General features: G+C 45.1%; 55 protein-coding genes (1 of these 55 running past the window's edge). 32 read left to right on the top strand and 23 right to left on the bottom strand.

Features of this window, described 5'->3' with window-relative positions; genetic code table 11:
• The 4 genes in view from DLD82_RS12505 to DLD82_RS12490 are tightly spaced (each overlapping or abutting the next) and all read left to right on the top strand, a layout consistent with a single transcriptional unit that may run on beyond the window.
• A protein-coding gene (locus DLD82_RS12505; protein ID WP_109941463.1) for an aconitase/3-isopropylmalate dehydratase large subunit family protein crosses the window boundary here: on the top strand, positions 1 to 1,046 show its 3' portion. The gene continues 169 nt to the left of window position 1, outside the view; 1,046 of the gene's 1,215 nt are visible here — the last part of the coding sequence; its start codon lies off the left edge, out of view; the stop codon is at positions 1,044 to 1,046.
• Positions 1,043 to 1,531 (top strand): LeuD/DmdB family oxidoreductase small subunit, encoded by a 489-nt coding sequence (locus DLD82_RS12500; protein ID WP_109941462.1) that lies wholly within the window; start codon positions 1,043 to 1,045, stop codon positions 1,529 to 1,531. The genes DLD82_RS12505 and DLD82_RS12500 overlap by 4 nt, the downstream gene beginning before the upstream one ends.
• Positions 1,528 to 2,325 carry a DUF7714 family protein gene (locus DLD82_RS12495; RefSeq protein WP_109941461.1) on the top strand — a complete coding sequence of 266 codons (798 nt, stop codon included), beginning with the start codon at positions 1,528 to 1,530 and terminating at the stop codon, positions 2,323 to 2,325. Before DLD82_RS12500 ends, DLD82_RS12495 begins: the two co-directional genes overlap by 4 nt.
• On the top strand, positions 2,322 to 3,311 hold the full coding sequence (locus DLD82_RS12490) for an isocitrate/isopropylmalate dehydrogenase family protein (protein ID WP_109941460.1): 990 nt from the start codon (positions 2,322 to 2,324) through the stop codon (positions 3,309 to 3,311). The genes DLD82_RS12495 and DLD82_RS12490 overlap by 4 nt, the downstream gene beginning before the upstream one ends.
• Before the next feature lie 6 nt (positions 3,312 to 3,317).
• Here DLD82_RS12490 and DLD82_RS12485 read toward each other — a convergent pair whose 3' ends face one another.
• The 4 genes from DLD82_RS12485 to DLD82_RS12465 form a co-directional block, all read right to left on the bottom strand.
• Complete coding sequence (locus DLD82_RS12485; protein WP_109941459.1) at positions 3,318 to 5,357, bottom strand: AAA family ATPase; 2,040 nt, start codon at positions 5,355 to 5,357, stop codon at positions 3,318 to 3,320.
• 219 nt (positions 5,358 to 5,576) lie between these two features.
• A complete protein-coding gene (locus DLD82_RS12475) occupies positions 5,577 to 6,500 on the bottom strand; it encodes a thymidylate synthase (protein WP_281268008.1) in 924 nt (307 codons plus the stop codon).
• Complete coding sequence (locus DLD82_RS12470; protein WP_109941456.1) at positions 6,461 to 6,961, bottom strand: hypothetical protein; 501 nt, start codon at positions 6,959 to 6,961, stop codon at positions 6,461 to 6,463. The genes DLD82_RS12475 and DLD82_RS12470 overlap by 40 nt, the downstream gene beginning before the upstream one ends.
• Positions 6,962 to 7,035: 74 nt before the next feature.
• Complete coding sequence (locus DLD82_RS12465; protein WP_181391423.1) at positions 7,036 to 7,665, bottom strand: tetratricopeptide repeat protein; 630 nt, start codon at positions 7,663 to 7,665, stop codon at positions 7,036 to 7,038.
• Between the two features lie 116 nt (positions 7,666 to 7,781).
• Between DLD82_RS12465 and DLD82_RS12460 the strand changes: the two genes are divergently transcribed.
• A complete protein-coding gene (locus tag DLD82_RS12460; RefSeq protein ID WP_109941454.1) occupies positions 7,782 to 10,742 on the top strand; it encodes a PAS domain S-box protein in 2,961 nt (986 codons plus the stop codon).
• A gap of 8 nt (positions 10,743 to 10,750) precedes the next feature.
• On the opposite strand, the gene trpA is transcribed toward DLD82_RS12460, so the two are convergent.
• Genes trpA through DLD82_RS12425 form a run of 7 tightly spaced genes read right to left on the bottom strand, consistent with a single transcriptional unit; the run spans position 10,751 to position 17,154 of the window.
• Entirely contained in the window at positions 10,751 to 11,533 is a 783-nt protein-coding gene (trpA, locus tag DLD82_RS12455) for a tryptophan synthase subunit alpha (RefSeq protein ID WP_109941453.1), read from the bottom strand.
• A complete protein-coding gene (trpB, locus tag DLD82_RS12450) occupies positions 11,530 to 12,705 on the bottom strand; it encodes a tryptophan synthase subunit beta (RefSeq protein WP_109941452.1) in 1,176 nt (391 codons plus the stop codon). The genes trpA and trpB overlap by 4 nt, the downstream gene beginning before the upstream one ends.
• Positions 12,695 to 13,258: a phosphoribosylanthranilate isomerase gene (locus DLD82_RS12445; RefSeq protein WP_342764573.1), complete on the bottom strand. Its 564-nt coding sequence runs from the start codon at positions 13,256 to 13,258 to the stop codon at positions 12,695 to 12,697. The genes trpB and DLD82_RS12445 overlap by 11 nt, the downstream gene beginning before the upstream one ends.
• An 11-nt stretch (positions 13,259 to 13,269) precedes the next feature.
• On the bottom strand, positions 13,270 to 14,019 hold the full coding sequence (locus DLD82_RS12440) for an indole-3-glycerol-phosphate synthase (protein ID WP_109941450.1): 750 nt from the start codon (positions 14,017 to 14,019) through the stop codon (positions 13,270 to 13,272).
• Positions 14,016 to 15,026, bottom strand: a complete 1,011-nt coding sequence (gene trpD, locus DLD82_RS12435; RefSeq protein ID WP_109941449.1) for an anthranilate phosphoribosyltransferase — start codon at positions 15,024 to 15,026, stop codon at positions 14,016 to 14,018. The genes DLD82_RS12440 and trpD overlap by 4 nt, the downstream gene beginning before the upstream one ends.
• Positions 15,026 to 15,604 carry an anthranilate synthase component II gene (locus tag DLD82_RS12430; RefSeq protein ID WP_109941448.1) on the bottom strand — a complete coding sequence of 193 codons (579 nt, stop codon included), beginning with the start codon at positions 15,602 to 15,604 and terminating at the stop codon, positions 15,026 to 15,028. The genes trpD and DLD82_RS12430 overlap by 1 nt, the downstream gene beginning before the upstream one ends.
• The gene (locus DLD82_RS12425) at positions 15,601 to 17,154 is read right to left on the bottom strand and encodes an anthranilate synthase component I family protein (RefSeq protein WP_109941447.1); all 1,554 of its coding nucleotides are present in this window, start codon (positions 17,152 to 17,154) and stop codon (positions 15,601 to 15,603) included. Before DLD82_RS12425 ends, DLD82_RS12430 begins: the two co-directional genes overlap by 4 nt.
• A gap of 357 nt (positions 17,155 to 17,511) precedes the next feature.
• On the opposite strand from DLD82_RS12425, the gene DLD82_RS12420 reads away from it, so the two are divergent.
• The 5 genes from DLD82_RS12420 to DLD82_RS19210 all read left to right on the top strand — a co-directional run bounded on the left by DLD82_RS12420 (position 17,512) and on the right by DLD82_RS19210 (position 24,692).
• Positions 17,512 to 18,651 (top strand): glycosyltransferase family 4 protein, encoded by a 1,140-nt coding sequence (locus tag DLD82_RS12420; RefSeq protein WP_109941446.1) that lies wholly within the window; start codon positions 17,512 to 17,514, stop codon positions 18,649 to 18,651.
• A 68-nt stretch (positions 18,652 to 18,719) separates the two neighbouring features.
• Complete coding sequence (locus tag DLD82_RS12415; protein ID WP_109941445.1) at positions 18,720 to 20,135, top strand: aldehyde dehydrogenase family protein; 1,416 nt, start codon at positions 18,720 to 18,722, stop codon at positions 20,133 to 20,135.
• Positions 20,132 to 20,986 carry a deoxyribonuclease IV gene (locus DLD82_RS12410; RefSeq protein ID WP_109941444.1) on the top strand — a complete coding sequence of 285 codons (855 nt, stop codon included), beginning with the start codon at positions 20,132 to 20,134 and terminating at the stop codon, positions 20,984 to 20,986. The genes DLD82_RS12415 and DLD82_RS12410 overlap by 4 nt, the downstream gene beginning before the upstream one ends.
• 240 nt (positions 20,987 to 21,226) lie before the next feature.
• On the top strand, positions 21,227 to 23,281 hold the full coding sequence (locus tag DLD82_RS12405; RefSeq protein WP_109941443.1) for a NosD domain-containing protein: 2,055 nt from the start codon (positions 21,227 to 21,229) through the stop codon (positions 23,279 to 23,281).
• Positions 23,282 to 23,357: 76 nt separating this feature from the next.
• Entirely contained in the window at positions 23,358 to 24,692 is a 1,335-nt protein-coding gene (locus tag DLD82_RS19210; protein ID WP_245920440.1) for a diadenylate cyclase, read from the top strand.
• 6 nt (positions 24,693 to 24,698) lie between these two features.
• Here the strand turns inward: DLD82_RS19210 and DLD82_RS12395 are convergent, their stop codons facing one another.
• Positions 24,699 to 25,256 carry a LemA family protein gene (locus tag DLD82_RS12395; RefSeq protein WP_109941442.1) on the bottom strand — a complete coding sequence of 186 codons (558 nt, stop codon included), beginning with the start codon at positions 25,254 to 25,256 and terminating at the stop codon, positions 24,699 to 24,701.
• 179 nt (positions 25,257 to 25,435) lie between these two features.
• Here DLD82_RS12395 and DLD82_RS12390 point away from each other — a divergent pair, with 179 nt between their 5' ends.
• From DLD82_RS12390 to DLD82_RS12340, 12 genes are all read left to right on the top strand, one after another.
• Positions 25,436 to 26,356, top strand: coding sequence for an AEC family transporter (locus DLD82_RS12390; protein ID WP_109941441.1), 921 nt, complete (start codon positions 25,436 to 25,438; stop codon positions 26,354 to 26,356).
• 53 nt (positions 26,357 to 26,409) lie between these two features.
• On the top strand, positions 26,410 to 27,519 hold the full coding sequence (locus DLD82_RS12385) for a DUF362 domain-containing protein (RefSeq protein WP_109941440.1): 1,110 nt from the start codon (positions 26,410 to 26,412) through the stop codon (positions 27,517 to 27,519).
• A 50-nt stretch (positions 27,520 to 27,569) separates the two neighbouring features.
• Positions 27,570 to 27,710 carry a hypothetical protein gene (locus DLD82_RS18675; protein WP_181391422.1) on the top strand — a complete coding sequence of 47 codons (141 nt, stop codon included), beginning with the start codon at positions 27,570 to 27,572 and terminating at the stop codon, positions 27,708 to 27,710.
• A gap of 123 nt (positions 27,711 to 27,833) precedes the next feature.
• Complete coding sequence (locus DLD82_RS12380; RefSeq protein WP_109941439.1) at positions 27,834 to 28,175, top strand: hypothetical protein; 342 nt, start codon at positions 27,834 to 27,836, stop codon at positions 28,173 to 28,175.
• On the top strand, positions 28,150 to 30,132 hold the full coding sequence (locus DLD82_RS12375) for a V-type ATP synthase subunit I (RefSeq protein WP_109941438.1): 1,983 nt from the start codon (positions 28,150 to 28,152) through the stop codon (positions 30,130 to 30,132). Before DLD82_RS12380 ends, DLD82_RS12375 begins: the two co-directional genes overlap by 26 nt.
• Entirely contained in the window at positions 30,129 to 30,854 is a 726-nt protein-coding gene (locus DLD82_RS12370) for a V-type ATP synthase subunit K (RefSeq protein WP_109941437.1), read from the top strand. The genes DLD82_RS12375 and DLD82_RS12370 overlap by 4 nt, the downstream gene beginning before the upstream one ends.
• A 26-nt stretch (positions 30,855 to 30,880) precedes the next feature.
• Positions 30,881 to 31,492 (top strand): V-type ATP synthase subunit E, encoded by a 612-nt coding sequence (locus DLD82_RS12365; RefSeq protein ID WP_109941436.1) that lies wholly within the window; start codon positions 30,881 to 30,883, stop codon positions 31,490 to 31,492.
• Positions 31,485 to 32,678 (top strand): V-type ATPase subunit, encoded by a 1,194-nt coding sequence (locus DLD82_RS12360; protein WP_181391421.1) that lies wholly within the window; start codon positions 31,485 to 31,487, stop codon positions 32,676 to 32,678. The genes DLD82_RS12365 and DLD82_RS12360 overlap by 8 nt, the downstream gene beginning before the upstream one ends.
• Positions 32,675 to 32,947 carry a V-type ATP synthase subunit F gene (locus DLD82_RS12355; RefSeq protein WP_109941434.1) on the top strand — a complete coding sequence of 91 codons (273 nt, stop codon included), beginning with the start codon at positions 32,675 to 32,677 and terminating at the stop codon, positions 32,945 to 32,947. Before DLD82_RS12360 ends, DLD82_RS12355 begins: the two co-directional genes overlap by 4 nt.
• A 50-nt stretch (positions 32,948 to 32,997) precedes the next feature.
• Complete coding sequence (locus DLD82_RS12350; RefSeq protein ID WP_109941496.1) at positions 32,998 to 34,770, top strand: V-type ATP synthase subunit A; 1,773 nt, start codon at positions 32,998 to 33,000, stop codon at positions 34,768 to 34,770.
• Positions 34,770 to 36,176, top strand: a complete 1,407-nt coding sequence (locus DLD82_RS12345; RefSeq protein WP_109941433.1) for a V-type ATP synthase subunit B — start codon at positions 34,770 to 34,772, stop codon at positions 36,174 to 36,176. Before DLD82_RS12350 ends, DLD82_RS12345 begins: the two co-directional genes overlap by 1 nt.
• Positions 36,161 to 36,847, top strand: coding sequence for a V-type ATP synthase subunit D (locus tag DLD82_RS12340; protein WP_181391420.1), 687 nt, complete (start codon positions 36,161 to 36,163; stop codon positions 36,845 to 36,847). The genes DLD82_RS12345 and DLD82_RS12340 overlap by 16 nt, the downstream gene beginning before the upstream one ends.
• Here DLD82_RS12340 and DLD82_RS12335 read toward each other — a convergent pair.
• Complete coding sequence (locus DLD82_RS12335; RefSeq protein ID WP_109941431.1) at positions 36,831 to 37,682, bottom strand: universal stress protein; 852 nt, start codon at positions 37,680 to 37,682, stop codon at positions 36,831 to 36,833. The two genes, DLD82_RS12340 and DLD82_RS12335, sit on opposite strands and share 17 nt — an antisense overlap.
• 191 nt (positions 37,683 to 37,873) lie before the next feature.
• On the opposite strand from DLD82_RS12335, the gene DLD82_RS18670 reads away from it, so the two are divergent.
• From DLD82_RS18670 to DLD82_RS12290, 10 genes are all read left to right on the top strand, one after another.
• Positions 37,874 to 38,041, top strand: coding sequence for a hypothetical protein (locus tag DLD82_RS18670; protein WP_181391419.1), 168 nt, complete (start codon positions 37,874 to 37,876; stop codon positions 38,039 to 38,041).
• Positions 38,042 to 38,055: 14 nt separating this feature from the next.
• Positions 38,056 to 38,364 carry a V-type ATPase subunit subunit G family protein gene (locus DLD82_RS12330; RefSeq protein ID WP_109941430.1) on the top strand — a complete coding sequence of 103 codons (309 nt, stop codon included), beginning with the start codon at positions 38,056 to 38,058 and terminating at the stop codon, positions 38,362 to 38,364.
• 9 nt (positions 38,365 to 38,373) lie between these two features.
• A complete protein-coding gene (locus DLD82_RS12325; RefSeq protein ID WP_109941429.1) occupies positions 38,374 to 40,287 on the top strand; it encodes a V-type ATP synthase subunit I in 1,914 nt (637 codons plus the stop codon).
• Between the two features lie 81 nt (positions 40,288 to 40,368).
• On the top strand, positions 40,369 to 40,587 hold the full coding sequence (locus DLD82_RS12320) for an ATPase (protein WP_109941428.1): 219 nt from the start codon (positions 40,369 to 40,371) through the stop codon (positions 40,585 to 40,587).
• Positions 40,588 to 40,622: 35 nt separating this feature from the next.
• Positions 40,623 to 41,216, top strand: coding sequence for a V-type ATP synthase subunit E (locus DLD82_RS12315; RefSeq protein WP_109941427.1), 594 nt, complete (start codon positions 40,623 to 40,625; stop codon positions 41,214 to 41,216).
• Positions 41,209 to 42,258, top strand: coding sequence for a V-type ATPase subunit (locus DLD82_RS12310; RefSeq protein ID WP_146199785.1), 1,050 nt, complete (start codon positions 41,209 to 41,211; stop codon positions 42,256 to 42,258). The genes DLD82_RS12315 and DLD82_RS12310 overlap by 8 nt, the downstream gene beginning before the upstream one ends.
• Positions 42,251 to 42,571 carry a V-type ATP synthase subunit F gene (locus DLD82_RS12305; RefSeq protein ID WP_109941425.1) on the top strand — a complete coding sequence of 107 codons (321 nt, stop codon included), beginning with the start codon at positions 42,251 to 42,253 and terminating at the stop codon, positions 42,569 to 42,571. The genes DLD82_RS12310 and DLD82_RS12305 overlap by 8 nt, the downstream gene beginning before the upstream one ends.
• Before the next feature lies 1 nt (position 42,572).
• Positions 42,573 to 44,327 (top strand): V-type ATP synthase subunit A, encoded by a 1,755-nt coding sequence (locus DLD82_RS12300; RefSeq protein ID WP_109941424.1) that lies wholly within the window; start codon positions 42,573 to 42,575, stop codon positions 44,325 to 44,327.
• Positions 44,309 to 45,709 (top strand): V-type ATP synthase subunit B, encoded by a 1,401-nt coding sequence (locus DLD82_RS12295; RefSeq protein WP_109941423.1) that lies wholly within the window; start codon positions 44,309 to 44,311, stop codon positions 45,707 to 45,709. The genes DLD82_RS12300 and DLD82_RS12295 overlap by 19 nt, the downstream gene beginning before the upstream one ends.
• A 4-nt stretch (positions 45,710 to 45,713) precedes the next feature.
• Positions 45,714 to 46,370: a V-type ATP synthase subunit D gene (locus tag DLD82_RS12290; RefSeq protein ID WP_109941422.1), complete on the top strand. Its 657-nt coding sequence runs from the start codon at positions 45,714 to 45,716 to the stop codon at positions 46,368 to 46,370.
• 58 nt (positions 46,371 to 46,428) lie between these two features.
• Here DLD82_RS12290 and DLD82_RS12285 read toward each other — a convergent pair whose 3' ends face one another.
• From DLD82_RS12285 to DLD82_RS12235, 10 genes are all read right to left on the bottom strand, one after another.
• A complete protein-coding gene (locus tag DLD82_RS12285) occupies positions 46,429 to 49,290 on the bottom strand; it encodes a PAS domain S-box protein (RefSeq protein ID WP_109941421.1) in 2,862 nt (953 codons plus the stop codon).
• Positions 49,291 to 49,533: 243 nt separating this feature from the next.
• Positions 49,534 to 49,896 carry a 4Fe-4S binding protein gene (locus tag DLD82_RS12280; protein ID WP_109941495.1) on the bottom strand — a complete coding sequence of 121 codons (363 nt, stop codon included), beginning with the start codon at positions 49,894 to 49,896 and terminating at the stop codon, positions 49,534 to 49,536.
• 5 nt (positions 49,897 to 49,901) lie between these two features.
• Complete coding sequence (locus DLD82_RS12275) at positions 49,902 to 50,981, bottom strand: hydrogenase large subunit (RefSeq protein WP_109941420.1); 1,080 nt, start codon at positions 50,979 to 50,981, stop codon at positions 49,902 to 49,904.
• Positions 50,974 to 51,363 carry an NADH-quinone oxidoreductase subunit C gene (locus DLD82_RS12270; protein WP_109941419.1) on the bottom strand — a complete coding sequence of 130 codons (390 nt, stop codon included), beginning with the start codon at positions 51,361 to 51,363 and terminating at the stop codon, positions 50,974 to 50,976. The genes DLD82_RS12275 and DLD82_RS12270 overlap by 8 nt, the downstream gene beginning before the upstream one ends.
• On the bottom strand, positions 51,360 to 51,806 hold the full coding sequence (locus DLD82_RS12265) for an NADH-quinone oxidoreductase subunit B family protein (RefSeq protein ID WP_109941418.1): 447 nt from the start codon (positions 51,804 to 51,806) through the stop codon (positions 51,360 to 51,362). The genes DLD82_RS12270 and DLD82_RS12265 overlap by 4 nt, the downstream gene beginning before the upstream one ends.
• Before the next feature lie 5 nt (positions 51,807 to 51,811).
• Positions 51,812 to 52,660 (bottom strand): NADH-quinone oxidoreductase subunit H, encoded by an 849-nt coding sequence (locus tag DLD82_RS12260; protein ID WP_109941417.1) that lies wholly within the window; start codon positions 52,658 to 52,660, stop codon positions 51,812 to 51,814.
• Complete coding sequence (locus DLD82_RS12255) at positions 52,657 to 54,591, bottom strand: NADH-quinone oxidoreductase subunit 5 family protein (RefSeq protein WP_245920439.1); 1,935 nt, start codon at positions 54,589 to 54,591, stop codon at positions 52,657 to 52,659. The genes DLD82_RS12260 and DLD82_RS12255 overlap by 4 nt, the downstream gene beginning before the upstream one ends.
• A gap of 787 nt (positions 54,592 to 55,378) precedes the next feature.
• Positions 55,379 to 55,717: a cupin domain-containing protein gene (locus DLD82_RS12245; RefSeq protein ID WP_109941415.1), complete on the bottom strand. Its 339-nt coding sequence runs from the start codon at positions 55,715 to 55,717 to the stop codon at positions 55,379 to 55,381.
• Between the two features lie 4 nt (positions 55,718 to 55,721).
• Entirely contained in the window at positions 55,722 to 56,408 is a 687-nt protein-coding gene (locus tag DLD82_RS12240) for a nitrite/sulfite reductase domain-containing protein (RefSeq protein ID WP_245920438.1), read from the bottom strand.
• A gap of 90 nt (positions 56,409 to 56,498) precedes the next feature.
• A complete protein-coding gene (locus DLD82_RS12235) occupies positions 56,499 to 57,500 on the bottom strand; it encodes a TIGR00341 family protein (protein WP_109941413.1) in 1,002 nt (333 codons plus the stop codon).
• Positions 57,501 to 57,671 lie beyond the last annotated feature (171 nt).

Raw genomic sequence — 57,671 nt, 5'->3', positions numbered from 1 at the left:
ATCATATCTCTCCGGCCAACAATTCACAGACCGCTGAGCTTCAGGCAGAACTCCGGGACTTTTCACATAAAAACGGGGTGAATTTCATGGACATTGGTTCAGGAATCTGTCACCAGGTCATGGCAGAAGGTCTTGTTCATCCGGGTGAAGTGGTTATCGGGGCTGATTCCCACTCCTGTACACTTGGAGCACTGGGCGCCTTTGCCACCGGGGTAGGTGCAAGTGACATGGCCGGAATATGGATTTCGGGAGAAACCTGGCTCAGGATCCCGGATTCAATTGGAATACATCTATCCGATGTTCTTCCCGCCGGGGTTGAATGGAAAGATCTGGCCCTTTCGTATGTCTCGCTCCTTGGTATGGATGGAGCAACCTATGCAGCACTTGAATTTGTTGGTGAAGCAGCACAAAGCGTCCCAATGGAAGGACGTCTAACATTGTGTAATATGGCTGTTGAAGCAGGAGCCAAGACCGGACTTTTTTATGCAGACCAGGAGACAGCCCGGTACTTAGCATTGTATCATGCACCTGTTGATACGCAAGTCCCTGAAAACCCCTCCTATGTCCGGGAATGCTTTATATCTTTGTTAGATCTGGAACCCGTCTGTGCAGTTCCTCATCGGGTGGACACCGTAGAGCCAGTAACAAAACTGGCAGGAACTCCGGTTGATCAGATATTTATCGGGACCTGTACAAACGGACGATTTGAAGATCTGAAACGGGCGGCAGAAATACTGAAAGGCCACCGGGTCTCTGTCAGAACGATTGTTGTACCCGCTTCGGAGGGTGATTACCTCAAAGCTATTAGAACCGGAGTTGCTGCAGATCTTATTCAGGCAGGGTGTGTTATGGGACCTCCCGGGTGTGGACCCTGTCTTGGGGCACATATGGGAGTACTTGGTGAAGGAGAAGTTGGTTTGTCAACCGCGAACCGGAACTTTAAAAACCGAATGGGGGTTGGAGCATCATATTATCTTTGTTCTCCGTCTACCGCTGCCGCAAGTGCTCTTTCCGGTGAGATTGCTGATCCACGGGAGGTCATATGACAGCCCTTTCAGGTTCAGGTCCGGCAGTTTGTATCGGTGCAGATATTGACACTGATCTAGTCATTGCCGGAAGGTACCTCCGAACAAAAGACCGGAGTGTATGGGCCCAGCATGTGTTTGAAGACCTGGATCCCGGACTGGCCCCCCGTCTGAAAGGTGCGGTTCTTATTGCCGGAAAGAACATGGGATGCGGGTCATCACGTGAACAGGCAGCTGTTGCTCTTCGTGAAGCCGGGGTTCTGGCAGTCATAGCTCCTTCATTTGCCCGTATCTTCTATCGTAACTCCATCAATGTCGGGCTACCTGTCATTGAATGTGAAATTCCCGGATGCCATGATGATATGAATATTACGTTTGACTGCGTTGACGGCTGGATTGCTGTTGATGGAAAAAAATACTTTTTCCGCCCCCTTTCCTCCCGTATGCAGGAAATTCTGAATACCGGCGGTCTTGTGGAGTACTGGAAACGGAGACTTGAGCGATGATCTTTCCTCCCCATTGCAAGTGTATCGGTTATGCAGGCAATAAACCAGTGGGGGATCGGGTATATTTCCTTTCGCAATACCTGATTCATGAAGTTCCGGATGGTTATGAGATACTTGCAGTTGAACCGGCTGAAGGAACCGGGCTTATGCGTGATATCAAACACGTATCTGTGATTGCAGGCCCGGATGAGGTATACTGCTATCCTGAACCGGTGGTGCTCCATAATCGTGGGGACCTAATTAAAAAAGCCCTTCATGTGGAGAAGAGGTGTACGATTTTTACCGGAATCGAGGAGCATATGATCTTCATATGTGACCCTGATCCGGCCTCACTTTTAACCGTTCATGTATATGATGTGACTCCGCCCCACCCCCACCTGGCCGGAACCTTACAAAAACTGGACGAAGTGGGGATATTCGGGGAACTTGAGGTGACCTTTAATTATCATATCCGGGATATCAGGGAGACACATGCTGATGTCTATCCCTGTAAGGCCGGTGGTTTTTCCCGGACTATCGACTCAGACCGGCTTATTGGTGATGAACAGATTGCCGGGTGCATGACTGCAAGGCAGGTTTTGAGGGATTGTTATGGTCATGATTTTCCTTTAATTGACATATGCCCTGCCAATGCGGTAATGGAAGAGCCATTTATCGCCCGGTGCTGCAGGGCTGAAAGGACAGGGATTCAGAGAATAAATGGAAAAATGGGCGTTGTTGTCCACTGGGGTTCGTCTCCGAAAGAGATAGCGGACGCCTTGTATGATTGTATTCATGAATGGAGAAGACAATGAAACGAGTTGTGGTGGCTCCTGGAGATGGAATCGGGCCAGAAGTGATTCCTCCGGCACTGGATGTTCTGAAGTTTTTTCATCCGGATTGGGAGTATACTCCGGTATACCTTGGGTATGAGTGCTGGAAACGAACCGGGGATGCCTTATCAGATAAGACACTTGAGACACTGAGAAAAGCTGATCTTATCCTTTTTGGAGCAATAACAACTCCTCCTGACCCGAAATATCATAGTGTGGTGCTCAGGATAAGAAAAGAACTTGACCTCTATGCCAACCTTCGCCCGGTTTTTGGTGAGGGTTTTGATATTCTTATAGTCAGGGAAAATACCGAAGGTCTTTATTCAGGAATAGAATGGAAAGAAAAGGACCGGGCATGCACACTCCGGGTAGTAAGCGAAGCAGGTTCCCGTCGGATTGCCAAATTTGCAAGTGCATGTGCAAACCGGAGAAGGAGGCATCTTACCATCGGGAATAAAGCAAATGTGATGAAATCTGATGCATATTTCCTGGAAATCTGCATGGAAGAGGCTGAAAAGACCGGCATTTCCATTGACAAGAAATATATTGATGCCCTGGTCCTTGATGTTCTGCAACACCCGTCACGCTATGATGTGATTGTGACCACGAATATCTTTGGAGACATTCTCTCCGATGCAGCCGCATTTCTTGAGGGAGGTCTTGGAATGCTGCCAAGTGCGAATATCGGCAGGCACCAGGCATTATTTGAGCCGGTTCACGGGAGTGCTCCGGATATTACCGGAAAGGGGATAGCAAATCCGATTGCAGCGATTCGGTGTGTGTCACTTCTGTTAAAATATGTCGGAGAAAGACCCCTTGCTATCGAGGTTGAACGGGCGATTCAGAAGACCATTGCCGCAGGTATAAAAACCCCGGATCTTGGAGGAACTGCGACAACCGATGAGGTGGGTAGAGAAATCCTGAAAAACCTGGCATTATCACAACAAAAAGAGCCGGTAGATCTATAAAAAAGGTCAGGAGTTACTGGTGAGACGGTTTATCTCATCAAAAAGACGAGAAAACCGCTCAAGAGTTTCATCATCAATATTTTGTGGTGATTCACATATCCGGTCTGAGAGCAGTTCTGCAACCCGCCACCTCTCAAAGTGTTCTCCCTGTTTTCGTTCTATCATTTCTGCAATTATACTTGCAAAACCTCGTTCATCGTTCCGTTCAGTAGGTGATTTCTCCGGAACCTGTCCGAGCAGTAGGTCTGGATATATCTCTTTTACACACCTGAAATACAAATCCGGTGAAAAAAGGTCTTCAATTCCTGCACCCTTTTTGTGTATGATATTGCTATAAAAAAGGAGTCCATGTCCCTCTTTGAAGTGCATTGCAGGGAACTTTTCGAGAACGCCGTCGGGTACGGTTTTCCCGGATAAAAGGACCCCTGCCGGTTTTTTATTGGATGTCATCATCAGGGCCAGGGGAATAAGGTTTGCCGTTCCTCCTGCCGGGGTAATCCGGACTGATGAATCAAGACCACTTTTGCCTCTGCTTCGAAGTGCATAATTCATAGCCTGAAGCAGCCAGAGGTCATGAGTATCCTCAACGATGAGCTGGTTGCCACACACAAGGGTTTTTTCTGCAATTTTTGTTGCAAGGGCTGCTTCAAGTGGAAAGAGGGAGTCTTTGTCAGCAGGCCATTCATCAAGAGAGACTTTTGTTGTCCCACCCGGACCTTCATAAACCGTTCGTACCCTGTCCAGATGGTCAAGGTCTATCATGAACGGAGAATGTGTCGAAAAGAATAATTGATTCCCTTTTGAAATCCGGTCAAAGAATTTGGTTGTCTGTTGCTGAGCTGTCGGATGCAACTGCAGACCTGGTTCATCAAGAAGCAGGATACTGTCGTGATATGCATCTCCGGATTCAACAAGGAAGACCAGGTAAAAGGAGAAGAAATATTGGAGTCCTGCACTTCTCTGTTCAAGTTCTATCTCTGAAGGATCAAGGTCATCAGAAACCCAGACTCTGAAATAATCCCCGTCAATATCATATCTGAACCTGATTCTCCTCTGTCCCCACCAGTCCTCGAACTTTTTAGTCATCAGGTTTGATGCGGTTGATAAAAGAATAGACCGTTCATCCACCTGCCTCCTGATGATAGGGTTATCATCAACGGCATTCTTGTGAGATCCCAGCCGGTCAAGCTGATCAAGATCCAGGTTCACATGTCTGAACAGGCAGTTGGTGGCACGAAGACCCGGAGAGTCAGGATGGGATTTGAGTGTTGCAATAAAGGTCGGGATATGAATCGCACTTTCAATAACATTGTACTGGTCAAAATAGACAAATTTTGGAAGGTGCTCAATGACATACCTGTTTGCTGCCATGAGACCTTCGTAGATTTCCATCTGCCGGACAAGTCTGTACATCGGTTCGGTAACCGGATCCAGAATCTCATGCTGCCAGGGTTCGTTGGCCCTGCTTTTAATTGCATTAATAAGATCTGAAATATGCCGTTTTTGAATCTGTCCGTCAACCGGGATGGCATTTTTCTGTTCTTCAAGGAAAGAGAGGAGTCCTTCTTTTATTCTTCCGAGGATATCTCCCTTTCCTTCCGGCGCGAAAAGGTTCCTGATATGTTCAATGGCACTTTCAATGGCATAGATAAGATCTGGCGAGGTAACCAGGTCGACTCCTACATCAGGCTGATAGGTGATACTGTATGATCCGGTGTAATGCCTGGTTACTTCCACATGGGTAATATCACGACACAACTCGGATATCGCTGCAATATCGCGCTGTTCATCAGGGTTTAATTCAAACCTGCCCGATGCTACCGGCCAGTCGGTTCGGGTAATTTCTGAGGCATACCGCTGCCTTGGAAACTCCTTGAGCCCATCATATCCCTCTCCATCAGAGGGGTTTAATTTTGATAGCGCCCGAAAAATTGCTGACTTTCCGGATTCGTTCTTTCCAACGAATGTTGTAAGGTTCTGGACTGGAATCCATCCGGTGTCCTCAACAATTTTATAGTTCTGGACCCGGAACTCGGCAAGTTGCATAGGATATCTCTCGATTTGTTATCCTATAAGATAGTATGCTTAATAATCGGGATTGAAAAAAGACTTACAGGCAGTGAGGTATCCGCCTGTCCCGGATACCTTTCTTCTGTGAAGTGTATTCCTGGTGCTTTCCCATGCACCACACGATTTCATATCGGGTTGGTTATTTATATCTTTTCTCTTTTCCCATCTGGTTATAAATCAGAAAGAATTTTTGAATTATCTCTTCTGAAATGAAGAAAAGAGTTCACCAGTCTTAATTTTCTCTAAAAAGAGGTTCAGTTCCAGCTGGTCACGGTGAAAATACATATGTGCTGAAATACTAATTGTCTCAAGCCATCCGGAAGAGAGCTCTACTTCTTCTTTTTTTCTTTTCTGGTTTATCTGCTCGCAGATATATTTCTGAAGATGAGCAAGACCGTATGCATTCTGACCCCAGGCAGATAACATATCATTGCTCCTGAATAAACAGATCAGGTTTAATTTGTGATTTTTATCCACAACTCCCTGCACTATCTGCAGGCATGGAGGTTCATCTGCAGAGATATCTTTCTCCGGGAACCAGGTAATTGCAATTGCGCGTCTGCTTTCCTGATTTGCTACCAGACGATTGATGATACTTTCCTGAATCTGGTCATATCCGCCATAGTTTCCATCTCCTGAAAAATTCAATGCCCCGCATGAATCTGCCGGAACATATCCCATCTTCCTGAAAAGTCCCTGAAGAATTCCTTTCTTTTTACCAGATGAATTCTCTGATATTTTTACTAATGCCCGCGGGTAATCCCTCAAACGGTTTCCATATGTATATACAGCATCCGTCCCGTCATTGCGGCGCGGTGTAATCGTGTAGAGAGAGGCCTGATACTGTTCTGAAAATTTCTCTCCAAACAGTGATGCGCCGGATCGCATCGGTTCTGAAAACGGCTCTTCTACATGAATACAGATGGGCTCTTCCGGGTCCCAGGTATATTCGCCGTCTTCTGTTACCCTGACATTACCTTCACAACGTTTTGCAATCTCCCTGATTACTTCTTCATGTGCCTGTCCGATGCTACGCTTTCTGATCAGAATCATGGGTGTCTCCTGCTTTTTAAATTCGGTTATTGAGCCTTGGGGATTATCCGGGAAGCAGAAATCCACCAGCTGCCATCTATATCCATTACAAACCAGTACTCTTTCGTGACCGGGTCAGTGAAGAGACCCCCGCCGGTTGTTGCAAGATCCCGCATAAGCCGGATATTTCCCGAATCATAGTCATCGGATATCAATAAAGTTCCTGCATTTGATGGACTAAAGGGATCTGCAAGCAGTGTTCCATCCACACCATAAGCCCTGATACCAGTCCCGTTCAGAAAAAAACGCCCGTTTGGGTTTGAAAATTCAGCGATCGCAGAGTCTTTTCCATTTTCCAGTGCAAATTCTCTTGCTATAAATGCTAGATTCATCAGTTCTTCTTCAGGTGTTATGGGAATCAGAGTTGGTTCAGGAGTCTGATTTGATATTGTCTGATTAGTAGAAAAAGACTCATTTTCTCCTGATACCAAACCACCTGCCAGAATGAGTATACAGCAGGAAAAGAGTATGATTGCATAGTTCTTCATGATATAATTCTTCGCCACCGTGAGGTATGGATTTTGCCTATTAAGAATGTGTGGAAAGGGGGATAATCTGTCAATTACACATCCATCTTTTCTATCGCTCTTGCTTTTCCGTTTTTGGCATCCGATTGGTCGGGATCCAGGAGCAGCGCTGCATCATATGATGTTACTGCCTCATTGTATCTTCCGAGAGCAAAAAGAGCATCTGCGTGGTTAATCCATCCTTTTGGATAATCTGGCAGCAGATCAGTTGCATTTTTTGCATTATCAAGAGCTTCTTCATAACGACCGGCCAGGTTTAAACACCAGGCCAGATTACTGTAAGCCTTGGCATATTCCGGATCGATTTTGATAGCCTCATTATACATCTCCACCGCTTCATCATACTGCTCGAGATATGTAAGCACTATCCCTTTGTTATTCCAGGCCTTTTTATAGGAAGGATCAATGGAAATTGCTTTTTCATATTCTTCTATTGCTTCTTCATATCTCCCCAGACTTTTCAGGGTTTTTCCTTTTCCGTTCAATGCTTCGAGGTTCTCCGGGTCGATTGCCAGTGCCTGGTCCAGAACAACAAGGGCCTCGTCATAAAAATCCTGATCATAGAGGAGATTTCCTTCCGCTGCCAGGTCATCTGCTTCATCAGCCAGGGAGGAGCAGGTAAAAAGCATACTAATTGCCAGTATCAGCCACACAAATTTCATCATATTCGTATACTGTGTTTTCTTTTCATAATCATCTTCTTTTTCCAAGGTGCCTGATTCCTTACCTTGATATAACACGATATCCTACAGAAGTATCAGGGATAACCAAAGGACTCTTGATGATATCAGTTCTCTATGTTGATGATGACGAATCCTTCTGCGGATTTTTCAAGATATTTATGGAAAAATCAGGGGGATTTGCGGTAACCACGGTACGGTCCGGAAAAAGTGCCGTGGATCTGATATTGTCCGGGATATTTGATATTGTTGTGTCCGATTACCAGATGCCTGGTATGAATGGCATAGATCTTCTCAAAGCATACCGACAGGCTGGTTCACAGGTCCCTTTTATTCTTTTTACCGGAAAGGGTCGTGAAGAAGTCATTATTGAAGCGATTAACAGTGGTGTTGCTTTTTACCTGCAGAAGGGAGGAGATCCGGTATCGTTATTTGCTGAACTTGCACATAAAATCCGCCAGGCTGTCCGTGCAGAAGAAGCGTTGAGATCTCTTCGGGAGAGCGAAGAACAGTTCAGACTGCTTTTTGAAACTGCCAGTGATGGTATTCTTCTTCTATCTGACTGGATAATCAAAGACTGCAATGATCAGGCTGCCAGGATGTTTCAGACCTCCCGTGAGAGTCTGATTGGAAGAGATTTTGCATTACTTGCTCCAAATGTCCAGCCCGATGGCAACAGGTCACGGGAGAAGTTAGAATCAATAATTCATACCGCATCAGGTGGAGAAAACGTTTTCATCAGGTGGAAATGTCTTCGGGTTGACCATACAGAATTTGATGCAGAGATTAGTATTAATCAACTGGTAATTCGTGAAGATGTACTCCATCAGGCGATCATCCGGGATATTACCGAACGCTTAAAAGCTGAAATTGAACTGGAACAGAGAAATATTGATCTCTCTGCCGCTTATGAGGAACTCATTGCCTCTGGTGAAGAGATAAAATACCGGCTTGAAGAACTCCGGCTGTCCAAGGAACAACTCCAGGAAAGTGAAGAGAGATACCGTGACCTTGCAGATCTGCTTCCCGAAGGGGTATTTGAGTGTACATCTGATGGGAATATTACGTATGTGAATCGCCAGGCCAGGCTGCTGTTCGGATATGAAGATTCAGATTTAGAAAATCTTTTTGTATATCAGTTTTTAAGTCTGCAGGACAGGGCAAGGGCGATGGAAACCATGCATGATGTTATCACGAAGGGAATTTCTGAGCCGCATGAATATTCTGCAATCAGATCCGATGGAAAAGAATTTTCTGTAATAATTCATTCATCCCAGGCTGTCAGAAATGGTGTGATTGTCGGGATTCGGGGAGTAATAGTAAATATCTCTGAACGAAAACGCGCTGAAAATGAGATAAAAGAATCCAAACAGCAGCTCGCAGATGTTATTGAATTTTATCCTGATGCAACGATGGTCATCAACACCAGTGGTGAAGTCCTGTTCTGGAACCGGGCTATGGTTCATATGACTCATATCAATGCAGAAGACATCATTGGAAAAGGGAATTATGAGTATTCAATCCCGTTTTATGGTCAAAGGAGGCCCATTCTGGTGGACCTTGCTTTACATCCCGATTCCTTAATTGAGTATGAGTATATTAACGTCTCTCACGATGGTGATGCTATTATTGGGGAGAAGTATATGCCCGAGCCTGGCTGGGAAAAGAGATGGCTCTGGGGTGTAGCAGCACCTCTCCGGAATGCTCATGGAACTATTGTCGGTGCAATCGAGTGTATCAGAGACATCACCCGGCGCAAGGAAGACGAAGAAAAACTTCTAAAATCACAGGAAGAATTGGAATCTCTCGTTGCTGAACGAACCAGCGAACTGGTCCAGGTTAACCTGGCACTCAGAGAGAGTGAGGAGCGATATAGGACCCTGGTTGAATTATCACCTGATGCTATCTATGTTCATGATGGAGAACAATTACTCTTTGTAAATCCGGCAGGTCTTCAGCTCCTCGGTGCACAGCATGAAGATCAGGTTCTCCACCGCCATCCCTTTGATTTTATTCACCCCGATTACATCCCTCTCGTAAAACAGAGAACTGAACGAACGCTCATCAAAATGCTTCCCTCACCTTCTGAAGAAGAGGTTTTCCTAAATGTTCATGGTAAAAAGGTTGATGTAGAGGTCTCATCAATGCCGATCTCTTTTCAGGGAAAGCGGGCAATTCTGATTGTTGCATGGGACATTGGTGCACGAAAAAAAGCGGAGGCACAACTCAGAGAATATGCCTCCGTTCTTGAGGATAAAAACCGGGAACTTGACTTTCTTACTAACCGTCTGCTGACAATGAACCGAGATCTTGATGAACGGGTGAAAGAACGGACGATAGAAGTCAGCAAGCTGCTTCGTCAGAAAGATGATTTTATAAATCAGCTGGGACATGATCTGAAAACCCCCCTTACCCCGCTTATTGCACTTCTTCCTCATCTGGTCAGGGAAGAGACAGATTCCGAAAAACGTGAACTCTACAGTGTATTCCTGCGTTCGGTATATTCAATCCGCGAACAGACTGATAAAATCCTCACGCTGGCACGGCTTAGCCGGCAGGAAGGAATCACTGATTTTGAAATGATTCATCCGACAGCACTGATAAAACAGTCGGTGGATAAAAACTGGTTCTTTATTGAAAAGAAAAATCTCACCGTTAATGTACAGGTTCCTGATGATCTGGTAATTCCTTTTTCAACCCGGGATGCATCTTCAGTTTTTGATAATCTTATCAGTAATGCAATAAAATATACCCCAAATAACGGTTTCGTCAGGGTTTATGCCGATATTAATCCTGATACCGTTACCATTACTGTTGAAGATACTGGAATTGGACTTTCAAAAGAAGAAGCAGGACAAGTGTTTGATGAGTTTTATATGGTTGATAGATCACGTCATGATCGTCAGTCTTCAGGCCTTGGACTGGCAATTGTAAAACGGATCATTAATATGTACGGGGGTAATGTCTGGGTTGAGAGCGAAGGAAAAAATATGGGATCAAGGTTTACTATCTGTATCCCCCTTTCAAATACCGGGTGCTTTACTGTACCTTCGGAAAATTAAGTGCGCATCTATCCTTTTAGATCTTTTACAAATCCGGTTATCTGTTCGATTAATACATCAGGCTTTAGGTGATACTCTTCTATCTTTTTTACCAGTGCAGATCCGACAATTACCGCATCTGCTCCGGCTAGTCCCCATTCTTTTATCTGTTCTCTGTCAGATATACCGAATCCGGGTGCGACCGGGATACTGGTCTTTGATTTAATATCCACCAGCATCTTTCGGGCATTCATGTCAGTGGTCTGCCTGACCCCCGTGACCCCGAGGGCTGCGACCAGATATATAAATCCACTTTTTACTTTCAGGATATTTGAAAGCCGTTTTTTTGAGGTTGTCGTGCTGACCATCATTACTGGTGAAATACCTGCAAGTTCGGCTGCTTTGATATAGGGGCCAGCTTCCTCATAGGGAAGATCTGCAACCACAACTGCGTCAATCCCGGCATCTGCAGCGTCCTGGTAGAATTTTTCGATGTTTCTCTGAAGAATCAGATTTGTATAGGTGAGGACTACCAGTGGAACATCTGATTGTTCCCGAAATTCCCGGACCAGGGAAAAGAACCGGTCGGTGTTCATTCCTGCATTCAGGGCCCGCTGGTCTGCCTGCTGGATTACCGGGCCGTCTGCAACCGGATCGGAGAACGGAAGTCCGAGTTCAATAATGTCTGCTCCCCCTGTCTCAAGTGCCCGGATTATATTAAGACTGGTTTTATAATCCGGGTCTCCTGCCACAGTAAAGGTCATAAGGAGTTCGCGAGTTCGGTTTTCAAATACTCTTGCAAGACGGTTCATTTTTTATCCTCCATGTATCGCAGCACCGTCTCAACATCTTTATCGCCCCGTCCGGAAAGGTTGATTATCATAATGGTGTTCTTTCCAAGTTCTGGTGCGATTTTTCTGGCAAATGCAACTGCATGAGATGATTCCAGTGCAGGAACTATTCCCTCTGTCCTGGAAAGGTACAGGAATGCCTCCATTGCCTCGGTATCGGTGATAGCAGCATAGGTTACTCGTCCGGAGTCCTTATGCATAGCATGTTCAGGTCCGACTCCCGGATAATCAAGCCCGGCTGATATGGAATGAGATTCAATTATCTGACCGAATGTATCCTGCAGGAGATAGGAAAAATTCCCATGAAGGATTCCGGGTTTTCCACCGCAAAGTGATGCACCATGCTTTTTGTCAAGTCCCTCGCCTCCAGCTTCTACTCCGTACATCCTGACCGAAGCATCGCTTATAAACGGATGGAACATACCAATGGCATTTGATCCGCCACCAATACAGGCAATAATTACGTCGGGAAGTCTTCCTTCCGCTGCCATAATCTGCCTTTTCGTCTCATCTCCAATGATACGCTGGAGGTCACGGACCAGGACAGGATAGGGATGAGGGCCTGCTACGGTTCCTATTAGATAATGGGTGTCATTTACCCTGGCAACCCATTCCCGAAGTGCCTCATTCATGGCGTCTTTAAGTGTTCTGGTCCCTGAACTGACTGGGATTACTCTTGCTCCCATCATGTTCATCCGGGCTACATTGAGAGACTGGCGTTTGATGTCAACTTCTCCCATGAATACGTCCACTTCCAGGCCAAGAACAGCACCTGCAATCGCTGTTGCAACTCCGTGCTGTCCTGCTCCAGTCTCTGCAATCAGCCGTTTCTTCCCCATGTGTTTTGCCAAAAGCCCCTGACCGAGTGCATTGTTAAGTTTATGAGCACCTGAATGGAGGAGATCTTCTCTTTTAAGATATACTGTGCAGCCAAAATCTCTGGACATATTCCTGCACAGGGTGAGTGGTGTTTCCCTTCCTGCATAGGTTGTAAGATATCCGGAGAGTTCTGTCTGAAATGTGGTTTCAGGGAGAATATTGATGTACGCTGATTCAAGTTCTTCGAGGGCTCCCATAAGTGTTTCAGGGACAAAACAGCCCCCGTATGGTCCGAGTCTGGTATTAAGCTGCATGAGATGCCTCCTTTGCATTTTTAATAAATTCAATCACTTTTTCTGGATCTTTTATGCCTGGTGATGACTCGACACCGGATGCAACGTCTACTGCATATGGTTGAACTGCTTTGATTGCATCACCGACATTTCCCGGGTTTAATCCCCCGGCGAGAATTACCGGAACTTTTGACATTTTTATAATTTTTTTGGCATATTCCTGGTCGTAGAGGGTACCTTTTCCCATGCTTGCATCGACGATGATGGCATCTGCAGAAGAAGGTATCGGGTCTCCTGGTTGAATTACCCTTATAACCAAGCAGGTACTGTTTTTTGGCATTTCATGCGGGTATGATATCTGAATTGCAGTTGGGTGAAGGTCCAGAATTCTTGAGAATTCTTCAGGGGATTTGGTGTGTGAGACACAAACTCTGCCCATGTATGGCCCTGCAGCCCTGAATATTTCCCGAGCCGTATTAGGTGAGACAGACCTGGGCGAGTCTGAAAAAAGGACTACTCCTATTGCATCAGCACCCGCATGATCTGCAAGTCTTGCGTCTTCCTGCCTTGTTATCCCACATATTTTTATGCGTATACGAATCCCTCCACTCTTTTTCTTGGATTATTTGATGACATGATACTGGATCCGATAAGAAATCCATCTGCATAGCGATGAAGTGACCTGATATCACAGGGCCATACCATACCACTTGCAGAGACTACCGTGAGCCCGGCATCTTTCAGCATCGGAGCGATATTTTTCGTTGTTGAAAGGTCAGTCCTGAAAGTCCGGAGGTCGCGGTTATTAATTCCGACAACTTCAGCACCGCTGTCCATTGCCTGTTTTGCCTCTTTTCTTGTATGGACTTCAAGGAGAGGTTCAAGACCCCTTTTTTGTGCTTCTTTCACAAAATGACCTGTTTCATTCCCCAATACTGAGGATATCAGGAGGACTGCATCTGCTCCGAGAGATTTTGTTTCATCAAGCTGATGCTCATTTACTATGAAGTCTTTTCTTAATATCGGGACATTCACTGAATTTCTTATCGCTGGAATGGTGTCCGGACATCCATGAAAGAAATCCGGTTCAGTGAGGATAGAAAGAGCACAACATCCTCCAAGAATCATGTCTTCAGATATGTCTGCCGGCTGTTGCTTTTCTCTGATTATTCCTCTGGAGGGAGATGCAAATTTTAATTCTGCGATAACTGCATTATTTCTGGCCTGTAAAATGGCCTCCCTGAGGCTTATCGGGACATGAGTGGATGAGGGAAATGAATCCGGAAGTGACGATACCCGGCGGTGTGAGCATGATACAATGTCATCAAGAATCATTGATTGTCTCCGGTTTTTAATGATACAAGCAGGTCCAGTGCTTTGCCTGATTCAATAATTCCGCAGGCGGCATGGTATCCCTCCTGTAAACACGAGGCTTTTCCACCCAGATATATTGCGGCAGCCGCGTTAAGCAGGACGATGTCTCGACACGGCCCTTGCTTTCCAGCAAAAATATCCCTGATGATAACTGCATTTTCCCTGGGATCTCCCCCCTGAATCATCTCTTTCTGGACACGGGAGATGCCAAACTCTTCAGGTGTCAGCGTATACCTGCAAATTGTTCCTTTATAGAGTTCATACACCTGCGTTTCACCGGTGATAGTAATCTCATCGGTTCCATTTCCATGGACTACCATGGCATGTGATACCCCAAGGTTTGCAAGTGCCTTTGCAATTGATGGCACATTTTTTAAATCCCCGACACCGATGAGACGGGCCGATGCTTCTGCCGGATTTAGGAGTGGGCCGAGAATATTGAAGACCGAAAAAAACCCTATCTCTCTTCTGGCCATTGCAACCCTCCCGATGGCCGGATGGTATCCGGGTGCAAAGAGGAATGCAATATTGTTCCTGGCAACCGATTCTGCTGCTTTTTCCGGAGTCAGGGTAATCGGGATACCAAGGGCTTCAAGGACATCAGCTGATCCTGACCTGCTTGAAACTCCCCGGTTTCCATGTTTTACGACCCTTACGCCTGCTGCTGCAGCCACAAGAGCTGCTGCAGTACTGATATTAAATGTCTGGGCTCCGTCTCCTCCGGTCCCGCAGGTATCAACATACGTGCCGGTTTTATCGGTCTCAATCCTGATTGCCCGTTCTTTTAAAACCAGTGCAAAGGCAGTAATCTCACCTGCCGTCACTCCTTTCATAGCCAGAGCGGTGAGGATGGATCCAATCTGTGCTTCGGTGACTTTTCCATCTGCGATGGATGTCATCAGTTCTCTGGCTTCATCATCGGCAAGGTCATGCATCCCGATAACTTTTTTTATTGACTGCTGGATCATTAGCACTCCCCTCCATGGTGCAGGAAATTTTTCATAATCATCTGTCCTGCCGGAGTCATGATACTCTCCGGATGAAATTGCAGGCCATATATTGGATATTTCACATGTGAGACGGCCATAATGGTTCCATCATCGATGGTGGCCGCCGTGATGCAAAAATCTGCAGGGAGCGTGTCAGGCACAACAGCAAGGGAGTGATATCTTGCAGCGTGAAACTTTGTTGGAACTCCGGAAAATATCCCTTCTCCATTGTTCTCAATTTCACTGGTCATTCCATGTACCGGATTTTGCATTCGTGATATGGTCCCCCCATAGGTGTCAATGATAGTCTGGTGTCCAAGGCAGACTCCGAGAATTGGCACTTTTCCGGAATATGTTCTGATTACTTCTGCACAGACTCCTGCATCTTTAGGAGTTCCAGGTCCGGGGGAGAGAATTATCCGGTCCGGATCAGCATTTTTAATCTCCTGTATTGTTTTATCTGAAGTCAGCGGAATTGGATTTGCACCAAGGGTTCCAACGAGTTGGTAGAGATTATAGGTAAAACTGTCAAAACAGTCAACAATTACGACGTTCATGCCTGACCTCCTGCACAAAAAACCGCTTGTGCCATTGCCGATACCTTTGCTTGTGTCTCGTTGAACTCACGTGAAGGAACGGAATCTGCTACAATTCCTGCTCCTGCCTGACATGTTGCGAGACCATCTTTTACCATTACTGTCCTGATGGCAATTGCAAACTCCATTTGGTTATCAAAACCTAAGTACCCGACAGCCCCTGAGTAGAGACCCCTTGCTACCGGTTCCAGTTCTTCGATTATCTGCATGGCCCGGATTTTTGGTGCACCACTCACCGTTCCTGCAGGAAAACATGCTTTGAGGGCATCTATCGGGTGTAATCCCTGTTGAAGGTTCCCGTTTACTACCGAGGTGATATGCTGGACATGGGAGAACTTTTCGACGGTCATAAATTCTGAAACCCGGACAGACCCAAATTTTGATACCTTTCCGATGTCATTACGTGCAAGGTCAACAAGCATGAGATGTTCTGCCCTTTCTTTCGGGTCAGCAAGGAGTTCTGCTGCGAGTTCTTCATCCTCCTGGTCTGTTTTGCCTCTGGGCCGGGTTCCTGCTATCGGTACGGTTGTTACAGTTGTTCCTTCTGTTTTGACAAGCATCTCCGGGCTGGATCCAATTACCGCCTCATCACCAAAATTGAAATAATAGAGGTACGGTGAAGGGTTTATTGTCCTGAGGATCTGGTAAATCCTGAATGGATCTTCCTGATAATTTACAGAAAAGCGTCTGGAGAGTACTACCTGGAATATGTCTCCTGCTCTGATGTATTCCTGGGCCTGCTTTACCGATTTCTCATATTCGCTCCGGTCAGCATCCGGAAGAAGATTACTATTCCCTGTCATAACCGGGCATTCTAACTGAACCTCCTTTACCTGTGTACATTTTTCCAGGGTATTCAGCCTTTGAATTGCATTATCGTAAAGTTCAGTAAGTTCATCTCCGGGGTTAACCAGATTGCCTGCAATCAGGGTGCATGTATTTCTGATATGATCAAACACGATAAGTTCACCAGGAATCATGAACCTGATTTTTGGTCCGTCTTCAGATTCTGCTCTGACCATCCCGCCGGAGATCTCGTTTACCAGATCGTACCTGCAGTAGCCTGCCATTCCTCCTGAAAAAGAGCAACTATCCGGGGCATAGCAGGCAATGGAGCAACAAAATTGCTGAAGTGCATTAAGTGCAGATGCTTCATTTTCCAATTCGTTTTCGATGATTTGAAACGATCTTCGACAATCCCCGGATATTCGGAATTTGTCAGAAAATGCCAGGGTTGCAAGAGGTTTAATGCCTATTATGGAACGTACCGCCCGTTTTGGAATTCCTTCCATTGATTCAAGCAGGAAACCCTGTTCTTCAGACATTGCAGCATAAATAGTCGCTGGTGAAGATTGTGGGAGAGGTATCTCCCTGCTCACCGGGATATAAGCGGGTCCATTATGGGATGTGGCTATCTCCCTGAATTTTTTATATGAGATAGTTTCTGTGTCATTAGACGCCTTCATGGCATGTTCCATTCCACCGGCATCACCTTCTGGTCTGCTATACATAACATGATACTAGATGTGTGTCATTGTACATATTTATGCATTGTTGTATTTATTGATGCAAGATGCACATTTGATGTACTTTCACGTTCATGAAAAAATTTCGTAAGATCAAAATCTTTGGTGAGCGCTTTCTGTACAAAAAAAGGAGAGAAATAATAATAATATTTTTTTAATTTTCATGCCCGAGGTAAATATATATATTATTCAATCCTATTGGAATCTGTTCTGCCCTGAAGGGGCAGCTGACATTAACAATCCAATCCAGGTAAGTCATGAGTATGAATAAACAATAACGGTTGTTGAACATCCCGAAATTTCGGCAGGTAACTGCCGGGTGATATTCCAAGAGGAAAATACGTGGAACGAAAAAAGATTGCATTCTTCTGTTGGGAGTCAATGTACTCCGAACGGGTTGGCGGACTGGCAAATGCAGCAACCTATCTGGCTCAGGAATTGGCCCGATATAATGAAGTACACTTCTTTACCAGAGGGGATGGTGATTATTCCTTCAATGGTGTTCATTATCACGGGGTAAGGCCGGAAGGAGGAAATATTCTAGAATATTGCCATAATATGAGTCACCAGATGGTAAACCGGTTCAGGGAATATGATAAGGTTCCATTCGATATCCTTCACTTCCATGACTGGCATGTCACCGAGGCGTTACACCTTCTACAGAAACGAAATACGGTATTCACTTATCATTCAACTGAATTCGGAAGAAATGGAGATAAACATGGGGACTGGTGGGAATATCATGAGATATGTGGCAAAGAATGGTATGCTGGTCTGATTGCAAGGCAGGTCACAACGGTCAGTAATGTTCTTCGAAATGAGGTAATGGATCTGTACAAGGTTCCTGACTGGAAGATTCGTGTCTTCCCGAACGGGGTGATTCCGGAACAGTTTGACGTTGACCTTGACCAGGGTTCAATCAAAGCCGACCTTGGAATACATCCATACGCACCGACAATTCTGTACATCGGACGGATGGCGGTTCAGAAAGGGCCGGACCTTTTACTGGACGCCCTACCGCGTGTAAAAGATGAGTTCTGGGGAATGCAGGTTATTATGGCTGGTGATGGAGGTATGCGTCCCTGGCTTATGCATGAAGCATATATGCGTAATCTTCCGGTTCGGTTTCCAGGCTATATCAGTGATGCCGAGTATATCCGGCTTCTTAAAGCAGCAGATCTTGTTGTTATTCCAAGCCGGAATGAGCCATTTGGCATTGTTCTTCCTGAAGCGTGGAGTGCTGGTAAACCGGTGGTTGCCTGTGATGTCGGGGGCCTGCATGAAAACATCGAATCATATCGTGATGGAATAAAAGTTCCGGTAGATTCAAATCAGATTGCGGAAGGGATTTGTCAGGCACTCCGGGACACCGACAGACTTTCTAAATTTGGAAGAACCGGTAGATCGAAAGTATACCGGCAATTTAAATGGGAAGGAATTGCACACCGACTTGACGATATGTACGGCACCGTTTGTTGTTGATTCTATTCAGCCACTCCTCTTTTTTTTATCAATTAATTCTTTCATATTCATGATTGTACTATATATGCATGAAAATCGGGCCGGGGGATGAACCACATGAACAAATTTCAGTTCTCAATCCTGCAGATGGCAGTATTATCGGGGAAGTTCCTGCAGGAACCCGGCAGGATGCAGATAATGCCGTTTTGCTCGCACGGGAGGCATTTTCTTCATGGTCGAGGACTGATGCTACGAACCGTTCAAAAATCCTGTTTACTTCAGCAGAACGAGTGCGGGCAGATCAGAAAGAATTAGCCGTTCTCCTTACCCGGGAACAGGGAAAACCTATTCGCGAATCCATGAATGAAATTGCCGGATTTGCACGTGTCTTAGAATATTATGCGTCAATATCCGGTTCATTACCGGGTGACTATGGAAAGAGCAGCTCCTATGGACATATGGTGGTTGCCAGGCAGCCCCTTGGAGTCTGTGCTGCAATCATCCCCTGGAATATGCCTGCTCTTATTATGGCCTGGAAGATAGGGCCTGTTCTTGCAACCGGGAATACCATGGTGCTGAAACCCTCCAAAACCGCACCGTTAACATGTATTGCTCTGGCCGGTCATCTTTCAGCATCAGGACTTCCTGAGGATGTTCTTAAGATTGTTACCGGAACTGGCGAAGTAATTGGGAAATCTCTGGCCACTCATCCGGATATCAGGTCGCTTTCTTTTACCGGGTCAGTTGATACTGGAATCAGGGTTGCCAGTCTTGCAGCACCCACTCTGAAGAAAACAATTTTAGAACTTGGTGGGAGTGATGCTATGATCGTCTGCCATGATGCAGATCTTAAAGCTGCTGCAAAAGGTGCTGTTTCTGGGAGGTTTTTTAACTGTGGTCAGACCTGTACTGCGATAAAACGTGTTTTTGTACACGAACAAATTGCCGGGTCATTCATTAATGAAATAAAAGAACTTACATCCAGGTTTAAGATTGGAAACGGACTTGAATCAGGCGTGGATATGGGGCCTCTTCACACACGCCGGCAGCGGGATCTGGTTCATGAGATCGTCAGAAATACGATTGATTCTGATATGGGACAAGTATTGACCGGAGGAGTACTTTCTGACGCGGGTTCATTGAATTCAGGCAATTTTTATATGCCTACCATCCTGACCGATGTGGATCCTGATGCACCGGTGATGAAGGAAGAGGTTTTTGGTCCGGTTCTTCCGGTTACCACGTTTAGCACCCTTGATGAAGCAATTGATCATGCGAATGCAACCAGGTTTGGTCTTGGCTCTTCAGTGTGGACTCATGATGCAAGAACCATATCCCGGGCGATCGAAGAACTCAACGCAGGGATTATCTGGGTTAATCAGCACCTGCGAATCCCTCCGGAGGTTCCTTTCGGTGGCATGAAATCTTCAGGCATCGGACGGGAAAATGGCAGGAATGCCCTGCTGTCATATCTGGAAGAAAAAACCATTCTGATAAATCCATGAATAAAAAAAGTTCCCTTAAGGTAGGGGTCCATGTTTCAATATCCGGTTCACTCCTTTTTTCATTTGACCGGGCAAAGGAGCGTGAATGCGATTGTTTTCAGCTTTTCACGAAAAATCCGAGAGGATGGAAGGCAAAACCGATTTCACCCAGTGATGCAGAGGCATTTGCTCATGCTTTACACCTCTATGCACCAGGTATCGTTTTTGCCCATGTGTCATACCTCCCCAATCTGGCTGGCGATAATCCGGCAATGTATGAGAAATCAATTCAGGGTTTTTGTCTTGAACTTGAGCGATGTGAAACACTCACCATTCCATATCTCGTAACTCATCTTGGTCATGCAGTCGATGATCCGGAACATGGAAGGGTGAGGGTAGCATCTGCCCTTAACACTGCTCTTGAGACTATTCCGGGAAAAACCACAATTCTCCTGGAAAATACAGCCGGAGAGGCACATTCTGTTGGAAGTGCCCTTGAAGACATCTCTGATGTTATTGGAAGGTGTCATGATCCCTCCCGGATTGGTGTATGTTTTGATACCTGTCATGCGTTTGCAGCCGGATATGATCTACGCAATGAAGAATCCATAGGAGAGGTGACAGATCTTTTTGAAGACCTAATTGGCCTTTCAAATCTCAAACTTATCCATCTTAATGATGCAAAAGCGGATCTCGGAAGCGGGCTTGACCGGCATGAACACATCGGACTGGGGAAGATAGGAGAAGAAGGGATACGTTCTATACTCCATGCTCCCGGGCTTCAGGGCATTCCCTGTATTTGTGAAACTCCGGTTGATGATCGGCGCGGAGACCTTGATAATGTAAAAATAGCAAGAATGCTTGCACTGTGATTAAATATGTTAAAACAACCTAATATGGCGAGATTTTCGTTAAAATATTCAAATTTCTAAATAATATTCCTGTATCTGTTCTTTACTTTTTCATTGAATTTTTATGGTCATGTGAAGTAAATACCCTTGATTAGTGTGAATTTATCGAGAACCTTATAGGGTGTCTTGCATATACGTAAAAGGTAGGGAATTCTTCTCAGGTTTGCCTGAGAAATTAAAAAGGGGATTTAGGTGTTTGATATGTGTAAGAAAAAAATATATCTCCAGGGTCTTTCAATCCTGGTGATACTCGTATTAATGTGTGCTTTTGGAGCAGCCCAACCAATAGTCGCTCCTGCTGTAATAACATCTCCGGGAACATACGAACTGACAGAAGATGCGAGGGGACTTACTGATGTATACGGAATAAAAATCGAATGTTCTGATGTTGTTCTTGACGGTCAGGGTCATTTCCTCGGAGGAGATCTTCGTGACAAATCTGTCGGGGTATATGTCAACAAGTACGGAGGTTCCATTACTAATGTTACCGTTAAAAACCTGAAACTTGAGGACTGGAATTCAGCAGTCAGTTACCAGTATGTCAAAGGCCAGGAAGGTGACAGGAATGAGGTAACAAACCTTGATATCATCGATTGTCTGACCGGCATCCATATTGAGTATTCTGATGTTATCCAATTGGTCGACAATATGATCCGGGATTGTTCTACGGCAATAAATATTGAACAGAATTCAAATAAGGTCACCCTTACGAAAAATAATGTCAAGGACAATGGGGCCGGGATTCTGGTTGCCAATACTGTTGATGTTTCACTTTCCGACAATAATGTCAATTCATGTGATGTATACGGAATAGAGGTTACCGATTCATCCGGATTTAGCATGGTAAAAAACAGTGTCAGTGATAACAAGTACGCTGCACTGAAGATTGAAAATTCCAGGGATTCAACCATCACCGATAATAACTTTTCAAAGACTGAAACCGGACCTGTTGTAGTTATTGGAAATGGAGTGACCGGTGCTGATATTTATAATAATTACTTTGGATCAGTGGAAAACATCTCAGTTGATGAAATCAGCAGTGATATAACCTGGAACACGACTCTTGAAGTAGGTGTGAATATCCTTGGCGGCCCGTATATGGGTGGTAATTACTGGGGTTCTGCTCCAGGACTTGAAGGTTATTCTGACACTGTAGATGATGAAGACGGATTTGGTATCGGGGATAAACCATACGAAATAAATTCCTACAATATTGATTACCTCCCCCTTACTAACACCGAGAAGAATTATCCCGCTCCAACTCCTGAACCTGTTGAGCCTGTTGCAAGTATAGAAGCAGAAAACCAGACTGTTTCTGATGGTAACCTGACCGGAACAAATGATTCCGAGGAGGTCAGTGAGATTCCTTCGGATAAAATTCTCAGTGAAAATGTTACCGAAGCAGAAATTGCTCTCCCCTTAACTCCGGTTCAGAATGAATATGTTGATGGTGAGTCAGCATTCTCTGCCTTGGGATCAGAAGTTGTCCGTGTCAAAGAAGAAGCTGGTAATAACACAAGTCAGATCGTAGACAATGATTCTGTAACAAACATTTCTCCGGTGAAAAACGGTTACCTTCTTTTTACCGGCCTTACACCGGGGAACCAGGTGATCCTTCTGACCAGTGCTGGAACTGAAGTAAACCTTGATACGGTACTCACTTCTACCCTCTCCGTTCCGGTACCCGCAGACATGTCTCTGTATTCCTCATGGAAGATAATGGATGATACCAGGACGATTGGAGCCGGAACAATTTCCAGGTATCCTGCAGCAGATGAAACGGTGGTAATAAATACCAATGAACCAGCAGCAGTCTCTCCGGAAAACCCCGGAGCAACCATCCTACAGTTGTCAAATCTCACCGAACCATTTGATGGTTCGAATGTGAGTCCTCCTGTGATTGAATCGGTTAATACTACCCCTACTATGGTAATTCCACCTGTGCTGACATACCTGCCCAAAGATGCCGGAGCAGAAAACAGTTCAGGTATTGAGTCAATGGTTATGGTAAATACAGCAGATGGCGGGCTAGTTCCCGGATATACCATCACCGCATATGCAGGACCGGGAGGAGCGATTTTTCCGGAAGGAACGATAGAAGTTATGGCGGAGGGTAACATCACTTTTGTTATGACTCCGTATGAAGGCCATGAGGTTGATTATCTGCTCATCGATGGATCAGCCGTAAATGCTACACCTGAATATCAGTTTATAAACGTAACACGGGATCATACGATCATCGCAGGGTTTGATTGAAAATAAATTTTTTATATATCCTGATAATTCTTGTGTTTATTCGGAATCAGGACTGTAAACTATATTAATACTCAAAATGACACGTCCTTCCGGTTACACATTTATCAGTTATCAGCACCTTAATATTACTATGAACACCATCTTCTGGTACCGGTGCCTGATGGTGTTTATTCTGGTTTTGGCAGGTTTTATCGGAATTCAGGCATGTTCTGCTGATACGGTCACAACTACAGTTACAACTCTGGCAACACCGGTAGTTACATCTTCGCTTCCTGTTGAGGAACCATCATTAAAAGCGACGATTGCTCCAATTCATACCAAGGAACCCGAAGTAAAGCCTCCGGTTGACAATACGCCTAAACCCACAGGAACTCCCGGAGAGACTCCGGTCCAGTTACCCTCTCCCCGGCCTGTGGTTACCTCTGTAACTCCTACACTTACCGAAACTCCAGTTGGTACCGGGAATAATGAAACCGCTGAAACGTATTACCAATGGGGAAGGGCATATGCGGATGTTGGTAATTGTGCAGCAGCCTTGACAGAGTTTGAAAAAGCAATTGCCCGGGAGCCATATTATGTCGATGCCTGGTATCACCGTGCGGTCTGTTATGAAAAACAGGGGATGTATGATGAGGCATATGATTCATACCGGTTTTTACTGACGATTGATCCCCAGTTTTTTTCATCAAGAGAAAATATTACTGCATCTAATCTGACCGTAAATATTACTCCCGGAATGCTCCCTCCTGGGATGAATGGTGAAATACCCTTCATGTCAACTCCGCTATTCTGGATTCTCATTGGCATCGGGGTAGGAGGTCTGGTTATCAGCGGTCTTGTCATTTATCATATCAGAAGCCGACTTCCTGAACACGGAACCGGTGTTATTTCCCGGTCCTCTTCAGGGCCTGTCTCCGAGAAAGATCTGACTCATATTGCGGATCAGGTGATGAAATGTTACTATGGAGATCGTAATATCCTGATACAGGTACTAAAACTTGCGATAGAAATTGCCCGGGAAGGACGAGAGGGTAAAGCTGTGGGGACTGCTTTTGTCCTTGGAGACAGTGACGCAGTCCTGGAACGGTCACGTCAGTTAATACTGAACCCTCTTGCCGGGCACAAGCCCTCTGAAAGGTTAATTACCAATGCTGATATGCGGGAGAATATCAAGGAACTCTCTCTCCTCGATGGTGCATTTGTTATCCGTGAGGATGGAACGGTGGAAGCTGCAGGCAGATATATCTCGATAGATACCAGCAAAGTAAAATTATCAAAAGGATTCGGAACAAGACACGTGTCTGTTGCAGCAATAACCCAGGAAACAAGAGCTATTGGAATTGTAGTTTCTGAAAGTGGCGGTCAGGTCCGGATTATGGCCAAAGGCCGGATAATTTTTGAGACCTGTTAAAAAAGATTAAAAGGAGATTTCAGGTCTTTTGTTTATCTCTTCTTCGAACTCCAGGTATTCTAATTTGGAAAGGCCGGCTATCCCCGCAACAAAATTCGAAGGGATGGTGTCGACCATCGTATTAAACTGCTCTGCAATATTATTACAGGTATATCGCTGCCTGGCTATCTCATCTTCAACATTTTTTACGCTACCCATAAGGTCAGATACCGTCTGCTGAGTCTTCAGATCAGGATAATTTTCCATAACCGCAAATAGCCTGCCCAGAATTGATCTGGATTCAGCTTCAAGGGCAGGGATATCGCCGCTTCCTGCTGATCCCACTTGACTCCGCATTGCGGTAACTCGTTCAAAGGTCTCCTGTTCAAATGCTGCATAACTCTTTACTGCGCCCAGGAGCTGGTCAATCATATCCAGACGTTTTTTCAGGGCCACCTTTATCTGGCCCATCGTGGCCTCATATGAATTTTTTAAGGCAAAAAATCGATTATACAGTGATATGAACCAGACGATGAGTCCGATTACAACGAGGATTATAACCCCGATGATTATCCATTCAATCATAGGTATTCCATTTACCTATGGACTTTAAGAAAAGAAGATAATTCCCCTCTCATGAACCCAGGTTATGCCTGATGGTGATGAATGGACTCTTGACCATAGAAGTAAAATAATATATTCGCGACAGAAATTTAGGAAAAGACTATCACGAGGATTTCATTCATCTCTCAAAAGCAGGTCATATGGATTTTTTTCCGGTAGCATCAAGTATTTTTACACTCTTCATTCTGATAGGTGTCGGTTTTATCGCATACCGGGTTGGCTACTTATCACGGAGTGGAGCATCCGGTCTCTCCTCACTCCTGGTGAATGTGTCTATTCCCTGTCTTATCCTGGAGAGTATGCAGGTCCCGTTATCTTCCGGACTTATTCATTCAATGAAAATTCTTCTTTTGATTGAGATCGTGGTGTATGCAGTATCATTTACTATTGCAGTATTAGTCCCGTATTTTTTCAAGGGTTCCCTTTTTGAAACAGGAGTTATGAGGTTCATGCTCATTTTTTCAAATCTCGGTTTCATGGGATACCCAGTAGCATTTGCAATGTTTGGAGAAGAGTCAGTATTTTATGTGACTCTGATAAATCTACCTTTTGGGTTTTTGGTCTTTACAATCGGAGTGTTCCTCCTTCGTCCTGATCTTGCCAGTCATCCGGATGTAAAACGAATCATCACTCCCGGACTGATTGCTTCATTTATCGGTTTGTTTCTACTTGGCACCGGACTTACCATCCCGTCACCCTTAAATGAATCCATATCACTGCTCGGGGACATTACCACCCCTCTTGCCATGATAGTTATCGGGACATTTTTAGCACCTCTTCCGGTTTATGATATGATCTCTGACATCAGGATTTGGGCAATATCCGGGTTTAGACTGCTCGTAATTCCAATAATTGTTCTTCTCATTATCAGGTTTTTTACTTCTGATCCGTTATTGATTGGAGTTTCTGTTCTTCTTGCAGCCATGCCGGTTGCCGCGAATACGGTTCTTCTCTCCGAAGAATATGGTGTTAACGCAGAACTGGCTTCAAAAGGGGTTTTTATCTCTACCTTGTTGTCACTTGTTACTATTCCGGTTATTGGCGTACTTCTTTTGACATAAGGGAATAATTGGATTCATATATCTGGCTCACCCATGTTCCCGGAAGAGTAGTCATGTCCAGTATAGTTTATCTTGCAAGGATGAGGATCAAAAGTCCAGAAGAGAATAATGCGAAGAAAATTGTTCGGCTCTGTGAAAGTGCAGGTCTGCTTCGAATCATCAATGAAGGTGATCTAACAGCAATTAAACTTCATTTCGGGGAGTTAGGGAATGATACATTTATAAAGCCGGTGTATGTCCGGCAGATAGTGGACTTAGTCAGAAACATATCTGGAAAACCATTTCTCACCGATACCAACACGATGTACATTGGTTCAAGGCATAATTCAGCTGACCACATTATTACTGCGATAAGACATGGATTTGCGTATGCGGTTGTAGATGCACCGGTCATCATTGCCGATGGTCTTACTGGTAATAATTATGCTGAAGTTCCTATCAGGGGAAAGCATTTTTCATCGGTAAAAATTGCCCGTGATATACTGGATTCGCAGGCAATGATTGTCCTTAGCCATGTGAAAGGGCATGCTCTTGCCGGATTTGGCGGAGCGATAAAAAACCTGGCCATGGGCTGTGCTCCCCCATTAGGAAAACGTGATCAGCACCAGGGAATGCAGGCTGAAGTGTGTGATGCTGATTGTATCGGGTGTGGTTACTGTTTAACCCAGTGTCCCTTCCAGGCAATCAGTATGAAAAATGAGAAAGCATTTGTTGATAAATCCATTTGTTACGGGTGTTCTGCCTGTCTCCAGGTCTGTCCGGAACATGCCATCTCTTTCATGTGGAAGCGGGATGTTCCGGTTTTTCTTGAACGAATGGCTGAATATGCATTAGGGGCAGTTGCCGGTCTTAAGGAAAAAGTTTTGTATATTAGTTTTTTAACCGATATAACCCCCGATTGCGATTGTGTCCCCTGGAGTGACTCACCAATAGTCCCCGATATCGGTTTTTTAGCGTCGACTGATCCGGTGGCAATTGATGCCGCTGCTCTTGACCTGATTAATGCTGAAAAAGGTCTTGAATGCTCATCTCTTCATTGTCACCATGAACCCGGGGAGAATAAATTCACCGGAGTATGGGAATATGTTGAGGGAAGACATATTGTTGAATATGGTCATTCTATTGGCCTTGGCTCAAAGGATTATTCGCTGGTGGAATTGTAATTATCCGGGGAGAGGAAAGGGTATATTCCATTTTGTAAATATAACTATACATGCACGTAAGGAATTATGAAAAGACCTCAAAATTTGTGCAGTATTGTATGGAAGTCATCGCCTTTACAATTCATCTTGCAGTTCCTGTGGTTCTCATGGTGATTTTTCTCTCGTTATATCATGGGATGTGGATCCGATGATATAATTCCGTCCTTTCTTTCAGGCGAATGCTCTTTTTTTGCCCTCATCCTCCTCTTTGTTCTCATCTGCTATCATATAACAATTGATAAATGAGCAGGGGGAATAGTATTATTTAGGGAAATATGGATCTTCGTGAGATTGATCAGATTAAAGAAGCTGAAAAAGAAGCAGTCAACCTGATCGAAACTGCACGACATCGCATGAAACTCGCGATGGAAGAAGCAAAGCGCGAAGGAGAAGAACGATTTTCCGTTCGTCTTTCAGATGCCGAGACCCGGCTTCGAAGTGAACGGGAGAAAGAAGAAGAAATATTACGGAAGGAACTTCTCTTCGTGATGTCGGAAGCGGAGAATGAAGTATCAAACCTGCGGTCCAAGGGAGAGAAGAATGTCAATGCAGCAGTTCTTCAGGTTGTCCGTATTGTAACCGGAGAAGAGGATGTTTTATCCAGCTCGAATGAGTAATGTCCTCATCGGGGTCCACCAGAGGTGGCTTTTAGAGGTCACCACTGCTCTTCACAAACAGGGAGAACTGGAAATACTAGACCTTCGTTCAGTTCCTGTCGGTGATGTAACTTTTCAGGTACCGGTAATTCCAAAAGAAGATCTCGAAAAAATACTTAACATTCAGTTCAGGATTGATCGGGTTCTTGAAATCCTGGAGCCATATGCTCAAAAAACCGGTAATCTTCTCACATCAATTTTCTCCAGGCAGGAACAACAGTATGTTCCTGGTTATTCAGGTTCACACGATGGGCTGTTTTCTGATATCCTTTCTCAATTAGATCGGGCAGAGGAAGTTTTAAAAATCCAGGAAGATCTGAAAAAAAACCGGGATCACTATACATCATGTGAAGGATATATTGCAAGCCTTGAACGTCTGAAGGGAACCGGAATTTCCCTATCTTACCTGAAACCTGCTCCTTTTACACATTTCATTGCCGGGTATGTAAAAGAGGAACATTCTTCCCTCCCGGATAGATGGCTTGCAGAGGCAGGAACTGATGAAATTTCCCTGTATTCAGAAAAAAAAGATGGTATAATCCTGATTTTTTGTGTCTCTACCAATAATCACCGGGATGCATTATCTGATCTGATTCATGCCTCGTGGTTTAATCAGCTGGTTTTTCCTGAAAGTTTCTCCGGCCTGCCAGATGATATGCAAAAGCAGGAACTGGCGCTACTTTCTGAATATGCTACAAAAGAACAGAAACTACAGGAACAACTGACTGATTATGCCCATACCTATCTATCACTACTTCAGGCATACCGTGAAGAGCTCATCCTCCGGCGGGAAAGGATTGATATTAACCGGAAATTTGGGACAAGCAGAGATGTTTCGTATCTCCGGGGATGGGTACGACAAAGGGATGAGGAAAAACTGAAGTCTCTCATCCGGTCGGCCACAGGGGAGGAGTGCTTTGTAATTACGGAACCGGCTGACCCGCATGATGATGTTCCGGTCAGGTATGATAACCCCTCCTGGCTGGCACCATTTGAACTCCTTACAACGACATTTTCCCGACCCAGGTACGATGAGATAGATCCTACTCCATTTTTTGCACCCGCTTATCTGCTCTTTTTCGGGATGATGCTGGGTGATGCCGGATATGGACTTATTATTGCCCTTGTCGGGTGGCTCTTATACCGTGGACCTGGAAGAACCGATGCATCGTTTCGGGATATGAGTTATATCCTCCTCTGTTCTGGTGTTGCAGATATTATCCTTGGGACAATTCAGGGGGGCTGGTTTGGAGATCTGCTTCCTCGGTTTTTCAATATTCAGCCACCATTTGTGCTGATTGAACCGCTTAATTCTCCAATCTTATTATTCCAGATAGCCCTTATCATTGGTACAATCCACCTCAACCTTGGTATTATCATTGGACTTTGGGAAAATATCCGGAATCGGCTGTACAGTGCTGCTATCCAGGAGAACATTATCTGGTTTATTCTCCAGCCTTCAGCAGCAGTTCTGTTGATTCAGTTTTTTGGCTGGACAACATTTCCATCTATAATTACCAATCTTGCTATTGGTGGGGGACTCATCGGGCTTGCAGTGTTATTTCTTAAAAAGGGCCCGATGGGCTTTTTCAGTCTTACCGGATTCCTGGGAGACTGGCTTTCCTATGTCAGGATCTTAGCTCTCGCTCTTGCTACCGGAGGAATAGCGATGACAATTAATATTTTATCTGAAATGATAGCATCTGTTCACCCATTTATGATTGTACCGGCGATTATCTTCTGTATTGCCGGACAGTTCTTTAACCTTGCAATTCAGACTCTTGGAAGTGTTATTCATGCTCTTCGTCTGCATTACATTGAATTTTTTGGCAGGTTTTATTCCGGAGGAGGAAGGGAATTTATTCCATTCCGTGAAAATCGTATCTATACACACGTAAATAATGAGGATTATTCATGACAATTGGTACAGGTGCAGTTCTGATGGCTATCGGTGCGGGTATTGCTGTGGGATGTTCAGCAATTGGATCTGGTATTGGGGTTGGTATTGTTGGTTCAGCAGCTTCAGGGGTGATATCAGAACGTCCTGAGAAATTTGGGATGGCTCTTGTCTTTACTGCGGTTCCGCAGACCCAGGCTATCTATGGTCTATTAATCGCGATTTTGATCCTGCAGGCCGGAGGATTTCTAGGAGGAACTGCCGGAGATATCCCGACTCCGGCCGGAATTGTTGCAATAGCAGCAGGGCTTTCAGTAGGTCTTGCCGGCTTTTCTGCTATTGGCCAGGGTATTGCTGCTGCTTCAGGGGTGGCAAATACTGCTGAAAAACCTGAGATGTTTGGGCGAGGTGTGGTATTCGCGGCAGTCTGTGAGACTCAGGCCATCTATGGTCTGTTGATAGCAGTTCTGATGCTGGCACTGACCGGAATATTGTCATCGGACTTCTCTGTAGAGATGCCAATAGCAATCGGCCTTGTTGGTGCAGGTCTTGCAGTGGGTCTTGCCGGCTTTTCTGCTATTGGTCAGGGTATCACCTGTTCAAGTGGAATTGCTGCTACAGCACGAAATCCGGGGGCAATCGGAAGAAGCCTTGTTTTTGCAGCAATGTCCGAGACATTTGCAATATTCGGACTATTGGTTGCAATTTTGATACTGTTCGGTCTTGGATTATTTAGTGGATAATTTATTGGATAACAAACTGGCGTACTATGACTGTCGAAGCAATCATAAACCGGATAAAAAGAGAAGCAGAAGAAGAAGTCCGGTCAATCAGGGCAGAAGAAGCATGTGAACTAACTAATATCAGAAACCTGGCTGAACAGAGAGCAGAAGCTGCATACAATCACCGGTTATCAGAAGGCTTCAGAGAGATTCGACAAAACATTGCCAGTCAGCAGTCCAGGACCCGGATTGAAGCAAAAAAACTAGTCCGGGAGTCTAAAGAGGATCTTATTAATCAGTGCTTTAAAGAGACAGAAAAGTACCTGCAGACACTTCGGACAAAAAATGAATATCCCTCTCTTCTGAAACATCTTATTGAAGAATGCATGGTAAATCTGGGCGGCCAGGAACATATCATATCTGTACATCCTGATGACCGGAAAATTGTTCAGGAGATAATCAATTCAATGCAGAAAGATGGGAATTCCATACACCTTTCTGATGAGCCGGTTATGACTGCCGGAGGCGTTATCTGCGAAAGAGTTACAGACCGTGTAACGATTGATAATACTGTTGAAGCCCGGTTTTCCCGTATGAAACGAGACATGATCGTTGCAGTATCAAAAATCCTGTTTGAAAATGGTGTCTCTGATGACTAATGAGATGCTATCACCTCTTTTTGATGCAGGCCTGCCATATCTCACCCCTTTGACAACGGCGATTGTTGTCCTTATTATTGCATTATTACTCATAGCAATTCTGAGTACAGCCGGCTATTTTCCTGTTCTTCTCTCTATTACTTCATACACTCCGGTAATTGCCCGTATCAAGGCAAAGGGAGTTCCTTTTATTGAAAACGAACAGGTGATGGGGCTTTTGCAGAGTGGTTCACTTCCTGACTGCATAAACCGGCTAAAAACCGCTGGTTATCTTCGGAATATTCCACCTGAATGTAATTCGGATCAGGTCGAAGAAGAAGTCCTTGCTCTGTGGTATGAAGAGGTCACCTTAATGAGGTCAGAATCTCCTCAGGATGCATGGGAATTTTTTGATGCCTATCTCTTTTTTCAGGAACTGGCAAAAATTAAACGAATACTCCGGTTTGTTCATCAGCATCAGATAAAATCATTTTCTGAAAACCCGGTGCTCTGGCCTGACGGATTTACGTATGACCTTGCAATAAAGGTTTCAAATTCACAGACGGTTAGTGAATGTGTCCGGATAATGCAGGATACAAGGTATGGCATACCGCTTATGAATGCTCTTCCTGCTTATGAAAAAGAGCATTTACTGTTTTACCTGGAACATGCCCTGGATTGCCTGGGATATGATGAAATCTCCAGGCAGACATCAAAGGTTACGAGTTACCTGGCCTCTCCATACCGGGATTTTTTTTCAATTCTGGCAGATATTCAGAATGTAAAAACACTTATCAGGTTCAAGCATACCGGGAGGGATCCGGGTTCTGCCCCTGTCTGTTTACTCCCCGGTGGCCTTGAAATTCCACAATGGAGGCTGGTCCAGTTAAATGAGATGATGAGCGTTCCAGATATTGTCAGGCAGCTTTCAGGCACCAGGTTTGAACCAGTTCTCACACCGTTAATCCGGAAATATCCGTCTCCGGACAGCATGGTTTCTTTTGATTTAGCACTTGACAAACTGGAACTTGATATTGTCTCCCGCCTCTCACTGGATTATTATCATACCGGCGGGCCTCTGCTCTGGTATCTCATTGCAAAAGAGTTTGAGCTTCGAAATATCAGGGTGATCCTCTCCGGATTATCAGAAGGGTTTTCAGCAGAAATGATTACCCGGATGCTGGTCCTTACAGGTGGTGAAGCATGAAGGTTGTACTTCTTGGCCCCCAAAGGATGGTGATGGGGTTTTTGCTGGGCGGAATTCATGAGGGGTATGTGTGTGAGGACACTGAAGAATCAAAAAAGCGACTGGAAGAATGCCTGGTGGAACCGGATATCGGAATAATCCTAATCAGTCAGTCGGTTGCCGATCTGATTCCGGATCGTGTTTATGCAGCGAGAACATCCCCCCGGATGATACCGGTTGTATCCGTCATTCCGGATGAGATGAGAAGACCGGATACTTGTGGAGTATAAAGACCATGAAGAAGAACGAAACGATGGTTGGTGATGATAAGAGGGATGCGATGAATAGTAAGAGCAGAGATGGTACAGTTATCCGGGTAACCGGGCCGGTTGTTGAAGCGGAAGGTATGGCCGGGAGCCGGATGTATGAGTCAGTCAGAGTAGGAAAAGCCGGTCTTATTGGGGAAATTATTATTCTGGAGGGAGACCGTGCTACCATACAGGTTTATGAAGAGACTACCGGCCTTGTTCCAGGCGAGCCGGTAATAAGAACATATCTTCCTCTTTCAGTAGAGCTCGGGCCAGGCCTTGTTGGTACCATGTATGACGGTATCCAGCGGCCCCTCGAAGAAATCCTGCGTCGTACCGGGGATATGATTGAACGTGGTTCTTCTGCACCTGCCCTAGATCGGACAAAAAAATACCGGTTTTATCCTTTGGCAAAGGAGGGTGACGAGGTACATGAAGGTGACAGGCTAGGCTGTGTCCGTGAATCGGTATCAGTCAATCATTTCATCATGGTTCCACCAGGGATGAGTGGAACTCTCATGTCTCTTGCAAAAAAAGGGGAATACGTGGTCACCGATACTATTGCGGTCATAATGTCCGGATCAGAAAAGACCCCGATTACCATGATTCAGCGTTGGCCGGTCAGAAGTCCTCGTCCGGTACGGGAACGTCTTGATCCTGTTGAACCTCTTATCACCGGCCAGAGGATCATAGATACCCTCTTTCCCCTTGCCCGTGGAGGAACTGCAGCAATTCCAGGTCCATTTGGTTCAGGGAAGACTGTTGTCCAACAGCAGCTGGCGAAGTGGGTGAACGCTGACATCATTATATACATTGGATGTGGTGAACGGGGCAACGAGATGGCAGACGTCCTTGAACAATTCCCTACCTTAAAAGACCCAAGAACCGGCCATGCTCTCAGCAGCCGCATGGTACTCATTGCAAATACCAGTAATATGCCGGTTGCTGCAAGGGAAGCATCGGTGTATACGGGGATTACCCTTGCAGAATATTACCGGGATATGGGTTATCATGTGGCTCTGATGGCCGATTCAACCTCAAGGTGGGCAGAAGCCATGAGGGAGATATCAGGAAGACTTGAGGAGATGCCAGGTGAAGAAGGATATCCTGCATACCTGAGTTCCCGTCTTGCTGATTTTTATGAACGGGCCGGAAGGGTCTCACTTCTGGGATCTGGCGGGCATGAGGGTTCAATTTCTGTCATCGGAGCGGTATCTCCTCCGGGAGGTGACTTTTCTGAACCGGTTACGCAGAACACGCTTCGTATTGTCAAGGTGTTCTGGGCTTTGGATGCAGACCTTGCATATCAAAGGCATTTTCCGGCGATTAACTGGCTTATGTCCTATTCACTGTACGGGAACATGGCTGGTCAGTGGTGGGAAGAGCATGTCGGGCCTGATTTTATCCGGATGATACAGGAGATGATGGAAATCCTTCAGCGGGAGAATGAACTTGAGGAGATTATCCGCCTGGTCGGTCCTGAGACCCTGCCGGAATCAGATCGTCTGTTACTCTTAAAGGCTGAGATAATCAGGGAAAGTTACCTGATGCAGTATGCTTTTGATGAATTTGATACCTATACCGGGCCTAAGAAACAATACCGGATGTTAAAATCTATCTTTTCATTCTTTGAACGGGCTGAACGTGCCCTTGATTCCGGAGTTACCGTATCTAATATCAGGACTCTTTCACTTATAGAACTCTTTGCCCGGATGGGCTCTTCTTCTCCGGAAGAGGAGGATGAACTCTTTCAGGCTATTGCCCGGGATATGGAATCGATGAAAAACCTTAAGGGGGCTTTTTGATGGATCTCTCATCCCGGGTTTATACCGGAGTCTCAAAGGTGGTCGGGCCCCTTATTGTCATTGAGGGGGTTGAGGGGATTGGCTATGGAGAGATTGCAGAAATATCTCTTCCTGGTGGTGAAACCAGAATAGGTCAGGTGCTTGAAACAACGACGACCCGTGCATTGGTTCAGGTGTTCCGGGGGACCCGTGATCTTGATACGGAAGGGACAAAGGTCAGGTTCAGGGGAGAGCCAATGAAGATTTCTCTCTCCGCTGAAATGCTGGGAAGGACTTTTGATGGAAGTGCACAGCCAATTGACGGAGGAGGTCCGGTTATTCCTGAATGTATACGGGATATTTATGGTTCTCCTATCAATCCATCAGCACGTGAACATCCAAGAAACTCTATTGAAACCGGAATATCTTCAATAGACGGGATGAACACGCTGGTTCGGGGCCAGAAACTCCCAATTTTTTCCGGTGCAGGACTTCCTCACAATCTGCTTGCATCACAAATTGCTCGTCAGGCAAAGGTAACCGGACAGGCAGAGAAGTTTGCCGTGGTCTTTGCAGCGATGGGTATCACCTATGAGGAATCTGCGTTTTTCATCCGGGAATTTGAAGAAAGTGGGGCACTCGAACGGGCTGTATTGTTCTTAAACCTTGCAGATGATCCAGCTATCGAACGGATTATTACCCCAAGACTTGCTCTCACCACTGCAGAGTTTCTTGCCTTTGACAAGGGCATGCATGTGCTTGTTGTGCTTACCGATCTAACAAATTATTGTGAAGCTCTCCGGGAAATTGCCGCCGCAAGGGAGGAAGTTCCGGGTAGAAGGGGATATCCTGGTTATATTTACACCGACCTTGCATCTCTTTATGAACGGGCCGGACGTATCCGGGGAAGAGAAGGATCGATTACTCAGATTCCCATTCTCACCATGCCCGATGATGACATCACCCATCCGGTACCTGATCTGACCGGGTATATTACCGAAGGTCAGATTGTTCTTTCCCGTGAACTACATCGGAAAGGTATCTATCCACCTGTTGATGTTCTGCCCTGTCTTTCCCGTCTTATGCAGGGAGGTATCGGGGAGGGCCGGACCCGTGCAGATCATGCTGAAGTGAAAAATCAGTTATATTCAGCATATGCACGGGGCATTCGGCTGAAAAGTCTGGTTGCAGTGATGGGTGAAGAAGGTCTTACTCCTCTTGATAAAGTCTATCTTCGGTTTTGTGACCGTTATGAATCTGATTTCATTCGTCAGGCATCATATGAAGACAGATCTTTTGAAGATACTCTGAACCTTGCATGGGATCTCCTCTCTCTTCTTCCAAGATCAGAACTAAAGAGAATCAGCAAGGAATACATCGATTCTTATTATCATGGCGTAGAGGGAGGAGAATGCAAAGGGCCGTAATTAGTGGAGTAAGACCAACGCGGCTAGAACTACTCCGGCTCCGGAGAAGAGAGCTCATAGCACAGAAAGGCCGCGACATTCTGCAGGAGAAACTCGATGCTCTTGTCCTTGAACACAGCCGACTTTCTGTTGAACTGGAAAGAATGGCTGAAAACATCAGGGAGCAGATGGCTCATGCATATGAAAATTTAAAAATTGCCGGGGTTATGACAGGATGGGTACACCTTTCTGAAATCGCTTCATCATCCAGGAAAATACCTGAAATCTTCGTTACCTCCACACAGGTTATGGGTGTCAGAGTTCCGGAAGTTAGCCGTAAAAGTGAAGATCACACTGATTGTTCCAGGCAAAATTGGGGATATAGCATGGTTGGAACATCCGGACAGGTCGATGAAGTATCCCAGAGATATGAAAAACTGCTTTCATTGATCCTCGAATATGCATCTCTCCAGGGGAGAGCTGACCGACTCATCCTTGAGATGAACCGGACCAGAAGACGGGTAAATGCCCTTGAACATCTGGTCATTCCCCGTCTCCAGGGAACAATGCGGTATATTGAGTTCAGACTTGAAGAGCGTGAACGTGAAGATTTGTTCCGAAGAAAAAGAATGAAACAGATAATGGAGAAAAAGAGTCAGGAAACTGCAATACCCGTTATTTCTGGCGCCTGATTACAAGTACCGGATGAGAGGCCAGCCTGGCTAGTTCGCATGAAAAACTTCCATGCAGTATCTCTGCAAAAAACCCTTTTTCTGTTGGAGCTGTGCAGACCAGAGAGACATCTGCCTCACTTGCGTATTCATTAATCCTGCTGACAAGGTCTCCCTCAAGGATTCTCCATCTGATCTGTGCTCCGTTAGTTTTGATCTGTTCGCATTGCTTTATTATTTTCTGTTCTGACTCTTTCCTGAGTCGTTCAAGTTCCCGTTCAGTCTCTCCACGTGAGATAACAAATCCTACAATAATTTCAGTAACATCCGGAATAAGAGCAATTTTTTTGACTGCATCCCAGGATTCTTTGGTGAGATCAACCGGGATTAACACCCGGGAAAATATCATGGGACAGAATTTCTGAAATTTCTCCCCGGAGAGTTGTTCAATAATTGATCCCCGCATGATGAGCAGATTCTTTTTTGAAATATGGAGTACCTTGTTTGTTACACTTCCTAGGTGCAGCCCTTTGATTAACCCTTTCCCTCTGGCTCCCATGACAATAATAGTGGTATCATTTCTGGTTGCTGCCTGCTCAATGGCTTCTGCTACTGAATCCGATACCACAACCTCAGTCTTTGTTTTCATAATCCCAAGTTGCGAAAGGAATAACCGGTCTGATTCAATCCGTTCACGTGCCGAGGAAACAAGTTCTCCTTTTACCAATGCCGGGCTGCTGGCACTACTCACATGAAGAAGAGTAACCTCTTCGACTCCGGGTAACCCGGCGATACAGTCCATTACTCTCCGTGCATAATCAGAGAAATCAGTGGGAAAAAGTATTCTTCGAAACATTCTATCTCATCCAGGGCAGGGTAACCTATGATAGTATAGTGCCTGGTAAAAGTTCATATAATAATCGAAAAACATTTTTATGGAGGACTCTTCTGCAGAGCATCTTCCGTAATCTGAAAGATGAATCCGTTAATTATTTATCGGGTGAAATCAATCGGTCAGTGCCATAAAAATTACAGGGGTGAGAAAAAATGGTTGTTCCTGATATGAAAAAGATCCTTGAATTAAAACAGATTGCTATGAAGCGATGTGAGGATCGGATTCTTGAGGCTGCAATCCGTCCGCCCTGTAAAAAAAAACTGGAAGAAGCAGAAAGCTATGGTATGACCAGGAGAATGAAGAGTAAATACGGATTATAGGGGGCACCATAGATATGGAGCATTCACTTCTCGATCAGATCTCTAAAAAAGAATCAGAATTAAAACAGGAATGTGACTTGGCCTGCAAAGAAGCTGAAGATTTGATTCATGATGCACGGGTGAAAGCACGGGGTCAACTGGAGGAAGCTGAGAAAAAAGGGGCTGAAGAAGCGTTAGTATTTATGCAAAAAGGGATGGCAGAACTCTCTTTTCAGGTTGAGGAGATTAGAAAAGCTGGTGAAAGAGAAGCGGCAGATGTCCTTTCAAGAGGGGAGAAAAACGTAGATAATGCTATCATACGTATCGTGGAGAAAGCCAGGTAGGGTATAATCATGCTACAGAAGATGAAACAGGTTCTGGTTGTGGGCCCGAAAAGGGATTATCAACGAATCATTGATGTATTATACCAGGCTGGTTCACTTCATCTTGAAGATGCAAAAACTGAGTCTTTTACGCAGATGCCAATCGGGCCCCTTGATTCTTTTAATGCGGATGAGGTTTTATCTCTTTTGGTTCGAATCAAGGGTCAGATCCAGATTCTAACGCCGGTTGATGCAAAAAAACAACTAAAAAGCCCTTTCATCGAGAAATATGCCGGTCTTTCTTATGATGAATTAAAATTAACTGCCACATCTCTTTGTGATTCTCTTGAAGAGAGACTGCGGTCGCTTGAAACCCGGAAAGGAGACCTTGATGTCCGGTACACTACTCTTCTCCGGTATGAAAAAATAATTAAAAAAATCTCCCCCCTAGAGCAGCAGCTTCCCATTCTTGAGGGATTTGAAGTTACTATCCTTATCATTCAGAAAGAGTATGAATCAGTCCTTGAGATAATTCGTCCCTTCATTTCAGAAATCACGAGAAACCAGTTTGAGTTTATCAGTGCCGACCTTGATGAAAAAAATATCGCTGTAATCACCGTTTTTAGTAAAAAATATGCATCAAAGGTACATGATTTCCTCTACTCTAAAAACGTCAATGAAGTGCGTATCCCACAGGAATATTCAAATATGCCTCTTGATGATGCACTTACTCTCATTGAGGCAGATAAAAAGGCTATTACTTTAGAAATTTCTGAAATATCCGAAAAAATCCGGGAGATTTCAACCCGGTGGTATTCTGATCTTATAACACTAAAAACCTTGCTCTCTGATTTTCTTGAAGAAACAAGTGCGTATTCAAATTTCGGTCAGACTGATTACACTTTTGTTGTAAAGGGATGGATACCAAAAAAGAGTCTGCCTGCAATAAAAAAGGCCTTGCATGTATCTTTTGGTGATGCGGTAGTGGTTAATGAACTTGAGGTGGAGAAAGAAACTGAAGATTCTGCTCCGGTTTATTTTGATAATCCGTTCTGGGCCAAGCCATTTGAATTTTTTATGAACCTGGTCCAGCCTCCAAGGTATCGTGAAATTGACCCGACACCAATCATTGCTATCTTCTTCCCTCTCTTTTTCGGGCTGATTGTGGGGGATATAGGGTATGGTCTCATCATTTTGATTTTTAGTCTGGTAGTCAGGTTCCATTTTAAGGAGATTGCATGGATTCAGCAGATGATGGCCATTCTTATGATCTCATCTATCCCTACTATTATCTTTGGATATGTATTCGGGGAATTTTTTGGGGATTTTGCGGAACACATGGGCTGGCTCCACCCGCTCACCCTGTTTGGTGTTACATGGAACCGGATTGAGGCAATTATTCCATTACTCGTCCTAACTATTGGCATCGGAGTATTTCATGTCTATCTTGGGTTATCTTTAGGTATCTACAATGCAGCAAGACACCATAAAAAAAAGCATATTGTAGAAAAGGTTGGAATGCTTGGTGCAATATCGTCAATACTTCTCCTTGTTCTTTCCTTTGCAGGTCATGTTCCGGAGTCGGTACAGATTTTTCTTTTCATCCTGCTACTGATATCTGTTATTGGCCTGATTTATGGCGGTGGAAGTCGCGGAGTGATTGAAATCATGGGAACTATTGGAAATATCATGTCATATGCCCGTCTGATGGCAATCGGACTTGCATCGGTGATTCTTGCACTCGTAGCCAACCGGCTGGCACATGAAATTGGAATACTCATTGTCGGTATAATTATTGCAATTCTTCTCCATGCACTCAATATTCTTCTTGCAATGTTCAGTCCCTCAATTCATTCACTTCGTCTTCATGTTGTAGAGTTCTTCTCCAAGTTTTACGAAGGGGGAGGAATTCCCTATCGCCCTTTTGGAAAAGAACGATTATAATCTTTTTTTAAATGGTACGGATCGCTGATCAAACCACAATATATAAATATACAGGGGATAAGGTAATCGTTGGAGGTTATCATGACAGGATGGGAAGTCCCTATTGGCGCTGCAATTGCTTTTGCAGGAGGAGCAATTGCGACTGGTATTGCCCAGTCAAAAATTGGTGCAGCAGGAGCAGGAACCGTTGCAGAACGTCCTGAATCAGCAGGTATAGTCATAGTTCTTGAGGCTATTCCTGAAACGCTCGTTATTTTAGGATTCGTCGTCGCCGCAATGATCATCATAATGGTTGAATAATCAGCCTGTAACCATATTCACAGGGGAGGGAAGCAATGGCATATGAAGACCTGATTAAGTCTATAGAGTCAGCAGCGGGTGAAAAAAAGCTGGAAGTTCTCAGGAATGCTGAACGTGAAGTAGAAGCTGTTCTTCGGGAAGCTGAAACAGAGTCATCTGCAATCCATGCCCAGTATATGGAAAAAGCAAAACGTGATCTGGCCCTTGAATCCAACCGGCAAAAATTTCTGGCCCGTCAGGATGTAAAGCGGAAAATAAGTTTAGTACGCCAAAAACTCATTGACGATGCTTTTTCAGGTTCACTTCACTCTCTTTCGGCAATCAGATCTGACCCGGTTTATTCTTCTCTGTTTGCAGGCTTTGTCCGGGAAGTTACAGATGCCCTTGTAGGTGAAGATATTGTTCTTCATGTTGATCCACGTGACTCAGCACTTTGCAATGAGATTATTACAAAAACAGGTCTTAATTGTATTATTGTAAAGGATCTCACTACCATTGGAGGTCTTTGTGGAACATCTGCGGATGGAAAAATCAAGGCTGATAACACCCTGGAAAGCCGGCTTTCAAAAATCCGGAATCAGGACACCCTTGAGATTATCAGTCTAATCCTTGGGGGTCCTGATGGATAACGGGTACGTCAATGCACGGGTAAAAGGGATGTATTCACGATTACTTGACAAAGGCAGCCTGAGCAATCTGATTTTAAAACCTGATATCAGTTCCCTGATTACAGCCCTTGAAGATACCCCATACCGTGAAGATCTGGAACGGGCACTTGTTTTAAAACCAGGTTTGTCAGGGATAGAAGAGGCTCTCCGGCAAAATTTTGTTCGGACAATCCAGAAGATAAAGGGTTTTTTGGAAGGAGAGAAAAGTGAGCGTTATATTGCCATCTTTTCATCCAGGTGGGATATTCATAATCTTAAAACCATACTGCGGGGTAAGAGAATCTATGTTCCATCAGGGCAGATCAGGGAAAACCTTATTCCTGCCGGTGAATTCGATGAAGCTCTTTTATCAGAACTCTTAAAGCAACCAGATATCAGGAGTGTAATTGATCTTCTTGCAACGTTTGATGTCAGTTATGCAGCTCCGCTTACTGAAGTATTTCCTGAATATACCGAGAAGTCAGACCTTATTATTCTCGAAAACGCCCTTGATAGGTTCTATTATGAGCGGGTAATCGGTCTTGTGCAGGGGAAATCTACTGAAGAACAGATTATCAGGCAACTTGTTCAGACGGAAATTGATCTCATCAATCTAAAATCGATTCTGATGATGGTCAGAGATGACATTGATCCTGATGATGGAGAACGTATCCTGCTGGAGGGAGGCAGGGTTTTTAACCTGAAAAAACTCCGGGTAATGCTTAAACTGGGATCTGTTGCCGGAGTTATTGAATCACTTGAGGGGACACCATACCGGTTTCTGGAAGATCTTCGGAGCACTGAAGGTGACAATCTTAAGATTTCTGCATATCAGCATCTTCTTGATGAATACATGATTCGGCATGCAGTACGCCTGTACCGCGGAGATCCTCTCTCAGTCACCGTAGTAATCGGGTTTCTGTGGGCAAAATACACTGAAATCATGAATCTGCGAATTATTGCCCGGTGTAAAAATGCCCTGATTTCACCGGAGGAGATGGAGGCTGAGATGGTCTATGTTTAAGGTTGTCGTCATCACTGATCCGGAATCTGCGACCGGGTTTCGACTTGCTGGTTCTGATGTTTTAGAGGCTGAAGATTCTTATGAAGCATCTCAGGTTCTCTCGTCTCTGTTACATGAAGAAGAAACCGGTATTATCGCAATCCGGGAGGATTTTCTGGCAAATCTTGATAAAAGTCTCTATGAACAGGTTGAACGCTGTTATCACCCGGTCATTATTCCAATACCGGCACCCCGGAAAGGAGATGAAGTGAGCGGATATGTAGAACGACTGCTACGCAGAGCAATCGGGTATAATGTGGTGATGAGGAGTTAACATGATAACCGGAACAATAGCCCGGATCTCCGGGCCTGTAATTACTGCAAAAAAGATGACCGGATCGCGGATGTATGATGTCGTCTCGGTGGGATCTGCTGCACTTCCCGGAGAAATCATCCGTCTGGAAGGAGATGAGGCAGTTATACAGGTCTACGAGGACACGACCGGCCTTCTGATTCACGAGCCGGTGAAAAACACCGGAGTTCCTCTCTCTGTTGAACTTGGGCCCGGACTGCTGGCATCGATATATGACGGTGTACAAAGGCCTCTCCCTGCCCTTTTTGCAAAAAGCGGGAATTATATTCAGAGAGGTATCATGGTCCCGGGACTTGACCGGGAGAAGAAGTGGGTTTTTACTCCGGTGAAGAAACCCGGAGAAATGGTGAGTCAGGGTGATGTTATCGGCACGGTTCAGGAATTTCACCTGGTTCATTTTATCATGGTGCCACCCGGCATATCTGGTGAGATTAAGACCATTACATCCGGAGAATACACGGTAACCGAACCTGTTTGTGTCCTTGCTGATGGTACACAAATCCCGATGCTTCAGCGATGGCCGGTCAGGAAGGGAAGGCCGTTTGTTAAAAGACTGGACCCGGAGGTTCCGCTCCTTACCGGACAGCGGGTATTTGATACGATGTTCCCACTTGTCAAAGGAGGAACAGCCATGATCCCCGGAGGATTTGGTACCGGAAAGACGGTTTCAGAACAAACCCTTGCAAAATGGGCAGATACGCAGGTGGTTGTGTACATCGGGTGTGGTGAGCGGGGAAACGAGATGACCGATGTACTCACCGAATTTCCTGAATTGACCGATCCCAGGACCGGGTATCCGCTTATCGAGCGGACGATAATGATTGCCAATACCTCGAACATGCCGGTTGCAGCCAGAGAAGCTTCCATTTATACCGGAATTACCATTGCAGAATATTACCGGGACATGGGATATGACGTGGCCCTCCTTGCAGATTCAACGTCCCGGTGGGGTGAAGCCCTTCGTGAAGTCTCCGGAAGACTTGAAGAGATGCCAGGAGAAGAGGGATATCCGGCATATCTGGCAACAAGGCTTGCAGCTTTTTATGAACGGGCCGGACGGGTAAACTGTGCCGGGACAGAAGAGAAGACCGGTTCGGTTACGATTATCGGTGCTGTTTCACCACCCGGCGGAGATTTTTCTGAACCAATCACCCAGAATACCCTCCGGATAGCCGGAACCTTCTGGGCACTTGATGCAAATCTTGCATATCGTCGGCATTACCCCTCTGTTAACTGGATTCGAAGTTATTCCCTGTACTTAGAGGATGTGGAGGACTGGTTTTCTGAAACGGTTGCACGTGACTGGTACCAATTCAGGGGCCGGGCGATGTATCTCCTGCAAAAAGAGGTGGAACTTCAGGAGATTGTTCAGCTGGTCGGACCTGATGCTCTTCCGGATAAAGAGAAGGTGGTTCTTGAGGTTGCCAGGATTATCAGGGAAGATTTCCTTCAGCAGAGTGCGTATAGTGATGATGATTCATTCTGTCCGCTTGAAAAGCAGTACTGGATGCTTAAGGTAATAATCTGGTATTATGATGCTGTTAGGGCTGCGATGCGTCGGGGAGTTCCGGTAAGGCAGCTTCTTTCCATCTCTGCACGTTCAGAGATCGCCCGGATGAAAGAACAAAAAGATCCTGATAGAATCAAGGCTTTGAGTGATAAGGTCTGGGAACAGACCGAAAACCTGGAGGTGCAGACATGCAGCACGGCAGCCTGATTACCGTTGATTATCAGACGGTAAATTATGTGTCCGGCCCTCTTATCTTTGTTGAGCGTCCAAAACAGATTTCTTTTGGAGAAACGGCACAGATAACACTTCCTGATGGTGAGACACGAACCGGGCAGATCCTTGATATTTCTGAAGATATTGCCATTGTTCAGGTCTTTGAAGGAACAAGGGGTATAGACAGTGATGTGACAACGGTTCGCTTTACCGGGCAGTCTCCTCATATTGACGTTTCGCTTGATATGCTCGGCAGAGTACTTGACGGGGTTGGAAGGCCACGTGATGAAGGGCCTGCAATTATCCCTGAAGCAAGACTCGACATTGCCGGAATGCCAATTAATCCCTATTCCCGTGATAAACCTGCAGAGTTTATCCAGACCGGAATATCCGCGATTGATGCATTAAATACCCTTGTAAGAGGGCAGAAACTTCCTATCTTCTCCGGTGCAGGTCTTCCTGCAAACCTGCTTGCAGCACAGATTGCCAAACAGGCAAAAGTACTTGGAGAAGGAGAAAACTTTGCCGTTGTTTTCGCAGCGATGGGAATTACCTACAAGGAAGCATCGTTTTTCATGAAAGAGTTTGAGGAGAGTGGTGCCCTTGAACGGGTAGTTTTCTTCCTCAACCTTGCAGATGATCCGACCATAGAACGGATTGCAACACCCCGGTGTGCTCTTACAGCAGCAGAGTTTCTTGCATATACCCATAATCTTCAAGTTCTTGTCATCCTGACCGACATGACCAATTACTGCGATGCCCTCCGTGAGATCTCAACTGCACGGGAAGAGATCCCCGGACGGAGGGGGTATCCCGGGTATATGTATACCGACCTTGCAACAATTTATGAACGGGCAGGCAGGATAAAAGGATGCAGTGGTTCTATCACCCAGATTCCCATCCTGACCATGCCTGACGATGATATCACCCATCCGGTTCCGGACCTCACGGGTTACATCACTGAAGGCCAGATCGTTCTTTCACGTGATCTCTTCAGGAAGGGAATAAATCCTCCCATAGATGCTCTCCCCTGTCTTTCACGGCTCATGAACCTTGGCATCGGTCCGGATAAGACCCGTGAAGACCACCGTAATGTTGCAGATCAGCTGTATGCTTCTTATGCTTATGGCAGAGACCTTCGAAGGCTTGTTGCCATTGTCGGAGAAGAAGCTCTATCGGACCTTGACCGGAATTACCTGAAGTTTGCAGATCATTTTGAGAAACGGTTTATTTCCCAGGGCAATGTTGATCGGAGCATTGAGACAACCCTTCAGGTTGCCTGGGAACTCTTCGGTCTTCTCCCTGATGAAGCACTCAAGCGGATAAAAGAAGAATATATCGAAAAATACCGGACTCTTATTATTTCCGGAGGATAATTTCATGGAACAGGTGCATCCGACCCGGATGGAATTGATGAAGAAACGGTCCCAGATTTTGCTGGCAGAGCAGGGTCGTGACCTTCTCAAGGAAAAAATGGAGGCACTTATTCAGGAATTTTTTAAGATAATGGTCAACTTTTCCGAGTCCAGGGAAGGGCTTGAACAGCTTGCCATAGAGGCAGATCTAGCTCTCCTCGTTGCAGAGGCCGTGGATGATCCGGTCGCGGTAAAATCCGCTTCATATGCAACAAAACGGCAGATAATGGTAGATATTGCCGGAAAAAATATCATGGGTGTTCCGGTTCCGGTTATTCAGAAGAAGAGTGTTGCTTTGAATGTGATGGAACGGGGGTATGGTCTTATCGGGACAAGCAGTAGGATCAATGAGGCTGCTGAGAAGTTTGAAGCCGAGATGGATATGATCATCCGTCTCGCTGAGACAGAAACCACGCTTCGGCGGCTTGGAAATGAGATTCAGATGAACCGGAGAAGGGTTAATGCTCTTGATCAGATAATCATTCCGGAACTTAAAGAGCAGGCAAAGTATATCCGGTTCAGTATCGAGGAACGGGAACGGGAGGATCTGTTCAGGCTGAAAAAAGTAAAAAAACTGATTGAACGGAAGAAAAAGAAAAAATTAATGGCTTCTGTCTCGTAACCAAAAAAAAAATGATTTCCGGACATTAGTCCTAGTGATGAAAACAATGAAACAATCATCACTGAAGAGCCCGCCACTTCCCATTTGGTACCGTTATCTCAAATCTGGCTCCGTTTCCAGGTTTACCGTTCTCAATTATCGTGATACCGGTGATTGCGAGGATCTCCCGGGAAAGGAAGAGTCCAAGGCCGGTATGTTTCCCGAAACCTCTGGTGAAGAGTTTTTGTTTATCTTCAAAACTGATGCCTTCTCCATCATCCTCAAAGATAAGAATGAGATCCTCACTTTGAGGGTATGCAAAGAGGCGGATACTTGTCATCTTCCCACCGCCATAATGAAGTGCATTATCGGTAAGATTGTAAAAAACCTTATAAAGAAGAGGATCTGCAAAAATTTCAATACCCGGGCATTCAATTAACAACCGAATATCCTGCAGTTGTAATGCCAGTGAAACATTGTGGAGCAGCTTTGAAACATCCTGCCAGACCGGAGATTTTACTCCCAGATCCTCATAATCTTTGGTGAATTCTATCTGTCGTTGAATATTCAGGGCAATTATTTCTTCCTTGGCCAAATAGTCGGCAAGCGTCTCGGGCTTTTCAAGTGAATCAGTACTGAGATGGATGTAACCATGAAGTGCCTGGAGCTGGTTCATAATATCATGGCGGGTGATTGAGGAGAGGAGGTTGAGTTTATGATTAGCCATCCGTAAGCCTTCCTCTGCCCGGTGCAGATCCGTCAGATCATGAAGAACACCCTCCACCCCAATAGGGACACCGTTCTCGTCATAATATAAGTGGCTGCTGGCTATCACGTGAAGATTCGTCCCTTTCCGGGATTTAAAGATGATTGGGTACCCGGACACCGAGCCGTTCTGGCTTAAGGCATCTAAAAAGGTTTTCCGGTCTTCTGGGTTCGCGTATACGTCCGTAACTGGCAGACCAATCATCTGGTCCATTGATTCATACCCTAGCATCCGGACTCCTGCCGGGTTGACCATAGTGAAGTTCCCGTCCATATCGGCCCGATATACGAAGTCCTGGATATTTTCGAACATTGTCCGGAACTTCTCCTCGCTCTCCCGGAGTGCCTCTTGTGCCTGGACCTGTTTTGTGATGTCAATACCGGTACCAACCAGGTACTTCTTTCCGGCTAACGTCATAGTGAGACCTCCCAGAAGGTAAGGGATTTTTCTGCCGTCTTTTGTCAGGATGTTTACTGTTGTAGTGGTAAAACCCTGCTCTCTAAACACCTTCTGGATTATTCCGGCAACTAAATCGCGGTCATCAGGTGCGATGGTGTCCAGAGCCGTGATATTGTGCAGTTCTTCATCTGAATAACCGGTTATAATTTGGTGGTGTGGATTTCTCCGGACAAAATGCCCCTGTTCATCTAATACATAAAAAATTCCCGGTATACTGTCGATTATAGTATCTGAAAACTGGTTTGCCGTTTCAAGTGCTTTTTCTGCTTCTTTCTGTCTGGTGATATCACGGAACACGACTATGACCGCCGGCCTTCCTTCATGCTGTGTTGCAGTGGCCATGACTGCAACAGGGATAGGAGTCCCATCAAGTCGGAGGAATTTCTCTTCCATGAGAGGCACGGTTCCCTCCTTTGAGGCGAGCATCTCCTGTACCCTCTCGGCAACGGCCAGCCGATAATCAGGATGAACCAGGTCGATAATCTGCTTCCCTATCAGATCATCTGGATTTGATGCTCCTACAATACGCACCGCAGAATCGTTAGCCATCACGATCCTGCCATCCTGATGGATAACTACTGCATCGAATGAGCGGGAAAGGAGCCGGCGAAACCGCTCCTCACTCTCCCGGAGTGTTACTTCTGACCAATGGCGTTCCATCATCCTGCTGATTCGTTCACCAAGAGCGATGATCAGACTTGATTCTTCGGGGAGGAATGGTTCTGTTCCATAAATCGTCGGATCTCCCAGAAAAAAGACCTCAATGGAACCAACTGTTTTACCATACATGGTCAGGACAGATTCCTGTTTTATACCACTTGTCTGAAAACCTTTTGAGGGATATTCCCTGCTATTTATGGTAATTCTGGCACAAGTCAAGTCTGGATATCTCCATCCCGCAGGAATTTCATTCACCAATGCACTGAATAGATCTTTATCCCGTGGGGTAGTTTCAATCAGGCGTGAAACTTCATACAGGCAGTTTAACTCTTTTACCCATTCCTTGAGTAAATCTGATTTTCTTCTTACTTCCTCTTCAATTACCTGGCGATCTGAAATTTCATCCTCAAGATCTGAGCTCACTATCTCCCTTCTTATAAGAATATAGCCCGTAGATGCAAGTGCCATTATAACAAACTGACCGGATAAAAATAGGATCTGGAAGAATGTGGGCGTTAGAAGGCTGTAATCTTTTGCTACAAGGAGAGATATGCCCCGGATTATGACTGCAGTACTATAAAAGAGAAGGATGCTTCCGGTGAACTGTTGCAGGGGCGTTGGTCGCGGAGAGGAGAAGACGAGGAAAACTCCTGGGAAGAGAAAAAAGAGCGGGATAACAAATGAAACGATCCCCACATTCTGGTTCTGCCCGGTGAGGGGGAGCCATATGATGAAAATGGAGAGGGCAAGAATTGCTGCAAAATACTGGAGCCAGTGTTTGTTAACCGTCCGGACAAGGGAGAGAAGAGCGATGTTTTCCAGACAGAATCCGCAGAATATCAGCGTGTTGCCCAGGGAAAACGAGAGAATATCTGATATTGTCCCCCTGAAAAAGAGAAGCATCCACCCGGCGGCCTGGAGGGCCATACTGATCATGAAGACAGTATCGTAGATCTGTGCCCGTTTTAGGGTGGAAAAAAAGAGGAGAAGGGCAGCAATGGCATGGCCCAGAGTAAGAATGAGGATCAGGGTCCTTACATCAAGAGATTCAATCATCGGTTATCCCTTTTACATTCTGATACAAACAACTGCACAATTTCGTCCTATACAAGAGGAATAGAACTGTCAATAATTTTCCAGCAATTATCTGGCTATGGTAATAAAGGGTATATCTGCCAAAAAAGTTTATATAAGAATCGGAGAGTTTCAGTATTCCCTCCGAAAAATTTTGCTTGATGGGTAATGGTCTTTCCAGAACCGGCAAAAGAGGTTATGAGAGATAATCAGACCCTTTCGGTCTTATGGATTCTCTTTCGTCTCCGGTTCAGGTCCTGTAATTGTAACATACGTTGCCGATGCTGAAGGCGGAAGATAAGTCTGCTTAATAGATAAACAGTCTTTTGGGCAGTAACTCACACAGTTTCCACAGATAATACACTGGAACTGATTGAGCTGCCAGGTTCGTTCCTGCTTGTTTACTTCAATGGCATCTGCCGGACAATGCATTCTGCAAAGACCACAAAAAATACAGTTCTCAATATTGATAACCAGGTGGCCACGGGTTACCGGCGTCACCTTTGCCGGCTGATAGGGATATCTTATCGTAGCTGGACCTTTTATAAGGTTTTTTAGGACGTTTAGGGCCATAACTCCTACTTTCATGAGAATCACCGCTCCATACAGCCGATACAGGGATCAATGGTCAGTACGATAACCGGCACATCGGCGAGTTCACATCCGGCAAGCATCTGGACAAGGGCAGGAACATTTGCTAGTGTTGGTGTTCTGACCCGGTGACGGAGCAGGTTTTTCTTTCCATTTGCTTTTACATAATGGATGACTTCTCCCCGTGGCTGTTCTGTCTGGGCATAGTATTCTCCGGACGGGTTTCCCTTCACCGGGACAATAATATCTCCTTCCGGTATCCGGTCGATGGCGTTCTCAATAAGATCTAATGAGGTGAAAAGTTCTCCTGTCCGTACCATACATCTGGCATGACAGTCCCCTTCAGTTCTGACAACCGGTTTGAAGTCCAGTTCATCATAGGCACCGTATCCGGTCATTCGGGCATCAACTGCATGTCCACTGCCCCTGATTGTAGGGCCTACTGCTCCAAGTTCCCATGCTGTATCTTTTGGAAGCATGCCAATTCCTTTTGTCCTCGACTGAACGGTCAGGTCTTCGTCAAAGATGCGGGTCAGTTCAACATAGTCTGCCCTTAATCCAGGGATCTCGCTCTTAATCCTGTTTAATTCTTCTTTATCCATGTCCCTGCTGACACCACCTACCCGGTTGACTCCCTGTATGACCCGGCCGCCGGTTGTTCGTTCAAGAACATCAAGAATCTTTTCCCTGACTTTCCAACAGTCCATAAAGAGGTTTTCATACCCCATGCTGTCTGCAAAACATCCAAGCCAGAGAAGGTGACTATGCATACGTGAATATTCTGACCAGATGGCACGAAGGAACTCAGCACGGCGTGGAATTTCAACGCCCATTACCTGCTCTACCGCCTGGCAATAGGTTGCTCCATGAATAAAACTGCAAATCCCACAGATACGTTCTGATATGAAGACATAATCCTTATAATCCCGTTTTTCTACCAGTTTTTCAAGGCCACGGTGCACATATCCGATTGAAGGAATTGCTTCAATGACCCGTTCATCTTCAAGGACAAGGTCCAGGTGAATTGGTTCAGGAAGTACCGGGTGCTGTGGTCCGAACGGGACAATTATTTTTTTACTCATGCTGCTCCTCCGGTTTCTTTTTCACCACTGTTATCTGGGATGTGCCAAACGGATGGGGTACGCTGGTTCTGAAAAAGGTCCCTTTATAATCGATTGCAATCCCGCTGAATGGGATTCCAAAGAGATCCGCGATTTCATTTTCATACACAAATGAGGCAAGGTAAATTTTTGATATACTTGGAATCGGGTTTTCAGGGGTTGCAGGGATCCGGATATGAGAAATACTGAGATTTTTATCAAAGCTATAGGTCACCTCAAATGCATCTCCTTCCTGTGCACAACTTATCTGAACGAGTCGATATCCATCGTCATGGAAACTGTGAACCCGATGAATAAGTTCTTCCACCTGAATTGTCTCAACTTTTTGATCCGGCTGTTTCATGCTGTTCCCTCCACACCGGTTTTCATACTGTTTCTTTTCTGTTCCAGGATGGAAAGAGCCTGCACGATACCATCGATGATAGATTCGGGTCGTGCTGCACATCCGGGTACATAAATATCAACGGGTATGACGGTTGCAACACCACCCGAAATATTATAGCATTCTTTGAATACCCCGCCGGAACATGCACAGATACCAACGGCAACGACGACCTTCGGGTGGGGCATTTGATCATAAATGTTTTTCACAACTTCCTTGTTGATTTCATTGACGCCGCCAGTGATTACAAAGATATCGGCATGTTTCGGATTTCCTGTGTTGAGAATTCCAAACCGCTCAACATCATAAAGTGGTGTCAGACAGGCCAGTACTTCAATGTCACAGCCATTGCAGCTTGAGGCATCATAATGAATTATCCAGGGTGATTTCTGTAGGTATGACATAATTCTCACATGATTGAAAGTGCAAATATATTTCCTGCTCCGGCTACAAGGGTGACAAACCATGCACTGATCATGGCATCCTGCCACCTTACTCTTGAGGTGCAGTTGTCAACGAGAATTTCAAGGAACATGATGACAACAATTGCGAGTGCACACAGGATGAGATTAGCACCAAAGAAGAGCCAGATAAACCCGAGCATCACGACGAGCTCATAGATATGGGCAAGTTCTACCATCGCAAGGGTTCTGCCTGAAAACTCCGTGGTACTTCCTTTTACCAGTTCCTGATGGGCATGGTGTGACGTTGCCAGATCAAAGGGTGATTTTCTCAGTTTAAATGTCAGGATATAGATAAACCCTAAAAATACTCCGGGAAGGAGAAGAATGGGCATTCCGGGATGATCTGCCATCTCTCCGATGAGGAAGGAGTCATTTACCTGGTACAGGCCGATGGCTGCAATGATAATCATTGGTTCTACCGCCATCAGCTGGATAAGTTCACGCTCGGCTCCAATGTGGGCATATGGTGAAAATGAAACGTACGCACCAAGAACCAGGAAGACATGGGCCAGGGTGAATGCAAATATTACCAGCAGGATGTCCCCTCCGGCAAAGAAGAGAGCACCGGTGAAGATGATGAAGATCAGATAACAGAAGATGAAAAAGCTCTGTGCTCCCCAGACTGCCACCTGCTTTTTCTGTATCAACTTTCTGATATCATACCAGGGCTGAAGGACTGGTGGTCCTACCCGTCCCTGCATACGTGCGGTCAGGATACGATCCAGTCCGGTGATAAGTATGCCTACAACCGGTGCAAGGATGATAAATACTGCTGCTGCAAGGAACGGGTTCACAGGCCACCTCCGACAATAATGATATTCAGAATCAGGACAATCAGGAAGATGCCAATTCCCACACTTATCCGGGAGAGGCGTTCTTCACCAAATATTTTGTCCAGGTAATAATTTGAGAGTTCAATCTCTCTTGTTATTCCACAACTGCCAATAAATTCCGTGCTCCTGCTTTCCGGAATACCGCATAAGTACCGGGGAACCCGTGAAGCAGACCGGGAGAACCTGGCGAGTGAAAATGGCATAATAAGCACTAAAAACAGCATCATGAACATGATCTCGATATTGCTGAGGGAGATTAGTTCTGTAACTGACTGGTAGATGTTCTGTAGCCAGGGTTCTATCAGGTACCATGATATTATGGGAAAACCAAAACAGACCCCTATCGTTAGGGCAGACAGGATATAGAGGATATTTTTTTCAGATTTTGGGATGTGTGATTCGTCTTTTTGCTGTGGCTCTCCTACAGCGATGAGTTTTCCCATCCATTTAGCCCAGAAAAATGCTGTAATGCCACTTCCATATGCGATGATGATGACCAGGAGAATTCCGAACGGGGGAACAGATTCTACAAAGGCATGAAGGGAGGCCCATTTAGAAATGAGCATTCCGAACGGTGCAAGAAACATACCAGCAATTCCAATCAGAATTATCATGGTAATTCTTGGCATTTTTGTAACAAGTCCGGTCATATCTTCAATATCCCTGCTGTGAATCTGATGTTCAACAGTTCCAACAGAGAGGAAGAGCAGGGATTTTGCGATTGCGTGGAATATTATGAGGAGTATTGCTGCCCATAGCGCTTCTGCAGTTCCGACACCACAACATGCAACGATAAGACCCAGGTTTGCAATAGTTGAATAAGCGAGGACTTTCTTTGCATTGCTTTGAGATATTGCAATCGCTGATGCAGCAAGGAAGGTGACACCTCCAATCAGTGCTATCAGAATTCCGATGAGTTGCCCTTCAAAGACCGGGGCAAATCGGGCAATAATATACACTCCTGCTTTTACCATTGTGCTGGAGTGAAGAAGGGCAGATACCGGGGTTGGTGCAACCATTGCTCCCACAAGCCAGGATGAAAAGGGGAATTGTGCAGATTTCGCGAGGCCAGCGATTCCAATGAGTCCAGCCGGAATGAGCGCAATTCCCGGTCCTGCAACCACCAGTTCATGAAGACCGATGAGGTCAGATCCATGGGACAGAAAAATCACAATGAACGCGATGGGGATACATGCACCCCCGACAAGATTAAAGAGAAGAGCCCTGAATGCATTTTTAATGGCTTCATCAGTCTCCGGGTAACGGATGAGAAGATATGAACATAAGGTGGTGATTTCCCAGAAGAAAAATAGCCATAGCAGGTTGTTGGAGAATACCACGCCAAACATGGCCGACAGGAAAAGAAACATGATTCCAAAGAACTGTGGCCTCTTATCCGGTCTTTCCGGGTGTTCTGTATGGTATTCACGCATATATCCGAGTGCATATACGCATATCAGACCACCTATAATGCCAATGATTGCAGCCATGATTCCAGAAAGCTGATCCAGGAACAGTTCCGGAATTGTTGCATGATCCGATAGTGCAAGGTATTCAACTGCACAAAGGAGGATGAGCTGAATGATGGTTATGGCTGTGACAAGATATTGTCTGGCTTTAGTACTTACGAATATGATATACCCGCTTATGGCAATGTCACCGATAAAGATGAGTATCCCTATGATACCAACCGGAACAGAGTAAAATATCGGATGACTGGTGACACTTCCCATAAGTGCAAAAAGTGATGCAATCCCCACGAGGACTGCTCCACAAATTACCGCTCCCCTTCTGAAATTTTCACCGTGAATGAGAGTAATCAGGCCGGCAATCAGAAGAGGAAAGAGTATCAGGAAGATGAGCAGCTCCATGTATCTTACGTTTGAGAGCATGGATATTTATCATTATTTATCATGAACGTTAGTGGGAATCATAATGGATACGAGGGTAATTTATGTGTTTTTAATTTGATTTTCATGTTTAAAATCGAAATTTTCTTAATTGTCGATAATCTTATTGTCCGTTATCCATATTTTCCCTCTTATGGGGGAATACTCTGGTATATTCAGTTTATGTTTCATCAAAAATTATATTTTGACCTTTTTTTTCCAAATTAGCATTTATTTACATATCTCAATATAAATCCGGCCACGCAGAAAAATTGAAGGTTGATAATCAACTCATTTACGATGATCTGCAAATATCTGGATTTTATATGGGGGTGCTATTGGGTGTGTGAACGAGGGTTAGTAATAGTAAGGGATAGGTGTGAAAAGGGAATAGCGTGGCTCTATTGAAATGTCGATCATTATCAAAATTGAGATCCATCTCATTTGTGGCAATGTTCAGATTTTTCATCTGACCCTTGCAGGTTCGCGTTAAGGAATAGTATACTGCCTGAATGTCGGGTAACCGTTCAGGAGAGTAGTTTGTGGTATGGATCCTTCAATGTCCCACTTAACGAACTTAAAGTCATATATCCATTGGTATTCCCCATCACGCCGTTTTTTCCGGTATTCCTGATCAAATGATTCCCTTCCTTTATCGCAATACTGATTGTTATATTACCGAACGGGGGGAAGAAGGGAAGGTTACTTTATTTGAGATCCGGGTTCTAAAAGGTGGATGGTGGATTTCCACGTGAGAATTCTTATCTTTTTTTCTGAAAAACGGGAAATTTCAGAGTAATTTCGTTTCTTCAGTCGGTTTTGGAACTTTTACGACAAGAACCCGGAAAACTTCAGTGCTCTGGTTTATCCACCGGTGAGGGATCCTGGCCGGGCTTTCAACCAGTTTATCTTTCGTTACCTCTGCCCGTTCTTCGCCGATTTCAACGATTCCGGTGCCTTCCAGAACATAAAAGAAGACATCCACCGGAGTCATATGTTTTTTCAGAGATTCCCCTGGTTGGAGTGTTATGACTACTGCCATGGCATGAGGGGAATCAAAGATTTTTCTGGCATCAACGTGATGGGGATTTGGTCCGGATACGACTTGTGAGACATCGGTAATTATCATTCTTCTACACCTTATCCAGTGAGATATAAGGAATCATTGACAACAAATCAGATTTTAATGTTTCCATACCTATACGCTCCATAAATCTTGCAGTCCTTTCCTGAGGGTTTGCATGGTTTTTGTAATAATCAAGCAGACGCTGCACCAGGTCACATGCCTCGTCAGCAGATAGATGATATGCAATGGGATCTGCATTCCGTGGTTTTCTCCCTCCATTTCCACCAAAAAGAGCAATCCATCCCCGGGATGTTCCAATAAGGCCGATATCGCGAAGTTGACTCTCACTACAACATCGCTGACATCCGGAAATACCGATTTTTATTTTTGCCGGAAATGTCTGGGTCTCCATTTTTTTTGTTATCACTTTAGTAAAACCGATAGAATCCTGTGCTCCCCATTTGCAGGACTCTGTTCCCAGGCATCCCTGTACAAATTTTACGCAGGGGCCCAGGTCCGGCTTTGCAAGGTCCCCGAGTTCTTTAAAAACATTGGGTACATCATCAGAGCTAATACCGGCAAGAATAATCCGCTGTCCGGAAGTAATTTTCATTAATGGTATGTGAAATTTTTTTCCGACTGCGGCAATACGTTCAAGTTCTTCAGGTTTTACCAAGCCTGCCGGAGTGTTTGTCATGATTGCATATGATTTCCCATCACGTTGTAATATTGCTCCATTTGTCTTCCCTGTCAAAAAATCTCCTCCCTCTGATAATAGTTTGAATGTACACATAAATGTGTCCTCACTGGAAAGTTTTTTGTTGCAGGTATAGGAAAAAATAGGTTATTCAGCTGGGTAATGCAGGAATTCAATGGGTATTGCCTTTATTTCTATTCCAATTGGTGTATTAAAATGCGCATCAAGATTCTGGTGTAACGTATCAAGGGGAGGGAGTGGACCAGAACCAGCTATCTGCATAGTAAGGTTTTGTTTGCGAAGGCTGAATTCTTTTATTTCATAGGTTGTTTTGGACAACCATTCTTTTGTGATATCCTGTGCCTCCTTATTCTTATGAGATACGTCCAGAGTTTCATATCCTGATATGAAAAGAGGAATTGAGATGAGGATTACACATATGATAGCAACACTGAATGCTTGTTTTCTTCGTTTCGTTCGCTTTTTATCCATCTGGCCCGGATTTATGCCTGAAAGCCAGAATATTGCGCCTCCGGATACTAAAATTGCAAAAAGGTTTGTGAGAAACAGGAGGAATGAATCTAATGCATCGGTCCATTGGAATTTCGCAAGAGAAATCCCTGTAACGCTCAAAGGAGGAACAAGGGAGATTGCAATTGCAACACCCGGGAGTGAATCGCTGACTGATTCACGACTGACTGCATAAGCGCCTGCTGCACCTGAAGCAAGAGCTACGTAAAGGGCAAACATATCTGGTGCTGTCCTTGAAACTATCTCCTGATTTTGTTGAAAATCGATGGCCAGAGGAGATATACTTGAGGTGATAAGTGCTCCTATAAGAATAACAAAAATCACGCTGGCTAGTACCATTATCATGGAGCGACTTGCCCGGTGAGTATCACCCAGAACAATAGCCAGAGTAGTTGCCATTATGGGTGTCATCAGTGGTGAGATTATCATTGCTCCAATTACTGTTGCAGTAGAGCCTGCAATTACTCCGTACGTCGCGATGATTGTTGCCAGTGTCAGGAGGACTGCATAATTGAGAAATCCGTTACTTGCACATTCTCCTTCAAAACAGAGTTTTCTCTGTAATATTGGAAGATATGCCTGGTCAAACCGGTTAACTCTGATAAATTCTTCAAGCATACTCAATGGATGATATGGGTTTATCAGATATCATTGCATTGGCATCAGAGTAGGCCCTTCTCTTTGTTGGTCCTATATTGGGCAGTTGTTTCTGAATTTTCAGAGAAAAATAAAAAAACACCCATGAGGCTCCGCCTCATGCTTAACTCATGAAAAACTGTAACCTCCAGT

Source organism: Methanospirillum stamsii (genome assembly GCF_003173335.1).
Taxonomy (GTDB): domain Archaea; phylum Halobacteriota; class Methanomicrobia; order Methanomicrobiales; family Methanospirillaceae; genus Methanospirillum; species Methanospirillum stamsii.
The sequence above is the reverse complement of the archived record's forward strand: the minus strand, read 5'-3'. Positions and strand labels throughout refer to the sequence as shown.

What these genes read in the sequence shown, in the direction of transcription:
- DLD82_RS12415 (WP_109941445.1), top strand. Translation starts at nt 18,720, where the DNA reads ATGAAAATCGGGCCGGGGGATGAACCACATGAACAAATTTCAGTTCTC.
- DLD82_RS12385 (WP_109941440.1), top strand. Translation starts at nt 26,410, where the DNA reads ATGTCCAGTATAGTTTATCTTGCAAGGATGAGGATCAAAAGTCCAGAA.
- DLD82_RS12355 (WP_109941434.1), top strand. Translation starts at nt 32,675, where the DNA reads ATGAAGGTTGTACTTCTTGGCCCCCAAAGGATGGTGATGGGGTTTTTG.
- DLD82_RS12300 (WP_109941424.1), top strand. Translation starts at nt 42,573, where the DNA reads ATGATAACCGGAACAATAGCCCGGATCTCCGGGCCTGTAATTACTGCA.
- DLD82_RS12410 (WP_109941444.1), top strand. Translation starts at nt 20,132, where the DNA reads ATGAATAAAAAAAGTTCCCTTAAGGTAGGGGTCCATGTTTCAATATCC.
- DLD82_RS12490 (WP_109941460.1), top strand. Translation starts at nt 2,322, where the DNA reads ATGAAACGAGTTGTGGTGGCTCCTGGAGATGGAATCGGGCCAGAAGTG.
- DLD82_RS12285 (WP_109941421.1), bottom strand. Translation starts at nt 49,290, where the DNA reads ATGATTGAATCTCTTGATGTAAGGACCCTGATCCTCATTCTTACTCTG.
- trpD (WP_109941449.1), bottom strand. Translation starts at nt 15,026, where the DNA reads ATGATCCAGCAGTCAATAAAAAAAGTTATCGGGATGCATGACCTTGCC.
- DLD82_RS19210 (WP_245920440.1), top strand. Translation starts at nt 23,358, where the DNA reads ATGACACGTCCTTCCGGTTACACATTTATCAGTTATCAGCACCTTAAT.
- DLD82_RS12370 (WP_109941437.1), top strand. Translation starts at nt 30,129, where the DNA reads ATGACAATTGGTACAGGTGCAGTTCTGATGGCTATCGGTGCGGGTATT.
- trpA (WP_109941453.1), bottom strand. Translation starts at nt 11,533, where the DNA reads ATGAACCGTCTTGCAAGAGTATTTGAAAACCGAACTCGCGAACTCCTT.
- DLD82_RS18670 (WP_181391419.1), top strand. Translation starts at nt 37,874, where the DNA reads ATGGTTGTTCCTGATATGAAAAAGATCCTTGAATTAAAACAGATTGCT.
- DLD82_RS18675 (WP_181391422.1), top strand. Translation starts at nt 27,570, where the DNA reads ATGCACGTAAGGAATTATGAAAAGACCTCAAAATTTGTGCAGTATTGT.
- DLD82_RS12245 (WP_109941415.1), bottom strand. Translation starts at nt 55,717, where the DNA reads ATGATAATTACCGATGTCTCACAAGTCGTATCCGGACCAAATCCCCAT.
- DLD82_RS12275 (WP_109941420.1), bottom strand. Translation starts at nt 50,981, where the DNA reads ATGAGTAAAAAAATAATTGTCCCGTTCGGACCACAGCACCCGGTACTT.
- DLD82_RS12390 (WP_109941441.1), top strand. Translation starts at nt 25,436, where the DNA reads ATGGATTTTTTTCCGGTAGCATCAAGTATTTTTACACTCTTCATTCTG.
- DLD82_RS12320 (WP_109941428.1), top strand. Translation starts at nt 40,369, where the DNA reads ATGACAGGATGGGAAGTCCCTATTGGCGCTGCAATTGCTTTTGCAGGA.
- DLD82_RS12495 (WP_109941461.1), top strand. Translation starts at nt 1,528, where the DNA reads ATGATCTTTCCTCCCCATTGCAAGTGTATCGGTTATGCAGGCAATAAA.
- DLD82_RS12440 (WP_109941450.1), bottom strand. Translation starts at nt 14,019, where the DNA reads ATGATTCTTGATGACATTGTATCATGCTCACACCGCCGGGTATCGTCA.
- DLD82_RS12265 (WP_109941418.1), bottom strand. Translation starts at nt 51,806, where the DNA reads ATGTCATACCTACAGAAATCACCCTGGATAATTCATTATGATGCCTCA.
- DLD82_RS12290 (WP_109941422.1), top strand. Translation starts at nt 45,714, where the DNA reads ATGGAACAGGTGCATCCGACCCGGATGGAATTGATGAAGAAACGGTCC.
- DLD82_RS12380 (WP_109941439.1), top strand. Translation starts at nt 27,834, where the DNA reads ATGGATCTTCGTGAGATTGATCAGATTAAAGAAGCTGAAAAAGAAGCA.
- DLD82_RS12395 (WP_109941442.1), bottom strand. Translation starts at nt 25,256, where the DNA reads ATGATTGAATGGATAATCATCGGGGTTATAATCCTCGTTGTAATCGGA.
- DLD82_RS12315 (WP_109941427.1), top strand. Translation starts at nt 40,623, where the DNA reads ATGGCATATGAAGACCTGATTAAGTCTATAGAGTCAGCAGCGGGTGAA.
- DLD82_RS12460 (WP_109941454.1), top strand. Translation starts at nt 7,782, where the DNA reads ATGATATCAGTTCTCTATGTTGATGATGACGAATCCTTCTGCGGATTT.
- DLD82_RS12500 (WP_109941462.1), top strand. Translation starts at nt 1,043, where the DNA reads ATGACAGCCCTTTCAGGTTCAGGTCCGGCAGTTTGTATCGGTGCAGAT.
- DLD82_RS12280 (WP_109941495.1), bottom strand. Translation starts at nt 49,896, where the DNA reads ATGAAAGTAGGAGTTATGGCCCTAAACGTCCTAAAAAACCTTATAAAA.
- DLD82_RS12485 (WP_109941459.1), bottom strand. Translation starts at nt 5,357, where the DNA reads ATGCAACTTGCCGAGTTCCGGGTCCAGAACTATAAAATTGTTGAGGAC.
- DLD82_RS12335 (WP_109941431.1), bottom strand. Translation starts at nt 37,682, where the DNA reads ATGTTTCGAAGAATACTTTTTCCCACTGATTTCTCTGATTATGCACGG.
- DLD82_RS12365 (WP_109941436.1), top strand. Translation starts at nt 30,881, where the DNA reads ATGACTGTCGAAGCAATCATAAACCGGATAAAAAGAGAAGCAGAAGAA.
- DLD82_RS12325 (WP_109941429.1), top strand. Translation starts at nt 38,374, where the DNA reads ATGCTACAGAAGATGAAACAGGTTCTGGTTGTGGGCCCGAAAAGGGAT.
- DLD82_RS12360 (WP_181391421.1), top strand. Translation starts at nt 31,485, where the DNA reads ATGACTAATGAGATGCTATCACCTCTTTTTGATGCAGGCCTGCCATAT.
- DLD82_RS12330 (WP_109941430.1), top strand. Translation starts at nt 38,056, where the DNA reads ATGGAGCATTCACTTCTCGATCAGATCTCTAAAAAAGAATCAGAATTA.
- DLD82_RS12465 (WP_181391423.1), bottom strand. Translation starts at nt 7,665, where the DNA reads ATGATGAAATTTGTGTGGCTGATACTGGCAATTAGTATGCTTTTTACC.
- DLD82_RS12340 (WP_181391420.1), top strand. Translation starts at nt 36,161, where the DNA reads ATGCAAAGGGCCGTAATTAGTGGAGTAAGACCAACGCGGCTAGAACTA.
- DLD82_RS12470 (WP_109941456.1), bottom strand. Translation starts at nt 6,961, where the DNA reads ATGAAGAACTATGCAATCATACTCTTTTCCTGCTGTATACTCATTCTG.
- DLD82_RS12430 (WP_109941448.1), bottom strand. Translation starts at nt 15,604, where the DNA reads ATGAACGTCGTAATTGTTGACTGTTTTGACAGTTTTACCTATAATCTC.
- DLD82_RS12255 (WP_245920439.1), bottom strand. Translation starts at nt 54,591, where the DNA reads ATGCTCTCAAACGTAAGATACATGGAGCTGCTCATCTTCCTGATACTC.
- DLD82_RS12345 (WP_109941433.1), top strand. Translation starts at nt 34,770, where the DNA reads ATGGATCTCTCATCCCGGGTTTATACCGGAGTCTCAAAGGTGGTCGGG.
- DLD82_RS12310 (WP_146199785.1), top strand. Translation starts at nt 41,209, where the DNA reads ATGGATAACGGGTACGTCAATGCACGGGTAAAAGGGATGTATTCACGA.
- DLD82_RS12295 (WP_109941423.1), top strand. Translation starts at nt 44,309, where the DNA reads ATGCAGCACGGCAGCCTGATTACCGTTGATTATCAGACGGTAAATTAT.
- DLD82_RS12405 (WP_109941443.1), top strand. Translation starts at nt 21,227, where the DNA reads ATGTGTAAGAAAAAAATATATCTCCAGGGTCTTTCAATCCTGGTGATA.
- DLD82_RS12305 (WP_109941425.1), top strand. Translation starts at nt 42,251, where the DNA reads ATGTTTAAGGTTGTCGTCATCACTGATCCGGAATCTGCGACCGGGTTT.
- trpB (WP_109941452.1), bottom strand. Translation starts at nt 12,705, where the DNA reads ATGCAGCTTAATACCAGACTCGGACCATACGGGGGCTGTTTTGTCCCT.
- DLD82_RS12235 (WP_109941413.1), bottom strand. Translation starts at nt 57,500, where the DNA reads ATGCTTGAAGAATTTATCAGAGTTAACCGGTTTGACCAGGCATATCTT.
- DLD82_RS12350 (WP_109941496.1), top strand. Translation starts at nt 32,998, where the DNA reads ATGAATAGTAAGAGCAGAGATGGTACAGTTATCCGGGTAACCGGGCCG.
- DLD82_RS12375 (WP_109941438.1), top strand. Translation starts at nt 28,150, where the DNA reads ATGTTTTATCCAGCTCGAATGAGTAATGTCCTCATCGGGGTCCACCAG.
- DLD82_RS12270 (WP_109941419.1), bottom strand. Translation starts at nt 51,363, where the DNA reads ATGAAACAGCCGGATCAAAAAGTTGAGACAATTCAGGTGGAAGAACTT.
- DLD82_RS12425 (WP_109941447.1), bottom strand. Translation starts at nt 17,154, where the DNA reads ATGTATAGCAGACCAGAAGGTGATGCCGGTGGAATGGAACATGCCATG.